Genomic DNA, 57,671 nt, shown 5'->3' with positions numbered 1-57,671 from the left:
ATACAGGAGATTGCCTTTTTTATTCCGGATATCTTCTTTGGTGACTATGCCATGGGTAACATTGGGTCGAGTAGCCAAAATGGCAAATACCATGGCAATTAAACAAGTGATGATCAGCATAAGTGTGGGCACCAGGTAATAGGGGAATTCTTCGATTATTTGAATAAAAAGTGCCACAATTATGGAGATAATAATCGAATTGACAGAAATCATGATATTGGCCTTGTTGTCGGCCAAGGCCGAAAGAGCCAAGTGATTTTTTGAGGTAATTCGAAACATGGTCTCTATACCTCTATCTGCTTTATTTTTGGTTTTGTCTTTTTTTTTGCCCTTTGAGTCGGGTTTTGGAGATGCATCTGCTTCTTTAATCTTCATTTCAATGGACGCAAGATTGGCCTCTTTACCGGGCTGAAAATAGATTTGGGCGTATTCAGTATGGTAATGGTGTGCTTGCATGAAAAGCTTACTTTCTCTCAGCCAGTCGATCAAAGAAGTTTTTCCAAACCCAAGGTTGGCTTTTTCTTTTTTAATAGGACTGTATGATCAAAATATTTCTCAGAACTTAAGTGATACAAATCTGCATCGCAAATAATCTCTTCCAGTAAATTCTTAGGCTTTTGAGGCATTCTTGTTGCCAAGATCAGTGATTTGATGCGATCGATTCTTTCCTGCTCAAAGCCCAATTCGGTCAAGTATTCCTGTGCCATTTTGGCCCCTTTTTCTTCATGCCCTTCACCTTTGACTTCCCAATAACCTATGTCATGCATCCAAGCTGCAATGTGCAAATCGTTTTTTTCCTCTTGGCTTAATTTATAGTAATCCCCAATCTCTGCAACTACCTTAACAAGCTGCATTGAATGATCCATATTATGGTAACAAACCTCCGATTTTTGGTGGTTTTTAAACATATCCCTGATCCAGGATTCAAATTTTTCTAGTTGCTTATCCAAGGCTATTTACTAATTTTGAAAAAACTAATTTCAAGGTAATTATTTACAATTGAATAATGATGTATTTTTCACAGATTTTAACCTTTATTACCTTATCTATTTGGCAATGCACGCCCAATGCCCAAAAATCAAATGATGAGCCATTTCCTGCAGCCTATTCTCTTAACGATTTTCAAATGATTGTATTGCAAGATGAAATGGAAGAAATCTCAGGGTTGGAGTGGGTAGGTAAAGGAGGTTTATTGGCTATTGAGGATGAATCCCCTATTGTTTATAGCCTAGATCCTCAGACTGGAAAAATTTTGCAGAAAGAAAAATTTGGCAAGAAAAACAGTGACATTGAAGATATCTCTTGGATAAATGACGTGGCATGGGTACTTCAAAGTGATGGAACTCTTTATGAGGTGACTTCTGTTTTCAATGAGAAATCAGAAAGTACCAAGTATGAATTCCCCATTGATAAAAAAAGAGACATGGAAGCTATGGTAATATCCGAGGATGGTGCCTCCCTTTATGTCTTTTGTAAATCATGCAAGTGGGACGATAGTGTCAATGAAGCCTCTGTTTTTCGTTTCGACCTTTCTTCAAAGAGCTATAAAACGCCTGTTTTTACTACTATAAAAAGAAGTGACATGGAAGCGCTTCTAAAGGCTGATGAATTAAAGGATTTGGAAATTGAGCCGGCTGCGGCAGCATTTCACCCTATTGAAAAGGAATTGTATGTATTGTCTTCAAGTGGAAAATGGCTTATGATCGCCGATGCCAAATTTCAACCAAAGGAAGTTTACAGACTGAATCGTAAAATTTTTAAACAGCCGGAAGGAATTACATTTGACCCTAAAGGAAACATGTACATATCAAATGAAGCCCGAGGAGGGAAGCCTAACATTTTGGTTTTTAGCTACAATCCTTAACACCTTTAAACAATGAACAAGATTATTTGCTTGTTGATTTTATTTCTGCTATCCCCTCACCTGAAAGCGCAGGAAGCTCCTTCTACTTTCAAACTGTATTTGGTTGGAGATGCCGGAGAAGTGGAAAAAGGTACGCATCCTGTTGTGGAAGACATTCGCAATAAATTGAAAGCGGACCCCAATACTCCTGCACACATAATCTATTTGGGAGACAATATTTATCCACGGGGAATGCCTCCAATCGATGATGAAGGAAGGGACGAAAGTGAATATATTCTTAAAACACAACTGGACCTTTATAAATACCTTAATGGCCATATATGGATGATTCCTGGGAACCATGATTGGAAGAGAGGAAAGGCAGATGGGTGGAATAGTATTCTTAGGGCAGAGAAATATGTCTTGAACAATTACCCGGAAGATAAGGTAAGTTGGCTACCAAGCAGTGGCTGCCCCGGTCCGGAAGTCGTGTCCTTAAATGAAGAAACTGTACTCCTTTTGCTTGATAGTCAATGGTGGCTCCATCTGAACGACAAGCCGGGAATGACCTCCGATTGCGATTACAAGTCTGAGGAAGAGATTTTGGAGGCCATTCGCTATGTCCTTGAAGAAAACAAGGACAAAGTAATAGTGGTGGCAATGCATCATCCGCTTAGGTCATATGGTCCACACAATGGGGCCTACACTTGGAAGGACCACCTCTTTCCCCTTACTGCTGTTTCTCCTAATTTATACCTTCCATTGCCTGGGATAGGCTCCATTTACCCGCTTTACAGAACCTGGTTTGGCAATATTCAAGACCTTGTTCACCCTAAGTATGAGGCCATGATTGAGGCCCTAGATGAGCTTTTCAAGAGCCATTCAAACCTGATACAGGTTGCGGGACATGAGCATGGGCTGGCATTGACAAAAGAAGATAAGGTAAATTATATTATCAGTGGCGCAGGTGCCAAGCATACAACCATTAAGAAAAACAACACAGCAGATTTTACCTATCCCAGCCAAGGTTATGCTATAATGGATTTTAAAGAAAACCATGAAGTACACCTGTCCTTCTATGATCCATTAAAAGAAGCATCTATTTATGACACTCAACTGGTTGCCCCTTATGCTACCAATGATTCAGCTTTATCTTTTTTTGAACGAGATTTCCCTAAGCAAGTCACGAGACCGATTTCCACCCAATACCTTCACGGTTCCGGGTACTATAGATTTCTTGGGGAGAACTACAGAAAAACTTGGGCGATCCCTGCTACTTTTGAAACCATAGACTTGGCTACTGAAAAAGGGGGCTTGAGCATTGTGAAAAAAGGAGGAGGGATGCAAACCCGTTCGCTGAGGTTAGAAAGCAAAAGTGGACGAGAGTATGTGCTTAGGTCTGTCAATAAATACCCCGAAAATGCATTGTCGGCACCTTTGCGTGAAACCATAGCCAAGGATGTCATTCAGGATCAAATTTCTTCCTCACATCCCTACGGGGCTTTGGCCGTTGCCAGACTAGCAGATCAGGTAGGAGTAGTGCATACCAATCCAAAAATTGTTTATTTACCTGATGACCCAATATTAGGCATCTATAGGGAGGCCTATGGGGATAACCTTTACCTGTTTGAAGAGCGTGAAATTGCTTGGAAAACTGCACCGGATGATATTAAGTTTTATAGTACCGATAAGATGCTTAGAAAAATTCATGGCGACAATGATGATCAGGTAAAGCAAAAAAAGTATTGAAAGCCAGAATATTTGATTTATGGATAGGCGACTGGGATAGGCACGATGATCAATGGAGATGGATTGGTGAAAAAAGGAAAAAGGTCGGGACTATAGTCCCATGCCTAGAGATAGAGACCAAGCATTTTTTGTTAATGAGGGCCTAATCCCAAAGATAGGCAGTAGAAAATGGTTGATCCCAAAATTCCAAGGCTTCGATTACAATGCGCCTCGAACAGTTGAAGGATTCATGTTTAATGGGAGGTATTTTGACCGCAGCTTCATGAATGAGTTGAATAAAGAAGACTGGGAAAAGACTTTGGATGAGATGATTGCTAAAATGACAGATGAAGCCATCAATGCATCCCTTCAAGACTGGCCTGATTCAGTTGTGGCTATCGATGGTGAGGACATCCTAGGGAAATTACGCAAAAGAAAAACCTGGTTAAAACAGGAGATGATTAAATATTACCACTTCCTAGCAAAAGAAGTTGACGTAGCCGGCACAGATAAAAACGAATTTTTTAAGGTGGACTATTTGTCTGACGGTCGCGTACAGCTTAGCCTAAGGAAAATAGATAAATCAGGAAATCTTGAACAGGAGCTCTACCGGCGAGTTTTTCTTCCAGGTGATACCAAGGAAATCCGTTTATACGGCATGGAGGGAGATGATATTTTTGAATTTACCGGAGAAGGAACGGGGGAAATAAAAATACGAGTAATTCCCGGTGATGGAGAAAAAATAGTACAAGACAAGGGTAAGACCAAAAAGAAAAACACCCTTATTTACCATGATTTTAGTGATAATGATGCCTTTAAATTGGGTGAAAGTACGAGGAAAAAGCCAAATCAGCTGAAATAAGCTACAATAGGACGGAATTTAAATATGACAAACTCATGCCTTTGGCAACTTTTGCCTACAATAGGGATGATGGAATTTACTTAGGTGCAGGGGTGATGTGGGAAAAGCAAGGGTTTAAAAAGATCCTTTTGCCATTCGTCAATCTCTGATGGCAAAATACGCTTTAAAGACCAATGCTTTCAATATTGAATACGAGGGGCATGCGGTGGATGCATTGGGAAATTTGGATTTGGTTTGGGAAGCAGATGTCCGTGCACCACAATATTCATTTAACTATTTTGGTGTAGGGAATGAGTCTGAATACAATCATGAATCTCGTGATATAGCTTATTATAGGGCGAGGTTTAATTGGTATGAACTTAATGCCGGATTGCAGTCCAAGCTTGGAGAAAGTGGAAGTTTGACATTCGGTCCTCAATTCCAAGCTTTTAAATTTAATCAGGATGATAATTCAAATAAATTCATCACTTCTCAGGAAAGTGGTCTGGACCAAAATGATTTGGATCAAACCAAACTTTATACTGGGGTTTCTGCCAAGATAGTTTTTGACACGCGGGATCAGAAGCACATGCCTACTAGAGGCGTGTACTTTGAAGGACAGTCTGAAAGAATGTGGGGAGGTAATGAATATTCCAATAATTTCAGCAAAGTGAATGCAGAACTTGCCATGTATTGGTCTTTCCGATACCCCTCAAGGTTGGTCTGGGCCACAAAATTTGGGGCAGGGAAAAACTGGGGGGATTATGAATTTTTTCAAGCGCAAACCCTCGGAGGAATAAATAACCTCAGGGGATTTAGGAGGTTTAGATTCAATGGTGATGCTGTCGCTTACAACAATACCGAGGTTAGGGTGAGATTGTTTAACCTTAAAACTTATGTTTTTCCTGCTACAGTGGGGCTCTTGGCTTTCAATGATATTGGTAGGGTTTGGGAAAGGAATGAAGATTCTAACAAATGGCACAATGCCACAGGTGCCGGGATTTGGCTGGCACCACTCAATCAATTGGTGGCTACCTTTTCGGTGGGTTTCAATGATGAAGAAACGTTGCCTTTCTTTTCTTTTGGTTATCAATTTTAACCTAGCTAATCAAAGATAGCTTATGGGAGCAGATTTCATGCTTTAATGAAGCAGCTAGTAAAGTTTAATCTTGGTTTATTTGCGCTACACGGTAAAGTCTTACGTACTTCTTTTTCCCTTCAGATGAATTGATCCCACATCGTCAATCTGATAGGCTTCCTTTTTCTCGATAAGGCGATACAGGGGTTCAGAGATTAACAATTGTGCGCTCAGATCATTGCATTTTTCTTGGATACGAGCAGCTGTATTCAAGGTGTCGCCATGGTAAGTAATTTCCTTTTTAATGTCCCCCACTTCAGTAATAATTACCGGTCCAACGTTGGCTCCTGCTTTAAAAAAGGATCTATGCCATATTTTTTTGGTAATAATTAGATTTTTTATTTAAAAGATCCGTGAAAGCGAAAAAGGCTTTGAGAAAATTGTCATTTTTTAAACCTTTTTTTAATGTCCAGCTGACAACAACTTCATCTCCTACGTATTGATAAATGTCTGCCCGATAACGATCCACAATGGAGAAATCCTGAAAACAGTCTTGCAATAACCTACTGTATTCAAGGTGGCCAATCTTTTCAGCAATAGGTGTTGAGTTTTTTAAATCTACAAACATAAAGATTCGTTCCTCTTCACGGGGTTTAAAGAACCTGCCACTCAGCATCTTCCATAAGTTTCCCGGTCCAAGTTTTCGATCTATAGCAATCAGTAATTTGGATAAACTAACTGCCATGATGAGGTGAATGACCCCAAAGACAATTTCTGCCACGTCAAGAGGGATTGCAGGTTCCCCAAAAACGTAAAGTATCGCATGCTCATATAAAAAGTTAATGAATTGTACAATTAAAACAATCATTATTGCCTGGGTAGGAATACCAATTATCAGGGCAATTTTTAAGGAATTGTTGGTCAATAACCTTTTGATAATTAAAATATCAAAAATGCTCGATAAGAGGGCAAGGCCAAAAGAACCAAGAAAAATAATCAACAATGCAAACCTCATCTTCACATGAAAGCTGACAGATGGATGCCCTAGAACTTCTATTCCATACATCTCTGAAAGAATGAGCCTACTGTAAGCAGAGAATGTTGTAAAAATAAAACCTACGATAAAGTAGATTTTGAAATTTCTTACGATTTCTCTAGACAGCATATTGAGCATTGTTTTCGCTTACTAAATCATACATTTTCTCCTGAGCGCTTAAAGTTCCACTACCGCTTACCATTTGACTTTTCCCTGTACCTGTGATTAATCTTCCTTTTACATTGTCATGAAGCTGGGCATTGAGTGATGCCAAAATAAATGATTTGGTTTTTTTGTGGTGAATAGGGAAGGCTACCTCAATGCGTCCTGATAAATTTCTCGTCATCCAATCTGCAGAAGCTAAATAAATCAATGGCTCATTGTTATTGTGGAAATGATACACACGTGTGTGTTCTAAAAACCTATCCACAATACTCACGATTTTGATATTTTTTCTTGTAAGGCAGATAAGGGGTGGTAACAACAAATACCCCTAACAATTAATTCAATTTTAACCCCGTAATCTGCGGCCCTTCGGATTTTATTTATCATCTCCGGATCTTCCAAGCTGTTGAGCTTGATGGTCATCTTGCCTATTTTTCCTTCCTTACTGTAGCCTATTTCATTTTCAATCAATTGTTCAACTGAACTTCTTAAATTAAATGGGGCAACCAATAAACTGTCAAATTTTGGGGTGTGGGTCTTGTCTTTAAGGAAGGCAAATACTTCGTCCACATCCTTTGTGTAAGCAGATTCGCTAGTGATTAAGGCATGGTCTCCATAAATTTCAGCGGTTTTTTCATTGAAATTCCCCGTGCCCATGTATGCATAGGTTTGAATGCTTTCTCCTTCCCTTCTTTTGATTGAGAAAATCTTGGCATGAACTTTTAAATGATCTATGCCATACTTTACATGCGCCCCGGCTTTTATCAGTCGCTCACCCCAGTAGATGTTTGACTTTTCATCAAACCTCGCCTGTGCTTCGTCCAATACAAATACTCTTTTTCCGGATTTAGCGGCTTTTTCCAGCGCCATACAAATTTCCGAACTTTCAGCTACCCTATAAAGGGTGATGTTGATTTCCTCAACTTCCTTGTCCATGGCAGCTTTGTTTAAAAACCCTGTGACATACCTATAATTTTGGTAAGGAAAACTTAAAAAGAGATTTTCTTTTTTGACTTCGGCAAACCAATTGCTCGCTTGATCGAGCCTGGCACATGGAACCTTTTCTCTTTTTTTGTAGAACAGGCTTTCCTCTGACACCGGAAAGCCAAAAAAGTCATAGAAATTATGGTAACGACCTCCGGGGATGAGTCCGGACATGTCCACATCTATTTTTTTCTTAAGAAATCAATGTATTTAAAGGGGATGTTTTCATCAAAAAGTAGTCTTGAAGGAAGGCCGGTTTCTCTATTTTTTATGCTTTTCTTAATCTTTACAACAATGTTTTCTTCCAAATCCTCATCCATATACAATTCCGCATCTCTTGAGATTTTTATAGCAAAGAGTGCTGATTTCTCACCCAAAAACTTTGTTGCATTGCTTCTGAAAATATCATCCAGTTGAACGAATCTTTTTGCCTTGTCGGAAGAGGAGAGATTAATAAACCTTCCAAAGGTTTTATAATCCAACTCAATGAGGTAAAAACGACTCTCGCTAATGGCATAGAGGTAAACCGTTTGGTTTTTAAGCTTAAAGTTGCTATCCTCAGTAATGTCCTTTAGGGTGAAATTGTTTTTAAGTTTTTCATCATAAAACCGGCCCATTAAGTTTCTGTCTGCCTCAGAGAAATCTTGGGTTAACAGGTGAATCCCTTTTTGAGATAAACCCGGTAGGATTTCCGAGTAGAAAACCTTTCCTAGACGTTCCTGCTGTAAACTGACAATCTTATTAATTTGCTGAAGCACAAAGGAGGGTCGGTAACCATATTTATTCTTCTTATCCCCCTTGTATTTTTGGGCAAAACGATGATTCGCTACCCTGACCCGATAAAATTCCTCAAGATTGGAGGAATAAATGGCAAGGAATTTCAACCTTTCCATCAGCGGCGTCTGTGCATTTTCCGCCTCTTGGAGAATTCGCTCGTTAAATGACAACCAATTTATATCCCTGTCAGTGTAGTTCATGGTTTAATAAATTTGCTTACAATATAATGACTTTACAAACACTATTTGATTTAGCTTCCCATTTCTTATTGGACAAGGAATGGGATAGTCATTTTTACTTTGAGAGGGATTCAAGCTAGTTAATACTATGGGAGCTAAATTCTCAAACCTTTCGAAAAGCAAGCGAGGTGAAGTTGATAATGATTGACTAGTTTGATGAATAAACGCTGAAACTAAAATAAAAAGACGTGGAAATGGGGCAATGCAAAAATCCCTGTTCCTGCCTAGACTACAGCAGCAACAGGGATTTTTTATTAGGATAATTTAAATGGCCTAGAAATTTCTACAGCCTTTTTAGTTCTTTTAGTCTTTGGCTAGTATTGCCTTTTTATTAACAATATCCTTTACAATGGCTTTGGCATGGGAGATGGTGTTTTCTATAAAAAACTCTCTTGTATTCAATCCCCCACAAACTACTCCTGCCAAATAAAGCCCGGGAACATTCGACTCCTGGCTAATATCGTCAAAACAGGGCTGTCTTTTTTCATCCAAGCTTAATTGGACGCCCAATTGATCAAGCAATTCAAAATTGGGTTTGTAACCCGTCATGGCTAGAACAAAGTCATTTTCAATAGTGACTTCCCCTTCCGGCGTATTGAGAACTACTTCTTTTTCTCTAATTTCTTTGATACTTGAATTGTAGTAACCTTTAATCGATCCTTCTTTGATTCTATTTTCAATATCAGGCAAAACCCAGTACTTTACCGTTTGGTCAATTTCAGGTTTCATCACCACCATGCTTACTTCAGCCCCTTTTCTCCAAGTTTCCAAGGCCACATCCACTGCAGAGTTTCCTCCGCCTACCACGATAATTTTTTGTCCGATATAAGGCCAGGGTTCTTTGTAATAATGCGAAACTTTTGACAAATCCTCACCAGGAACATTCATGGTATTAGGCAGGTCATAAAATCCGGTGGCGAGAACCAATTTCTCGGTTTCGTAATCTCCCTTAGAGGTATGCACCACAAAGCCACCTTTTTTTCTCTAAGGTGTTTACTTTTTCGTATAAATTGATGTTGAGTTGGTAATGTTTGACTATTCTGCGGTAATATTCCAGTGCCTCCGGTCTAGTCGGTTTATTGGAAATCGACATAAAAGGAATATCTGCCATTTCCAATTTCTCAGAAGTAGAGAAAAAGGTCATGTTTACTGGATAATTAAAAATAGAATTTGTCAGCACCCCTTTTTCTATAATCAGATAGTCAAGGCCTTTCTTTTTGCTTCTATACCACATGCCAAACCTATAGGCCCGGCACCTATTATCAATAATTCCAACTTTTTCATAAATAATTAAACACGATTGGTGGATTTGAGTTCCTTGAAACCCCAAATATGCAAGTGAAATTACCCAACCTATTTGCAAAATGGCTAAAATCACAAGGGATTGAGTCTAATGGGTAGTTAGGTAAAATGTTTTTTGGCTACATCGTGAGGTTTGGTCCGTATGTTTTTGGATGGTAGTGGTCTATTCATTTGGATTACCTTATTTATTTTCAATGCTGTAATCATTGTTTAAATTGTTGATGTGATGTATAAAACGGGTTATATTATCAAGCCCCCATTGGTTACTTGTTGCAATAATTGAATCTGATAATTTGATAAGTTCATCTGATTTTAAATAATGTCTTTTGTGCCCTGTTCGGTCATAAATTTCCTGAGCTTTTTCTTTGGTGTCAAATACCCCATTGCTTCCTTGTAAACTTTGTGGGAATACTTTTTCTAATTCTGCAAATGAGATTGTTGGGTTTTCTTCTACATAAGTTCTGACTACTTTATTTACCAGTCTTGCTTTGTTGTAAATCTCTTCCTTGAATTCAAATTTTGAAAAATCCCTACTTGTATAATTGTACTTAAAAAATGTGTCCGTAATTACAAATATTTCGTTATTGGCGCTTCTGAATCTTCTTAAAATCATTCCTGCAATTGGGATTCCCTCTTTAGTGGTATAGCCATCCTGTAATTTTCGTTGCAATTCAGGAGATATAGATGATCCTACTAAAACCCCAACCCAATTTGGAGAATTTTCAACTTCACTCCAAAACTCCGGATATTTTGTCAAGATCTGATGGCGTTCATCTAAATAATCTTCCAATTGATTCAATGAAAATTCATTGATCTCATTTATTTTCAATTCAATTAAAGCAAGATAGTCTAGTCCGTATTTTGCTAGAATGTCAATTCTTCCGTCTCTATTTGATGTTTTCCGTCCCCCTCTTAAAGCAATTTCTGCGTCTAATACTGTAACCTCAGCAAAGTTTTCTGTATCCAATTTTAGAATATCTTCATTTTCCATTAGGTAAGCTTCCATCGCAAGTTCTTTAAGGAATGGATAATCTTTTAACGCAATATTATTTGCTGTTATCTGTCGAAATATTTCCATTAATCTAGTAGTTGTTTTTATCGAATGTCTATCATCATCTATTACAGTCGGTACGGCCCTTCAAATCGCTCAAATTGACCTCTTTTCATTGGCTTTTGAAAAGATCTTATAGCTGATTAAGCTTAATGACTGTTTGGCTACAAAAATTTTAAATCAGTTTTCCGGTGGGGCTAATTCTGCAAGAAGCTGGGCAAATAAGCCCATTCCCCAATTGCATATTGAACCTTTTGTTTTTCTTTGAAATTCTATACCACCTTTATTTTCTTCCGCTACACCATCAAGGTATCCGTCGGGGGTAAGTCTTTCCTCAACCCCTTGTAAAGCCAACAATGCTGCTTCTTTGGCATTATTTTCTAACCAACCTCTACGGACTCCAATTGCCATTGCTGTAGCTATACCGCATGTCCCGGATGTTTCAGGTGCAGTAAGAGAATCTCCGGCAAAGACTGTCCACAAACCATCTACTCCTTGAATTGAAATTAAATAATCAGTTGCTCGTCGTAACTCTTCAATTAAATCTTTTGGAGGGTTAGGTAAGACATCCAATGTTTTGGCAAGCCCCAATACATACCAAGTTAAGCCTCTCGACCACAAGCGGAAGGTCCTTTTCTGTGTGTGAATGTTGTATCTCAACCAAATTGCACCTTCTTCGTCAATTAGGTTATCGCGGCGAAAGCGTAACTGCCTGATAGCTTCATCTGCCAATTCAGGTTTGTTTAATTGCTGAGCAATTACTGCTAAAGGCCAAGCGACCGTGTAATTCCCTTCGGCAACAATTGTATTACCATTTTTTATGATTCCAGCAGAATCTGTTTTACTTTTCCAATAATTGACAACATGCCCTACTTCAGGATGATTAGGCTTCCATAGAGCCAGCTGTGCCAGACAGGAGGTAAATTCAATCCCTATTTTTTCGTAGTTGTGATTAATACTATCCTTTAAAGGAAAAATGAGTGACATGTGCTCTTCCAGACCATTTTTATACCTTGACCCATCCGTTGCATTTTCCGACAGTTTAGCGATTCCATCTATTACACATCCCTCTTGCCAACCGTACTCCGTTAAACTGGCAAGAGAGGCCATTCTATTAAGAAATTCTTCTCGAGGCGATGCTTTGCCCGGAATTAGTATATGCGGTAAAAAGTTATCTAATCCCAGTGCTGTATGGGTAAAAACGCCAACAGGTCCTCCATTTCCTTTCAATTGAACTTTCAATCCGTTTTCCAAAACATCAGCAAGATATTTTTCTTGAATTTTACATTGTACGAGTTGAAAGGGTTTGCCAAGGGATAAATCCAATGAATCAATTAATTCATTTCCTTCAGTAAACAATAAAAATTTTTGGTAACTATTTAAATCAGAATCAAGAGTAAGCCTGAAATAAGCCCCGTCAGTAAATATTTCATTGGATAACCCATCCCATTTTAAAATTAATTCACTTTGCGAAGAGTCGGGATACAATATTGCAGATTCAAATTCCAGTTTTACGCCGCCTGTTTCTTCACGCTTTAAACGCGTAAAATTTCCCATGATTTTAGGAACGGAATAAGTGGCTTCCTCACTTTCCTTATTTATTTGTGTTTTAGTATTCTGCTTGCAGCCCCATCCAACAACCATCAAAATGATCATTACTATTACCTTTTGAAATCTCACTCTATTTGATTTTTCCATATTTATTTTTGGCTCTTTTACTTCATTGAAAATATTTAATCATCACTAATGGTAAATTGTATGAATAGTGGCAGTTTACTGTCAAACTGAAAGGATGTATGAGAGAGATACAAACCTTAATAATAATTGGCACCTTGCCTGTAATTGCTTAAACAAAATGTTGGAATTCGTTTTTAATGATCAATTTCAACTAATTTTTCAATTTTTTGCCCTTAGCTTTAATCCTATCAATTCGGCCAAGAAAAATATTGTCAACCTCAATCGTAAATGAATTTGGATGAATACACAATATTGATATGAAAATCTCTTGTTGTTGTTAGAAAGAATCAAGGTAAGCGACATTTTTAATAATGCTATATTCACTGGGTTCAATTTATAGCCGAGAAGTAGTTTGATTTTTTTATAGCAAGCAGAGAATGGTATAAAAGTAAATAAGAGCAAGCAACTCTTTAAAGTAGAGGAATTAATTGTCATTTTTGAATTATTTAACTGGTTAATCCGGCATGTCTTGCTTGTAATAACTAAAACTATTAGAACTTTTGCAACAATAAAAATAGTTTTCAATTAAGATTTTGTATTTACATGGGATAAAATAGATTTCCATTGGTCTCCATCGAAGGTTTGTGTTTTTATTGCAATAAAATTTTAGTCTAAGGAAATTTATTGTTCTTAGGATGAAATAGGATCCCCGCCAAATTATCTGAATTTTATGAATTTCACTCCTAAACTTTTAACCCTTCTTATGTGATCTCTTAAATAATTGGTCAAATTATCAAGGGTATTAAAAATACAAGAGATGAAATTATTATACTAGGCATTGGAGAGAAGGCAAGATTTTGTAAAAAAATTAGCATTCCCATACGGTTTTCATTCAATTTAATAGTCACAAGAAAGCCCATAGTCAGATGAAAATCTTTCTAGGGTATCGTCTGGTGGATTTCTGTTTTCTATACTCTAAACTGTTCTAGGACTTAGTCCTGAAATTTAAACAAGACTTCCATGGGAGTATCCTTTTCCCTTTTCAAGTGTTTTACTTTTGCTGCCACGAAGTGCTTTCATTGTGATTAAAATGCCTCCTGAGAATGCTCAGAAAATCAAAATGCTTAATCAGGATTCAAATTTCCATTTTTGCCTACTTATTTAGAAAACAGGTAAACTGGTTATGGAGGAATAGTTTGAATTTTGCACTATGAATAAAATATCAAACTTCGGGGTTTTCACTCTACTATTTATTAGCAGCTTAACAATAATGGTGGGAACAGTAATTGCGCCATCACTTTCAGGAATTGTAAAACAGTTAGATTTTGGCTTTTCGCCTAGTTGGTTAATTACGCTTCCTTCATTGGGTGTTGTGGTGTTCGCTCCAATAATAGGCCGTTTAATAAATAAGTTAGGATCACTTAAATTATTAATTTTAGGCTTAATCCCTTATGCCATATTAGGTGTTATAGGGGCATTTATTTCCAATGATTATTTGTTAATCTTAGATAGGTTTTTGCTGGGTGCAGCCACAGTTGCCATTCAAGTATCTGTGACCCTATATATTGCAGCATTTTTTACAGGTGAAGAAAGAATGAAAATGATTGCTTGGCAAGGAATGGCTATTGAATTGGGTGGCGTTATTTTTCTTGCAATTGGCGGTATTTTAGGTCAAATGCATTGGCAATTTCCTTTTTACATTTACCTTTTAGCCTTGGTTTGTTTAATGTTCGTTTTAAAAGCATTACCAAAACCTGATGCTAAAAGAAAAGAAAAAGGAGTTTTTTCGAAAAACAAAAACGAAAGTAAATTCAAGGTTCAACTGATTTTTTATGCTTCCTTATTTGCTATGATGTTGTTCTTTGTAGGTTTTGTTAGTTTGCCCTTATATCTGCCAGAAACCTTTGGTTTTAGCGAATCTCAAACAGGTTATTTAATGGCTTTTATTTCTGTTATAGCTATTATAACCGCAAGTCAAATGCCTAAGGTAGTTAAATATACAGGCGATGTTAAAACGGTGGTTTTTGGTTTTCTGTTTTTTATGTTAGGCTATATGGTTTTAGCAATTGCCGGGAATGTACCAGTTTTAGTGTTAGCAGTAATCTGTATAGGAGTAGGCTTTGGATTTACTATTCCATTGTTAAACCATATGATGATTGAAGCCAGCTCATTACAAAACCAAGGAAAAAATTTGGGACTGTATTCTATGGGGGTTTTTGGAGGACAGTTTTTATCTACTTTTATTGAATACATTTCCAATAATTACATGGTTGTGTATAGTGTTTCTGCTGTTATGGCATTTGTGATTGGTAGCGTCATTTTGTGGTTGTTTCAAAGGTTAGTTAAAAATTAAATTTGAACAATTTCTTTTTACATTTGAAAAACACTTTGAATGTAAATGAGCAAACACGTTTGGAATACTAAAATTCAAATTATCCAACAGTTTGATAATAGCACTGAAATGCTTTCAGATAACTCTATGGGGATCTACTTTGAGTTTAATTCAGAAGCCTTACTAATTGTTCATTTCAAACCCTTGAATGAAGTTTTTGAGTGTAAAATATTCAATGATAATAAAGGTGTATTAATAAATTTTGAACGCGACCTTATTGATGAAGATGATATTGAATATGCCCTGGATGTGATGTCTATTTTCAATAAATACCCTCAGTTTCATATTAGGGAAATCCATCAAATTAATCAATTACAGCAGCTAATTGGTTTGCTTAAAGAAGAGTTTTTCAATGAAAAGGCTTCTTATGTTATGCTTAAAACCTTACTTAAGCTTTTGTTGCTCCATTTAATTCGTTATCAAAACGATGAATTATTAGAACAAGATTTAAATCAAAAGAGGGTTTTTCAATTTTTAGAATTAATGGAAACTAATTTTATAAAAGAAACTAATACCGATTATTATGCCAACCAAATAGGGATAAGTAGTAAGCGCTTGAACCAAATCTTAAAAGAAAAACTAAACCTCACTGCAAAACAAATTATTCAGCAGCGTCAAATTACAGAATCAAAACGTGAGCTTGTAAAAGGGGAAATTACCACAAAAGAATTGGCATTCCATTTGGGATTTGATTCTTTAAGTAGTTTTTCCAGGTTTTTCAAAAAAAGTAGGTATAAGTCCATCTGATTTTAAGACACAAAACTAGTTTTTGAAGGATTATTGACTGTTGACGGTATTTGTCAATTTACTTTTCATGGTGTTGCAAACGTTTATTGTGGGATTTTAAGGCCATTCAAATTCCAATTAATGTTTTTTTATTTTGTGTATTGATTTTGAATTCAGCACTTCAGCCTTCAGGTTCCTTAGATTTTTGGCAACGGGTTTATTTAGCCAAAAATTCTTTGATGTCTTTCTCGATTTGGTCAGAAAATCCAAAATATTCTTTTTGTACTATTCCTTTTTTATCTACCAAAAAATATCTTGGCCAACTATTGACCCCAAATTCCTCTTCCAATTCATTATTTCCAACCAGATTTTGAAAGGTCGTCCCTTTCTTTCTTACCATTTTGAGGGCACTTTCAGGGTCTTCTGAAACTATTCCAATTACATTTAATTTATTTGGATATTTGATTTTTAGATGCTCCACTTTAGGAAATGATGCGATGCATGGTCCGCACCAAACTTCCCAAAAGTCAATTAGAATTAATTGGCCGGGAGTAACTTTTACCATTTTATCCTTGCTGGATAAGTCAGGTAATTCCAAAGTTGGAAGTTTTTAGTAAGCAGCTTATTTAACTTTCTTTTTTTAGGTGGTATAATAGTGTAATTCTGAATACCCTGTTTTATGTCATTTATTGAATTTTTAACATTTTCGTTGATTTTAACATCGGTAAATTTTGCGATAGAAACGGATTTATTCCCAAGTCGATTTGAAGTCTGCTTTATTTTAATTGGGAAAAAGTCTGTTTTATTAAGTTCGTAGACTTTTTTCTTATCGGACACATTGTAAACAGAATCGTTTTCAAATTCAAAAGAAAGTAGATATGAATTTTCCGTTGCTGATACCGACACTTTTTTATAAACTGAGTCTAGTCTGAAAATATTTTGATGAACCATTTGTCCTCCCGGTTTACCCATAAATCCAAGATGTCCTGGTTCTACTTGGTAGGAACTATCTTTTTTAGAGATTTCGAATCCCTTTCCTTCGTCATAAATATATTCTTTATCAACATCATCTCTTTTGCCATAGAAAGAAAATCCAAAAATTTCATCACTATCGTCTTTTTCAATAAGTGCAATTCCTGAATTGTCCCATACAGTACCACCTTGAGCAAAAGTGTCAATTCTCTGCATCCGGTATTCCAATGAATTAATATTTTCGGCATGCTCCTGAAACTTGGCAATGACATAATTGGTATCGATTTTAGTTTCTTCCTTGCAACCGCAAAAAATTACTATCGCTAAAAGAACGATTAGGCTTTTTTTCATTCGTTTTCGGTATTTTTTTGGTCAAATGGCTTATCTGTAATTTAATTTTTGCAAGGTAACCGAATTAGCGACTATTTTTCGGTCAAGTATGTATCGAATTTTAAAATTTAAGATAACATGTTGAGTTTATCCGTTTGTAGGATATTGTATCTCCCCATATTTCCCTTGAGTATATTCCTCATATGCCAAAGCAATTTCCTCTTCACTATTCATCACAAAAGGTCCTTGGGCTACTATGGGCTCTGTGTACTTTTCTCCACCAAAAAGCAGTATATCCAACACTGTATCAGAGCGATTTTCCATTTCAATTTCTCCAACATCTTCATCAAAGACGATGATTTTACCGCCACTGAAATTTTCAGCATTGATTACTGCCGAAGCGGTTGGCAAAACGGCAGCAACTTCGGTTTTTGCTAAAAAGTCTATTTTAAATTTTTGTCCAGGGTTGAGCGCCAAATGGTATAAAAACTGCTGGCTGTAGGTAGGTATTTTGGAGGTCATATTTTGATAACTGCCTACAAGTACACGAATGAGTCCTGCCCCTTCAGGCATATTTTTTACCGGAACCTGCGCGGCTTGCATTGGTATATATTCCGGTTTCATCGTTTTTATTTTGGAAGGTAGGTTTATCCAAAATTGAAAGGCATACTTTTCCTTCTCCGTCAAATCTCCATCCGGTTTGGATCTCTCATCATGCACAATACCATTGCCTGCATTCATCCACTGCACACCGCCCGAGCTTACCAAGGCACGATTTCCCAAGCTGTCTAAATGTTCTATTTCACCACTAACGGCATAGGTTAACGTAGCTATACCTCTATGTGGATGAGGACCTATACCTCTTGTTTCAGTATTCGCAATTTTAAATGGCCCCGCTTGATCGAGCAAGATAAACGGCCCAACCGCCTCCGTAAGACTACTAGGTAAATAACGACGAATGGGTGCACCTGCAATGGTGCTACTGAAAGCCGTATTTGAAAATTTAATTTTCTTTTGCATGACGAGTCTTTTTTAATTCTACAAAGGTATAATTCCCAGGACATTAATGGAGATTAAGAAAGGAGTGAGGAACAGGTTTACTTTTCTTCGGATGATCCATCGGGATACTTAGCAAATCGACCCTTAGCGCGATCAAAAACCTGCTCCGTTTGAGGCCAAGGCCACCCTCCAAATTGCGTTTTTCGGTATTCTGCAAACCCAAGATTTAACTCTTCATCAGTGTTCATTACAAAGGGTCCTCTTAGCGCTACCGGTTCATTGATAGGCTTTCCTTGCAGAATTAGAAATTCTGCTACTTTGTCTCCATTGGTTATTTGTACACTCTTTCCGGGAAGCACCTTCACAAGATGGTTGACATCAATTTTTGTGTCTCCCAAATGTATGGTATTCCCATTATAGAAATACAGTGTATTGTGCACCTGATCGTTAAGTGAGGCAGGGAGAATCCACTCGGCATTCTCCTCCATTTTTACACTAAATATGGCCACTCCATTTTCAGGATTGGCAGCCCAAGAATCTGGCGTTGGTTTGGGTGCTTCGTTCGCTTTATAGCTTCCGGCATAAATCTCAAGGGTTGTTTTCTTACCATTTGTATCTACTTCTTCAATCTCTGGTATGCTCTCGTTCCATAGCATTTTATAATGAGGCTCTGCCAATTTGCTTTGGCTAGGGAGGTTCAACCAAATTTGAAAAATCTCTAAGGTATTTGGCTTATCCGTATGTAGAAGAGGAAACATTTCTGAATGCTGAATTCCTTTGCCCGCTGTCATCCATTGAGCATCTCCTGCACCAAATCTACCTGCGCCTCCAAGAGAATCACTATGGTCTACAAAACCTTGTTTGCCGATGGTAATGGTCTCAAACCCTAAATGTGGATGATACGGAAAACCCGGAACGACCTTACCATGGTACATACTATACCCATTCTTATTGCTAAAATCCTGACCTAAAAATCTGCCTGCTGCCTGAGAGGGGTCTAGGCCCATTTTTTCATTTCCCTTGGGGTAGTGATCTAAATGATGCACCGTAAACAAAAAGGGATCTTCTGTGCGCCAAGGCATTTGCAGCGCCTCTATGGCTAATATTTTATCTTTCATGATTTTCTGATTGTAAGTTCAAATTCTAAGACGTATCTATACAATTGGTGCTAAGTATAGCCTTCCAATCACTACAAATACGGCAAGCAACATCAAAACGATGTTTGTTATTACCTTGCTTTTTCTTTTCGTTCATAGTGAACTTTCATAGCACCAACCATAGTCATGGCCAGCCCAATTGCAGCTAATGGGGTTAGTATTGGAAGGACACCAATAGCCATTGGCAGGATGAGGCCTACTGCTCCTAGCAGCTCCGCAAGACCAATCAGCTTTATACTGATATCGGTGTATTGGTCTACCCAGTCCCCCAATTTTTCTCGGAGCTCTTTTTTTGATTTACTGAGCTTCATAGCTCCGGCCATTAAAAACATGAGGGTCAGTAGACCTTGGACTATCCACAGTAGTACATTCATTTCTTCTGATTTTTATCGTTAATAGTTTAATTTCAATACAAAGGTCAGAGGGAAAAAATGCCTATCCATTAATGTAGATTAAGAAATTCGGATTATTCTATTTAAGATACTTAAGGTGTTGTCTTTTGGCAGCACTCAATGCTTCTGGAGTAATCCCTAAATAGGATGCAATCATGTATTGAGGCACCCTTTGAGCGATGGTGGGGTAGGTTGAAATAAAGTGTTCGTAGCGATCAATTGCAGATGCGCTCATAAGCATAATAATCCTTTTTTGCAGCACCCTAATCCGCTTTATGATTTTTTTATGGTCAATTTCTAATTCGGTGTTTTTTTCAATTTGTATAACCACGGAATCTTCTAAGGCATCAATATACAAATCGCAGGGTTCATCTGGGGCAGCATAGTCAGTAACTATCCAATCCTCGGGACCGAACATAAAAATATGTTCTTTGCCATTTTCATCGATGGTATAACTTCTGAGCAAACCAGATTCAACAATATACGCCTTACTATGCAGACTTCCTTTGCTTTGTAAGATTTGTTTCTTTTTTACATTGATTTTATTCATCTGATATTTGACTCAAAGTCTGGCTTTCTGTAATAATGGCACACAAGGTGTTTGTATAAGTTTAGTTGCGTGGTTTAGGTACTAAATTTATCAAATACATCACAGATAGAAAGTCCGCGAGGACTTTCGTAAATAAGCTATAACAAACAATTAATTTTATACGGTTTGTGTGCCCAACATGGCATCTGGTATCCAAGATACCAAATTATTCCAGAGGGTGAAAACCTGTGCCGAAGTATGTCGGTAGCCTGGTTCCAACGAACAGAGCCTGTCCCGATTATCGGGAAACTGGAACGGAGAGAAAACGTAAAAACCTTATTCAACTTGGGGTTGGCCAAGACTATGCTTATGCATGGAAGGACTGAGCGTAAAGATGACCTATTTAGGTCATTTTAATGAGGGGCCAGATGGCGGGAGGGTAGAAAAGGGGGATGGGCGGTAGTTCAAAGTCCGATTCTGATTACTACGATCACTTTGTCACGTCTAAGAAGAAAAGGATATGAATCCATGCTTTCCTATTACCTCAAAACGCAACCCATAATCCGGTGAACTGGGGCTGAGCGTAAAAAAAGATCTCTTTGGATCATTTTAGTGAAGAGCCGCAATGCAGGGCAGGTACGAGACTCCCGGTCGACGGGGATGGTGTGAGAAGCGCACTCCCGAAAGGGCGAGACAGGCTACGAGCTTAAGGCTCACGGGGGTTTACTTGACTTGGCTTAGTACTTTTTGCTAAAAAACATTTTTAAAATTGATGTCAAAAATTATATTCGAACAATAAAATCCTGATTTTTCAATTACTTTTCTGGACGCAATATTATCCAATGTTGTTGAACAAATTGGTTTTCTTCCGCTTTGGAGAATTCTGTTTACTTGCATTTTCATGATTTGCGTTGCAAGTCCTCTACCCTGAAATTTACGATTCACGATAATTCCTAGGTCTGCAATTTCTGGTTGAGAATCGCTCATTCGGCATTCACTTGTTGCTACGATTGCTTCAGACTCTTTAAGCATAAATATTTCTTTTCTTGCTACAAGATTCTCTGTATAGCCAAAAGTGTCATCCATACCAACTTGTTCTTTTAGAAATAGCTTTACTGCTGGAATATTGTCTGTATTGACCAATTCAATTTTTAGGTTTGAATCAACTTTCACTTCATTGTTCTCATGCTGAAAACAAAAGGTATTTGTCTTCTTCGATTTTGAATGAAACAAACATGCGTTAAATGCCACAGGTTCGTTTGAACTCAAACTTGCAGAATTTATTAATCCGGTTGCAATTAATTTTTGAATTACCTTCTCCATCAGTGCTAAATGGTTTTTAGCAAGAAATATTTGAGTTAAACTTCCTGCTTCATTAATGCAGCAATAACCTAGTGTTTCATTTTCTTCAATTAGATAATGTTGTGATGAACCTATGTAAAGCTGTTCCCACATTGCATCAATGGGAGCTTTTAATGATTTATATAACTGTGACCTTAAATTATCAATTGTTTCTGTAATATCTGTTTTTATAAAATTCATTGTAATGCGTATTTTTTAATTATTTCTTTTTTTATTTGTTGTAAAGGGAAGTCTTCATATATCCCTAAATAATTAAGAGCTATCCCGTCCAATTCAGCAATGAACATATGGCTCATGACCAACGAATTCTCAATATCAATTTTATTAAAAATCTCCTTAGTTTTTTCAATATGAAAGATGACCTCTCTTTAATTAAATCATCTAAAACCTTTCTAGTGTTAGGTTGAACCATGACATTCAGATTAAATTGGAAGAATAGTTTATCTGACGCCAGTTTTGAAAATAACGAATCTAATAGTTCAATGAGTTGTTCGCTAGGAGTTTGATTTTCCTTATCCACTCTGTTTATCTCAACAATCAACTGTGTTGTTTTTAGAAAAATTTCTCTTAATAATCCATCTTTCGACTTAAAATGATGGGAAATTAGTCCTTTGGAAACATTTGCCTTTTCGCATACCAACGACAGTGGTGTATTCTCGTATCCTCTCTCGGAGAATAATTTAGTAGCTATTTCTATTATTTGTTCTCGCTTATCCATAAAAAATCGATTAAAACCAATTGACTGCACGTACGGTCAGTGCAAATGTAAAAACATTTTTTTTATCGGCAAGAGAATTGTTTAAAAAGAAAGTTTATATGTTTAGAGAGTTTTCTGTATTAAGCACAACTGTTTGCATTACTATGTTGAAAAATGGTTGGAGAAATACCATCCATCCACGGGTTATCATGATTCGGTATTATTATCCATTTCAGTAGTTATCAGGAAGCTGCAGGAAGCCTTGGGAACCTCATGGCTATAAACCTTGATATTTACCACATCTCCTGCCATTACTTATACAAAATGTTGTAGCCAGTTTTTCTATATTTATTCTCTTAAATAATCAAATAGGTTTTCTCCAAGTTCTATTCCATATTCAGAATTCGTAAAAACAACGAAGCCCCAATCTTTTTCTGTATTTATTAAATACCAACAAGTAAATCCATCATTACTTCCGCTATGATAATAGGTGTTTTCGGGTTTTGTGCTATCAGAAGCGAATCCCAATGAATAAAAATATGTTATTCCGTTTTCAGCAGTAATTGTTGAATGTGGTTTAAAAAGTTCATCGTAACTACTTTTACTTAACTGTTCTTTATTCATCACAGCTATCATCCATTTTGAAAAATCAACTGGCTCTGTATGAATTGATGAAGCTGAAACAAAATTTCCTTTATCTTTTTTGTACCAATAATTCTTTTTCAAATCAATCCAATTATTATTCTTATCATATGGTTCTGCTTTTTTTGTTCCAAATTTTCATTAGGAATAAATGAAGAATGTTCCATCTTTAAGGGTTTAGCAACCTTATGCTGAAATTCATTTTCTAAGTCAGTCCAATTTCCTCCATCAATTTCTTTCAAGACCAGAGCTAAATACTGATAACCTTCTCCAGAATATTCAAAATTAGTTCCTGGTTCAAACCTAATTTTTAATTTATTGTCTGGTTCGTTTTCTCTCCAATTTGGAAATCCAGAACGATGACTTAAAACCATTCGTGCAGTTATTTTTTTATACCTTTCATCATAAGCAATATCAGGATATTCTAAATATTTAAATAAAGGTTTGTCTAAATCTAATTTGCCTTCTTCAACATATTTCATTACAAAAAAAGAGAATACAGATTTTGATATAGAGGCACCTTCAAATATTGTATTTTCGGTAACTTTTAATTTTTTTTCAAAGTTGGCATATCCATAAGTTTGATGATGAACTAACTTTCCTTTATTGATAATAGCTAATGATGCTCCAGGAATTTTCAACTCCTCCATTTTTGTCTTGACATACGCATCTATTGAATCGTTAGAAATAATTATGCCTTGAAAATTTTCTATTTCTACTTTCTGTACAGACGAACAATTGGTTAGATGAATTAGAGTAAATACAATAAATAGTAAACGAATTTTTCTGTATTCTAACATAAAAAGGGTTTTCATTTTTAAACTCAATCTTTTTGGAAACGGCGGGCTTTCTGAGACGTTCACTTCATGCCTACTCCTAACTTCCTAAAGATAATGAATTTCATATTTAATCGTAACCGCCCGCTGTATTCCAAGGTGATGTTATAGCCAGTGCTTTCTATTCGGTATCTTCAAGTAAATCGTTGACTTCAATTTCCAATTTCGGTAAGTCACGGATTGCTATTGACCAGATAATTTCTTCAGATACGCTGTCGTATCCGTGAATAATCCTGTTCCTAGTGTCAACAATCTTCCTAGAGTTTTTGATCTGTATATTGGGATCCACCTTCAGAATTCTGCATACGGCCTCTCCGATTATTTCCACATTCCGTTCAATGGCTCTTCTGGTTTTTAAATCATTCCGGAATTCAAAAAAATCTCTTTTTTCAGGCATGAAAAGATTGATTTCATCAATTGCCTGTTTTATATCAGACAGCCAAGTCCTGATTTGATTTTCCATACACTTGGACTTTTGTTTTTTCAATCTGCTGCTTTAGGTAAGGATTCTTTATAGCTTTTTGTTCCAAGAGGTCAATCTCTCTTTTTAGTAATTGCTCTAGCGCAAACTTTAAATTAAAATAATTATCGGAATAGGTTAAAGGATCATTTTCTTCAATATCGACTATCAAATCAATATCACTTTCAGAACTGAAACCTTCAGTTGTTACCGAACCGAAAGCAAAAAGACTTATCACATTGTTGGTGTCACAGAGTGCCTTTATCTGGTCAATATGTCTTTTCAGCTCTTCCATCTTTATAAAGATACAAATTTTCCCATTAGTATGTTTTTCAGCATTGGCTATAACGGGATTCAGCTTGGAGACGGCGGGTATTTGGAAACGTTCCCTTCCAACCTACTCCTAACTTCTTAAAGAAACTGAATCTTTATATTTACTCGAAACAGCCCGCTGGATCTAAGGTGATGTTATGGGCTTTTCTTCTTTCTATGTTCTGCTTATGAGGTTTACAACGACATTTATCATCATCTCTTTTTCTTCTGGTTTACTTTCAGCTATCAAGAGGGTCAGAGCAACCAAAGCATTTTCATTGATTCTTTTTGTACCATCCTTAAGTAACAAGCTCCTATTTTTCTCTAAATACCATATGAATAGCCAAGCTGCGATTCTTTTGTTTCCATCTGAAAATGAATGGTTTTTAGTTACAAAATACAGTAGGTGAGCGGCCTTTTCTTCCAAACTTCTATACAACTCTTCTCCATCAAATGTTTGGTCAATAGTAGCTATTGAACTTTTAAAAGAGTGGTCTTTTTCATTTCCAAAGAGGATGGATCCACCAAATCTTTTCTTAAGTTCATCCACAGCTAGTATTGCTTCATCATACGTTATATTGAAAATCGCTTGCGCTGAAGATTCTGGTAATCTTAATCTTTGGTGGTCATAATCATCCAAAATGTCTAAGGCCGTGGAATATTCAGATAGAACTTCAAATAATCCTTTTGTTTGATCGTCTGATTCTAATTTCTGGATTGTCCGGTTTACCAGTTTGATGGTTTTTTGAAGTTCCAATAACCTCTTCTCGTTTAAACTGTAGCCTTTTACAATATGGTCTTTGATAACCTTGTTTGCCCAAATCCTAAAAGCAGTTCCTTGTTTTGAGTTAACCCTATAACCAACAGAAATAATTAGATCAAGATTATAAATTTTGATTTTTCTATTTACGGCTCTTTCGCCTTCCTGTTGAACTTGTGTAATTTTTGCACAAGTTGATTTTTCATCCAATTCGGAAGACTTGTAAATGTTCCTAATATGCCTGACAATTGAGGTCCTATCTGTTTGAAATAATTCAGAGATCTGATATTGGTCCAGCCAAAGGGTATCATTTTCAAGAAGCACTTGAAGACTAGGAGAACCCTGCTTAGACTGATAAATAATTATTTCACCGGATTGCTTCATTGGCTCACCTTAAATTGTTTCTCTTCAAGGTACTTAATTTTGGCTTTTTTGAGTTCTTGAATCGCCTCATATTCCAAATTTAAACCTAAGTAGGTGGTCGAGAGATCTATTCGGTCATTAATGAAAAGTAACCGCATGATTCTTTTTAATTCGACTTTGTGAGAAGGAGTCTCTAACTGGAAGAATATTTTTATGCGTTGATCTCCGGTTTTAAATTGGATAAAATTATCCACACCTTGGGAATAGGCTGGACCTCCATAGTATTTCGCTATTGAATACGTTTCAGACCATAATTTTTCATCAAGCACAGAAAATAATCCAAGTTTGAATTCTACTAGTTGACTCCAAGAGTAACGAGTGTCATTTACACTTATATAGTCTAAACTTAAAAGAAGATCAACCTTCAATTCCCCGTGTTTCTTTTCTTTTTCACGAGTGCCCCAAAAGCTTGCAAAGATAATTATCCCGAGAATTGAAAAAGAAAGAATTCGAGTTAGGAAATCAGCATAGTCTGTTAAATCTAAGTTGCTAGCTATTAATAAAATAATCACTAAAACAAGATACCCGCCATACATTAATCTAGAAGAGGTAATTCTCCAATCAAACCCCACTGAAGGAACAAAAATTTTTGACTTAAATTCTGTGTGGTTCATTAGCTTCTCAGAATTGCCCATAACGGTCTCGGGTATGAAACGTAGGGCATTTAAAAGCACTTAGCTGTCCACCCGAAACGAACTTTATTAAGAGCCGAAAACTTGCGGAAACCACTGACCGCCCTATGTTTAATACCCATTGTTACCACCAGTATTTCTATTTTCTTTCAATTTTTACCAGTCCTTGTCTTGTTGCCAAATACAAATTTCCTTCCTTGTCGAATGTCATTGTTGATATGTAAGATGTAGGAATATCAGAGTTCTCGTTGTGATAGTTTTCCCAGCTGTCATTCAAGTCAAACCTTACTAAACCTGCTCTGTCTGTGGAAATCCAAAGGACTTTTTCTTTCTTGTCATATAGAACACAATTGGCATGATTAAAAGGCATTCCTGAATTCTCTGTTGTAAACTGCTTGAAAGTTCCATCAGAATATCTGATTGCTATTCCTTCGTCATTATTTACCTTTTGTTTGTCTTTACGGTCAAACTCGTAAAGTGTAAAATAAATGTTACCATTTTCATCTTCGTCCATTGAAGTAATACACTTTCCTTTTAAAACTGATTCAGAATTCTCAAAACTTGTCACATGATTTTTTTCGTCAATCATTAGGCTACCGCTGTATGTTCCAATCCATATCCTGTTTTTCGAATCTCGTTTGGCAAAAGAAACTCTATTTGAAGGCAATTCAGGAGTATTATCTTGATTAATTAAGCTCCATTTTCCATTTTTTAAAATTGTAAAACCTTTATCTGAGGTGAAAAACACTTCGTTAGTGTTTGGATTGTTTATGATTTTGTAACCGCTTTTTATCCCAATTTCGCTTTCTTCATATTTTGTCCACGTATCATAAAAGCTATAAATGTTTCCTGTTGCGAAAAACCATTTTGTGTTACTATTGTCAGTGGCAATTCCATAATATCTAAAATACTTTCCTTTGTCGGTTATTTCCTGTTCAGCATTCTGAAATTCTGTCCCATTAAATGTAACAAGTCCTTGGTCAGTTGTAAGCCAAATCAATCCATTTTTGTCAACTGAAATGTGGTCGTTCATATTGTTGGGCAAGTTTGAGTTCTTAGAATTCCAAACTGTGATTTTGTAATTATCCAGGTTTTCATTTTTATAAACATAGTCTTTATTGAAAATTTCTGGACTGTTTGGTCTGTCAAAAGATTTTTTAAAAGCATTCATGTCAACTCGTTCTATTTGACCTGATATGTTGTTGTCTTTGATTGTGAATACTAATGTGATTGAAGATTTTTCCTGTTTAACATCATCTTTTATCGCTGGTGTCCACCTATTAAACTTATTTAGTTCTTCAATGATTTTAAATGAAATAGGGCTCTTTGATTGGTCGGTATGGCTTAGTACACAGCCTTTTCCCTTTGAGTCAACAAGTACTTGGAGTTTTATAGATCCACTAATCCCACTAAGATTTAAAGATTTGTTTAGCCTATCTTCTAATTTCTTGAAGTCTTTTTCAACGTAGCCTGCTTTTATGTCTCCACAGTCTAGGCAGAATTTTGAAGTTATACAATTGTCCAGCTTAACTGGGAAAAGGTTTTGAGCATTCAGGTTTAAAGAGAATACTGTCAAGAGTATAAAAATTGGATTTTTTACTTTCATCCTTGTTTGTTGTCGTTTTTTAATATTGGTGGTAACGTGATTCAGCTTGGAGACGGCGGGCATTTGAAAACGTTCTCTTCCATGCCACTCCTAACTTCTTAAAGATACTGATTTTTATAGTTACTCGGTACCGCCCGCTGGATCCAAGGTGATGTTATGGACTGTTTTCAATTAACTGCCTTTCAAAAAAGTAAAAATACCTTACGATGTTTTCATATTTCCCTTCAAACAATCCATCAATTATTGAAATTTTTATTTCATTTGGATATTCCACAACCATATTAAATCTTGGAGAATCAGGTGGGTTTGAAAATTTATCATCAGGATAATCTATTATTTTAACCACTTCTAATAGGTTATTTAATTCATTTATTATTTCTATATTCAAATTATACTCCTCTGGACCTTCTATTTCAGTGTACTCTATTCCATTAAAATTAACTGTGCCATCTGGGAAAATTTCTACTTGAAAAACTGGACAAAACCCATGACAAGGTTCAATTTCAAAGTATAGCCTATGAAAATTCATGCTTGGTGTAGATTCAAATTTTTTGAATGTGTAACCTACATCATCAATTACTAAGGTTAATTCATTTTCTTTTTCAAGTTTTACAAAGCAGGTATCATAGATGTTTTCAAAGTATTCCTGAGTATTCTTGACGATTAGCATTCCATCATTAATGGTGAACTCAAACAAGCCTGGAGCTTCATAAATAGGATGCATCATTACTGAATCCCTGAATAAAAGAATTTTATCATCGTTAAACCAAAATCCATTTAGTTTTTGAGAAATATTTTCTTCTTCTCTTTTATTGCATGAAAGGAGAGTCAGAAAAAAAATATGTAGAAGGTTATCTTCATCGTTCTTGAAATAGTCCATAATGGTTTAGCTATGAGCAGTAGCGTCCCAAAGGGCGCTATTGCTTATAGGTTTTGTTGTGTGTAGTTTTTTTATTTCATTTTCAAATTCAAGAACTTTTAAATTCCACAAAGTCAAAGTCTGTATCGCAGTAATTCTATTATTAATGCTTTTTACGACCAATTTATCTTTGAAGGACTTGATAAATTTACTCCATAATTGTCCTTTTGAATCCATAAGTAAAAAGTAAAAACCACTATCTCCAATTTTTTGCCCCGAAGAATCTAAAATGAGTTCTCCATTTTTGCCAACACTAGGCGTTAATATCACCGTTGCGTTTCCATTTGGTAAAGGAAAAATAGCCTTGATGCATATCTGTTTGTCTGGTAAATAGCATGTCTCATAAACTCCTGAGTAAACAACTTGACCTGTCGATTTAAAAGTCCTTAACCAAATTGTCCTTTTAACCTCTTTTGTCTTTGGATCGACTAGTTTTATTATTTCGTTTGTTAGTATTGATGCATCTTTTAAGTTTTCTATGGGAACATTCAGTTGTTCAATTCTATTGCTGAAAATCATTCTGACTAACGAGCCAAAAACTTTGAATATTGGATTCCATTTTGTCTTTAGGAGCAGGTCATAATTTGAAGTGTTTTCATAGAAGTCAATTAGGTCTGGAGATAGTCTCGTTAGTTCTATTTCTGATAGTCCTAGATTCAGAATTGAATCTAGTAATCCTTTATTTTCTCTTTGGCTATCAATCGCTAAACTCTCTTCTTTAGCTAACTGCTCAATGAATTTTAGCCCGATTCCTTTAGTTCCACCAAATGGTCCTAAGAGCCATTGGAATTTTTCATTGTCAATTCTTTGTCCAAACAGTATGACCCATTGCTGAGTAATCCAATCTTGAATGCTTTGATTTTTCCTAGCGATTCCCATCTTCACAAATAATGTTTAATTACCGGGAATAAAATTCGATTGACCTTTCCATTTTCCAAACTCAGCTAAAGGCTTAAATCGAAGAGTTGTAAATTCAAAATGAAAGTCTTTTCTTTCTCGTTCTTCCATTGCGTTTGAATGCCTTTTCGGTTTTTCCACTTTACTATGACCATGAACCATATCGGTCATTTCTTTTTCCGTTTTCCAAATTGAAAAAGTTGAGACTGTATTCGGAAACTTTACTGATGCCAATGAAAGAGTGGTTCCTGGATGGTCTCTTACTAGTTTTTCAACCGGTCTGCCCCAATGTATAAATCTGGGTACTGCATAAGGATTCATTCTTGCCATTGTTACAGCGACTACAGGAGAATTTTGGCTTTCTAATTTGTCTTTATAGTCTGGTATTTTGAATCCACTAAACTTTCCCCATTCTCTAATAAAAGACAAACGCACATGCCAACCTTTTGCTAGAATTCTTCCAAAACCGTCTTGTTCCAAATAGTTTTCAAGTGCAGATTCATTTTCCCATTGCATAAAAACTGCTACTTGTCCTATTAAAACCCTAGAAAGAGAAAAGATTGGAGAACCTAGAGTCATTGCCGTCATGTATTCGGAGTGTATCAGTCCCTTCGTGTTTTTAGAAATTGGATTCGAAATTATTCTTTTTGCCGCAACAAAAAAGGGAAGTTCGACTAAATGATAAGAGAATGTACTCACTTTGACTGAATTATTAGATCTGTGGGGTTCTTAAAATTACACACAACGCTCAGTATAAGATGCCGTAGCTGACGATAGGAAGCTATGCATTCTTATATCTTGTTGGCGGTAGTTTTTATTTATTCGTTTTGATTTGCGTCATGAATTTCTTTGTTGTCATAGTAAATATGTTCAGGAGTTCTGTTTTCTATTGGTTTTATAAAACCGTATTTGAATCGAGATTCGAACTCTTCCACCGAAATGGATTTGAAATCCTCAATATCATCTTTATCTACTCCACCGAAAAGGCTGCCTGTAATATATCCATGCTCAATTTTATCTAGATTGACTCTGGTTGTTTTCGAATCAATGACAGTAATGGTCGCCACGGCTGTCACATCAATTCTACCCTTAGATATGTCAAAGTGCAAGTAAAAAAGGCTGTCCGATAGATTTTTCTCTAAAGTATCACTGTACGCATGTCCTGGCCGAATTAAATTGAAAAGGTCTGCCTTGCTTATTTGCAGCTCGTATTCCTCATTCACAGTTAAGTTCAAATCGACTTTTTCTCTCGGTAATGTTGTTGCCCAAATTGCAAACAGAGTAAGAATTCCTATCGGTATTTTCAAATACCTGCTAATTTTTGCTCTGTTGAAATCTGCCTTTGAAAGTAACCAAATGACAGTGGAAGAATGAATAAAGCGAATAAGTCAGTGTAGTCAACTACTCGGTTAAATCCAATTCCAATCTTCTGAGCCAAATTGATTACTTCTTGTGAAAATGGTGATTTCCAAAACACGAATAGAGCAGCTGTTCCGATATAGATTGTTTTAGTCCATTTAATTCGAAGACTTGATAAGAAATATGGAAAAAGGAAAAGCCCTGCTATGTCAGAGAGTTTACCTGTCAAAAAGTTCGAGAACTCATATTTCAGATAAAAGTCATTTAAAAGCAACAACCCCAAAGCCAAAATGAACAGTGGTCTTGATAATATGTCTGGTCTTGAGAGTCTCATTTTAATTACCGCCAACGTTTTGGCTATGCGCAGTGCGGGATTAAAAAGCCGAAACTTTCAATCTGGCACAAACGGTAGCCAAAGCTGCGTTTTGTGTTTTTAATTTTATTCAACAAAAACGTCAAAGCGGAGCTTTGGCGGGCAAAAAGCACCGACCTTTCGTTTATCTCGTCCATCCGCATTGCGTATAGGTTTTGTTGGCCACCGTTTTTTATTTTTTTCATGACACCCACATTTCACGTTGTCCGACAATTTTCCATTCTTTTCCTTCTTTTTCAATGAATACGAGGCTGCCCCATCCGCATAAACTCCCACAAATAAAATCGTAATAGAACACTCCTCTTTTATTGTCCTCACTAAAAGCTACACGCGACATTGTCATTGCGCCAATCCTTCTCTTGTTGTCCGTTGTGTCATTAAACTCTGGCCTTGTCACCAAATTATATTTTCCTGTCTGCGTGATTTGACTTAGGTCAATTCTTTTTGGGGATTCAATTCGATCTAGTTTTCTTATCAACTTAATCCAAGTTGTGTCAACAGGAAAATTGGCTTCAAAATTTTTCGGACTTAACATACCGTCTAAAAAGTCGCTGCTTTCATAAGTTGTCAGAGAGTCATACAAGTAAATTTTAAGCACGGAAGTGTCAAGTTTTCTATTGTTTAAAAGATTTTCAAATTCAGCGCTTTCTTTTTCATATTGTAAACTGTCTTCTCGAGTAGATTCTTCCCAAAGTGGCATTGGCGGAACTGGGAGAGGTTCATAATAACTCTCTGTACCAACCAATTCAATGAACTTTTGATTTAGAATATTCAATTCTTCAATGTCCTTTTCGGTTGTTTTCGGAATACAACTCGTTAGAAGTCCAAGAATTATAATTATTAACGATACTCTCATTTTTTTAATGGTGGCCAACGGTATGTGTATGGTGCGTATCCCGCAGGGTATGCACTATACACCTTGTTACCTACAGTGTTTTTATTTTAATATATATTCTCAAAAGTTTAATAAAATCTGATCCAAAATTGTGTATTACCATAGTTGAAAAATGTGAAGTATTATTTGTGTTTTTTATAAAAAGCGTAAATAGCAATTCAATTGCGTTATTATTCTTCTTGTCATAATTTAAGAGAAGCTCATAAATTACATTTAATATCTTTTGACAATTTTCAAAGACTCTTAATCTGCTTTCAATTAAATGTTGTCTGCTACTTCTAATCGCACCATTATTGTTATTTAAATCAAATAATTTAATTGTCTCACTTCCCCTGTCAATAGATGAAGGGTTGGTGTTTGAAGAAAACAACAAATGACCAACATAATATAATTCATTTTCTATTTTATCTATTTGTGTTTCCTTCCATTTATTTGAATTAAGATAATAGTTTGGAGATAGGATATTCGTATGAAGTTTTCTGCCTTTTAATGAATTGCATCTTTGGCAGGAGTAATGCAAGTTCTCTATACTTTTTGAATACTTCTTATAATTAGATTTGTTTTTTGGATAGAAATGTTCGATTTGAAAAAAAGAACCGTCTTCTGGAGAACATTCGCAAAAAGCGCAACAACCTGAATACAGCAAACGAATTATTTCCCTGACTCTGTCACTTTGGTTATAATGTTTTGCTAACTTTAGAAGACCCTTAGCTTCAACCACTAATGAGTTTGATGATGCATTCTTGTCTACAAATCTCATTATTTTGAATTTATAGAATTATAGAGTTTCTCAATTTTTTCTCTTAACTCAAACGTTTTTTCGACTGACAAAATTGGATCTGAATTTTGTTGTGCTTTTTCATTTAGAATTTTGTTTACTTTCAATTCTAACTCTTGATCTCGATAAGAAATTTTAAATTCATCAAGAAGGACTTCTTCAATGCTGAAAGAATTAATATTTTCAACTTGGGCACTTTGAAATTGTTCATCTTCATCCTTGAAAAATCTTATCACATTAGAATTAATTAATGCCTTAGATTTCATTATTGCCAGTGGAGAGTGGGTAGAAAAAAGAAATGAGAACTCTCTATTTCGTATATATCTTCCACAATTGTTTTGAAATATAATGGGAATTCTTGTTGCCATTTTGGGTGTAAAGTATTTTCAGGCTCGTCAAATAATACAAGCAGATTTTTATTTTTACTATCTTTTGGGATATCTGAAAAAAGCTAAATAATCGTATTATACTTTGTTCACCAGAACTCATATAGTCTACTTGCACATCATTACAATAGACATTCAAACTAATAAGCTGAAGGTTTTCTAGTAGGAGTAATGTATTTAAATCAAATTCAGATAGTTCCTTTATTTCGGAAAAGAGGAATTCCCAAATATCTTTTTCTTTTCTTGGTATTCTTACATTTAAATGAGATTCTAAATTTGGATCGTTTGATTTTTCATTTAAAAAAGATTCTATTTTCATTATAACATTACTGTTTCTAATCTCTTTAAAAAGTTGTTTAAATGATAATCCAGAATCAAAATAGAATTTAAAGAAGACACTTGAATTATAAATAGCTTCGAAGACATTAACTTCAGAAGGCTCAAGTTTATCTTCATTAAGTTTTTCATTTTCAGATATTTCAATTTTATTAATAGTTCTAATGAAATTGATAATATTTACATTGTTTTCGTTCTTCAATAAAAAAATACTGTCATCTTCGACACCTCCAATTCCATTGACAGATAAATAACCTTTTAATCCCCATTTAATACTTTTTCTTTCAAGTAGGCGAGAAAGTATTTGAAGCTTATTATCCTGGTTTTTAAACTTTATAAGAGATTTTAGAAAAAGAGTTTGTGTTGTATTAATATCAGATAAGTAGTTGAAATTTCTGTACCTTGGATTTCGGTGAACAATGCTTCTTTCAAATGAGGATGATATAAAAACTAAATATGAATCATGATGTTTTAGGAAATCCTTAATCATTAGATTCTTAGTGTTAGAAAAGGAATTATAGATATCTAAATTTTGTAATTCATATGTGCCAGAGTAATCAGTGTTGTACTTAACATATTTATAAGGTTTGCTATATAAATCTATTAAAGCATTTAGTTTGGGTTCTTGGTAAGGACCATTTGCATTAATGAAATTTACAATTGTTCTGAACAAAATAGTTTTTCCTACGCCATTTTTCCCAATTATGAAAGAATAATAATTTTCCTTTGTCTTATTGTCAATTTCTAGGATAATATCAGTGTGGTGTTCCCTTATTATATCTGTTTTTAAAGTCGTACTTTCTCCAAAGAAATCAATCTTTTTTGTTCCAATTACTTTATGATGGTTTACAGTTATTGATTTTAATAGCATCTTTAATTTTTTGAGATATAATTTATTGTCATTGTAGGTAACGGTTAGTATATGAAAAGTAGGCGATTTCGAAGCACTCCACTTTCGGTTAAGCACAAAGTTTGATAAGAGACAAAAGCCTTTATTTTAGCACTAATCCGCCTATTTTTTATATACATTGTTACCTGCAGTTTTTTATTTCATTCTTGTCATTCTACAAGGGTCATAAATTATAGGAATTACGATTTCGCCCTTCTTATTTATGAATCCTGATTTTCCATCGAGTTCAACATATGCGAACCCATTATTAAACTGACTTGCATAGTCAAATTTGGGTTTAATTACTATTTCACCTTTCTTATTCACAAACCCCCATTTTTTATTGAGGCTAAAATTCGCAACACCTTCATAGAAGTGCCATAAATCGTCAAACTGTGGCTCAATTATGAGTTTGCCATTTGAATTGTAAGCTCCCCATTTTTCATTCTTTGCACGAACTATGTGCATACTATTCGATAGATTTCCTGTAGCCATATAATTGGGTGGAATAATCGTGTCACCTTTGGCATTTAATCTTCCACGTCCATTTTCCGTGTTAAATGCTCCTGGATAGGTGTTTAATGACCACAACTTTTTGTCTTTGTGTTTTTCTTCAACGTACTCAAATGTTTCACCTCCTTTGTTAATCAGTTTTTGTTCCCCTTCAAAAGTCCAAACAACAGCTAAGTCAGAAAGAAAAGGGTAACAGGTCTCATAATTGAAAGGAATTATGACTTTGCCATTTTTGTCTATGTATCCACAACTATCATTAAGTGTAACATCAGCTAATCCTTTTGAGAAACTTCCGAATGATTCATCATAAATAAAGTCAATTATTGTGTCGCCCTTGGTGTTTATAAATCCAAATTTCCCTTCTTTATTTCCAACGCAAGCATAGCCTTCGTCAAAAAGTCTGCATCCCAATATTTAGTTTCAATAATCACTTTGCCTTTTTTGTCTATATAGCCCCAAAGACTATCAAGCTCCACAGGATATATGCCTTCACTTTCACCTAAAATATAGTCCCATTTAGGTTCAACAACGACTCTACCTTTCGAATCTATGAGTCCGTATTTATCGTTTTGCTTTATCACTGCCATTCTCGTTTGGCAGGATAAGAAAGTCAGTGTTAATATTATCAATGAAATGTACTTCATTTTTCTAATTGCAGGTAACGGCGGTTTGCATATGGCTTGTGGCGGTTTCGAAGCGCTTTTCTGTCCAACGAAACCAAAACTGGCTACGAAGCGAAAGCCTTGCTGGTAGCCGTTTACCCGCCATAAGCTATATGCGTTGTTGTGGCTAGTTTTTTATTTTTTTAATGTCAAAATAGCATTCTCTTACAGGGTTTAAATCTGTCAATCCTTTGTCACAAGGGGTTTGTTCTTTTTTCCTTTGTTCAATTCCCCTGTCGAAGTCTCTCTTAATTTCTGAAATGTTTGTAGCAGGACTTTGAGAACCAACTCCAACTTTCTCTTTATTGACTGAAATCGTTTCCAATACTTCAAAGTCAATTAGTGCGTCTCTTTGAATATATGTCAAGTCAAGCAGATCAAGGCATTTCGTATTAATCAGTCCGCTTGGAATTTGTCTTCCGAAAAGTCGATTTTGGTCAATGAAGCTTACTCCAAACCATTGTCCGCCTTCGTCTGTACTAAAGTCCAAGACAATAGCAGTGATTTCCGTACTGTCACTATTAAATTTTAATATCTGTCCGAATTTCACAGGAAAGCTTTCAATGTCTAGTCCTGTCCAATTTAGTTGCATCATTTCTGGAATTGATTCTGAGGAAGGCGTTGTCATGTTATTACAACTTGAAATTAGAAGTCCAATGGTCAGTATGAATGCTATTCTTGTCATTTTTTCAAATTAGCCACAACGGTCTCGGCTATGAAAAGTAGGGCATTTCGGAGCTACGTACTTGTCCACCGAGACAAAGCTTGCTAAGAACCCGAAACTTGCGGAAACCACTGTCCGCCCTATTTTTTATAGCCATTGTTGCCGCATCGTTTTTTATTTTTTCAATTGTTTTCTTTTTGCTTTTTCAATGTAATCAGGGTCGAGATAGTTAAACCTTCGAATACTGTCGAACCGTCCTACTGTCAATGCTTTGTAGTTATAATACTCCTGTTTGTCAGAGGCTAAAAATCGTCCTGTAGTTTTTGGATTGAATACAGCTAAACTGTCTCTCGGTGGTTCAGTCGGTCTTGGATTAATAGTGTTTGGTCCATTAAAATGGCTGGAATACAGTACTCCAAGTTTTTCCCGACTCTCGTTGGTGTCGACAAAGTAGAAGTCTTGAGACAAGTAAGCTCCATCATTCTCGCTGAATTGGGTAAATAGAACTCCACTTTCGGGTATTCTATAAACTCTCCGAAATCCTTCAAACTCTTTATCCATTCCATTTTCTTGGTCGAACACAACGTAGACAACTCCACGAAATTCGTCTGGAATTAAAAATCGTTCTGGTGTTGCTGTCGCTTTCAATAAAGTAATAACTACAAAGCCGGTTGGAAGTCCTATTAGAACCAATTGATAGTACCATCTCTTCTTTGATAGCAGACTTAGAATTGTCCCAATTATCATCAGTCCAAAACCTATATACATCAACCAAAATGTCAAAAAGCAGAAAAGTCCAAGTGCGAACAATGCAATTGAAATTCCGAAGAGTGTATTTGATTGAGATTTCGTCATTTTTTAAATGTGCGGCAACGGTTTGCAGCTATACGCAGGCAGGGAATTTACCCACTGAACTGGCTACGAATAACTTAACTTCAAATTTGCTACTTTCCTGTCCTACGAAGCACTAAAACCCCTGCTTGCGTATAGGTGATGTTGGCAGTAGTTTTTTCCTAGTCATCTTCGGTATCATTCTTTTTGATTGGCGCTGGATATTGATAATCCGGTCTTATTTCCGTGTGTTGTATTTCACCACCTGTTGTTCCGGTCTCTTTGCCGAAATAGATAACTACAAGGGCAAAAATCAAAATTCCAATATTTAAGAAGTTTGAAAATGATTTTTGTTTAATGCTTGCCCAAAGTCCGAGTAATGAAAGTCCACCTAAAATGTAAGTTAGAATTGAGAAAAGTTCTGCCGACTTTTCGTGTCTTTCAATGAAGTTTTCTGTCACACCGCTAATGTTCTCAACAATTTCTTCTGCTCCTTCTCCGCTTGTCATAGCTGCAATTGAAGTCAAAGAACCAATTATAAAAATCAGAAATGCCGTTCGCTTTACTGCATCTGATTTGTATATCAAACCTGTAATCATAATGATTACTGCTACAATTGGGAAAATGATGGGTAAATGATTTACCACTAAATGAAAATGTGCTTCGTTCATATTTTTTATTTTTTTAAGATTATACATTAACGCCAAAAATGTATCCAACTAAAGCGGATAAACCCATTGCAATTGTTCCCCAAATTACAATTCTTATCACTGCTTTGCCTATGCTTGAACCACCTGTCTTTGCCGAAACTGCACCAAGTATAATTAGAGATAAAATTGTAAACCCGTAAAGAAAATACTCCATTGTTTCGACAGGGGCAAAGAGTGTAACCAATAGGGGCAGAAGTCCACCAATCGTAAAAGCTGCACCCGAAGCAAAAGCGGCTTGAATTGGGTTTGCTTGACTAATTTCGTTAATTCCTAATTCATCCCGAATGTGTGTCCCCAAAGCATCTGATTCTGTTAACTCTTTTGCTACTTGTAAAGCAGTTTCCTTTTTCAGTCCACGTTTTTCATAAATCTCTCCAAGTATTTTCAATTCCGCTTCGGGCATTTTTTTCAGTTCGTCTTTTTCTCTTTCAATATCTGCTTTTTCAATGTCTGTTTGAGAGCTAACAGAAACATATTCGCCTGCTGCCATAGAAAGTGCTCCTGCCACAAGTCCTGCAACAGTCGCTAAAAGAATAGGGTCTCTTGTCGTGCTTGCAGTTGCAACTCCGATTGCAAGACTTGATATTGATATAATTCCGTCATTTGCTCCAAGCACTGCTGCTCTTAACCAATTACTACGGTGTATATAATGACTGTCTAAATAATTGTCAATTGTTATCATTTTGTTGTTGTTAGTCTGTCTTTTGAAATTACTGCCAACGTTTTGCGTGTATGAGAAGTAGCGGATTAAAAAGCACTTCACTTTCAGTTTGGCACTGACTTTTATTAAAAGCACAGACCTTTGATTTAGCACTAAAACCGCTATTTCTTATACACGCTGTTACCTGCTGGCTATTTTTATTTCAGTTTATATTCTCTTCTCTATTTTAGAAAACATTTTTACTTTTCTGTCGGATTATCTTTTGGAAAAAATTATAAACACCTTTTCCTTCTGCAATTAGTTCATCATTTTGGAAGGCTTTCATTTTCGTTACAAGTATTCTATTTCCAAATCTAACAATTTTGCCTTCTACAATTATTGACGATGCTTCTGCGCCTTTTAAATAATCTATTCTTATATCAATTGTTACTAATTTATCCTCAAAAGATTTAAAGTGAGTTCCGCCCGCAATTCCTCCAACAGAATCCATTATTGTTGCAATAATTCCTCCGTGCCATCTGTTTCTTCTAAAATCACCGACCACTTCGTCTCTAAAGGGAACGCTAACTCTTACAAATCCATTTTCGAGGACTAATAATTTCAGTCCTAAAAATTTATGAATTGGAATATTTTGTTCAATTACTTGTTTAAAAAATTCATTGTTTTGTACTGTCATTTCATTCTAGTTTATATTTTTTCACATCGCTCCAAATTTCTACCTTCATATTAGTATTTACATAAGTAGGTGTTTCTATTTTAATTCAGGATTCAATAATAAAACTACGTTCACTAAAAGCTGGAATAGTTGGTTCACCTTCGAAAAATGCTTGATTTCATCTGTCTTATCTATAAGTCCCAAACTGTAAAGTACAGGAACGTAGTGGTCGGGAGTAGGAGCGGCTAATTTCCCTAATTTATGACTGTTTTGGTAATTAATGAGATTGGCAAAGTTTCGGGAATCAATTTGTTGTTTAATCCAAGCATCGTATTCTGCCTCCCAGCCATAAGGAGTTGTATTGTTTGTGCGCATTTTTTGCATTGCCAATGGCAAATTATGGATAAGTGCACCGCTACCAATTATTAAAACCCCTTTGTTTCGCAATGATTTTAGTTGTTTGCCCAACTCATAATGATATTCGGGCTTGGCGTAATAGTCAATACTTAGCTGAAAAACAGGAATATTGGCATCTGGAAATAAGTGCATCAGCATTGGCCACGCACCGTGGTCTAAACCCCATTCCGTTGTTTGGGAAACGGAAGGAACAATTTTCTTTACTTCGTGAGCAATTTCGGGCGAACCTTTGGCATTGTAATACACTTTGTAGTATTCTTCTGGAAAACCATAGTAGTCGTAAATCTGTTTTTGATCAGGAGAAACATTTACGAATGTACCTTTAGTACACCAATGTGCTGATACGACCAATGCAGCTTTTACTTCATAATTTTTTTGAAGATTAATCCCTAAGTCATAAAGTTTTTGCCAAAATTCCCTTTCACTTCTTGAAACCGGGATGTCCATCGGGTTTCCGTGTGAGGTAAACAGCACCGGCATTTTTTTACTCTGTGAAGGAAGTGTGTCAGTAAAATTTTTAAGGCTGCTTAATGTTCCCATTGCGGTTAAGGCTAAAATTGATTGAAGAAATTTTTTGCGTTCCATAGTAATTTATAGTTTGGGTTGAATAGGTACTTTTTTATACCTGCCCCATGCAATGAAAAGTGCTATTGCTCCTAAAATCAAATTAAAGCCTAATACTTGATATTCGCCTTTGGTTATATGATATATAAAAGCGAACACCATAACCATAAAGACCCAACGCTGCCAAAGGCGTAAAAAATGGTTTAATGCGCAATAAGGCAGGCAGTAAAAGTCCGATACCGCCAAGCAATTCAGAAATACCAATGAACCTGACAAAAACCACAGAAAAGTCATTTACCCAAGGCATTGATTTTCCAAGTTCTTCAATGGGTTGAGTTGACTTCATAGCACCTGCCATTAAAAACATGGCTGCTAGTAATGCTTGTGCTACCCACAAGGCTATGTTTAGTGTTTTATTGTTTTTAATTGTCATATTTTATTGGTTGTCTGACAATTTTTGTGGTTTGAGGATGGATTGATTATAGGAGTTTGTAAATCATTGATAATAAACCCCAAAGGAGTGAACTGTTTTCCTACTTGACAATCCTCTACAAAAATTGTCAGACAACCTTTTTATTTTTTAAATTTAGCTAAGAGAAATTCTTGAACTGAAGTTGGTTTACGACCGAGTAGTTGAGTTAATTCAGTTGTAGGAACATTCATAGTATCCGCTGCAAAAGCAACTGCAAATGCTGCAAACATGCGTGCATACATCTCAGGAACACCATATTGCATTAAGGTTTGCTGATATTCTTCTTGTTCGGGAGAAACATAGTTTATCGCAACTCCGGTAATATCAGAAATGTACTTCGCAACTTCTCCAAACGACACTGGTTGCTCAATTCCAATGTTGTATGTTTTATTTTCGTGACCGCCCGTAGTTAACACATTAGCAAGTGCTTCTGCAATTTCGTTACGAAGTACAAAATTTATTTTTCCATCACCTGCCGGAACAAAAATGGTTTTGGTTTCTAATACCTGTTCACCTACAAAATCCATTAGCATATCCAAATAAAAAGCGTTTGCAAAAAGAGTATAAGTAATGCCTGATTCTTTAAGGTATTTTTCGGTTTTCACATGATCCTCGGTAATAAACCAAAGCGGAGATTTAGGGTCGTCATGGGTTCTCATAAAGCCCGTATAGATGATATGCTTCACACCACTTTCTTTTGCAGCTTTGATCGCATTGATGTGCTGCACCGCTCTGCTTTTTGTCATTTCGCTTGAAGAAATTAGTAGCAAAGTTTCTACGCCTTGCATAGCAGAGCGAAGGGAATCAAAATCATCATAGTTGCCTATTTTTACATCTACACCCTTAGATTTTAATTCTGCTGCCTTTGCTTCATCTCTTGCCAAAGCTGAAATTTGATTTGCTGCAACACCTTTTTCAAGCAGAAAGTTAATTGTTGACTTCCCTAGCTGTCCTGTTGCTCCCGTAATTAATACTTTATTCATAATGATTTTATTTTTTTTAGTGACACATTTTTTTAACTGTGCAAATATAGTTACTTTTGCTATACTTTAGTAACTATTATACCATAGTATATTACTATACTTTAGTATAGCATAAGCATAAACAGGATAAAATGAGCAGAATATCACAATTAGAAAGTGTAAAGAAGTGTTCGGGAGAGTTTGTTTTAGCCGTAAACGACACGATGAACGTGTTGAACGGCAAATGGAAATTGCCGATAATAGGTTCTTTGCTCTATGGCAAAAAACGCTTCAAGGAATTGGAAAGGGAAATTCCTAAAATCACGCCCCGTATGCTTTCCAAAGAGCTGAAAGACCTGGAAGTCAACGGCATTGTAACCCGCACTGTTTATAATACCATACCTGTTACAGTAGAGTATGAACTGACAGAATCGGGAAACACCCTCAATACGGTTTTGGATGCTATGATAGCATGGGGCTTGCAACACCGCAAAATGGTTATCGGAAAAAAGGAGAAGGTTGCGGAAACTGTCAGTGTTTAACAAAGTGGTGGTTTTTAGAGGTGCCCTTAAATAGTTCCCGCTTTAATCTTTTCTTTAACAAGCGGAATTACTTTTGTCGCATAAACGCTTATTGCTTCTTTAACTATATCGTGAGGCATAGTTGCCAAAGGCATTTGAATTATAAACCTGTCAATGTTCAAATGGTTTATAAGCAACATAATTTTGTCAGCTACTTCTTCGGGTCCACCTACAAATAATCCTTGTCCTGAGGAACGTGCGTAATCAAAATCGCTTCTGGTGTAAGGCGGAAAACCACGTTCTCCCAATAAGTGATTTCTGTAATACTGTATGTATGGAAAAAATGTGTCGGCAGTTTCTTTGCTGTTGTTAAGCACAAAACCGTGTGCGTGAACGCTGAATTTTAATTTATCCGAATCGTGCCCACTTTCTTGTGCTACCGCGCGATACAATTTTGCGTAATTACAGAAATCAACAATATTGCCACCCAACATAGCTAAAACCACGGGAAGTCCAAGTTTTGCCGCTTTAATGACTGTACTCCGCGAACCACCCAAGGCCATAGATATGTTCAATGGTTTTTCGGTACGTGGATAAACGCCTAAGTTGTCAATCGGACTTCTTGTTTTTCCCCTCCACGTAACAAATTCGTTATCTCTTGCTTTAAGTAACAATTCAAGTCGTTCATCAAACAATAAGTCGTATTGATTGAGGTCGAAACCAAACAAAGGAAATGATTCGGTAAATGCACCACGACCAACCAATAATTCTGCTCGTCCATTACTGATGGCATCAATTGTAGCAAAGTCCTGATACACACGAATGGGATCGCTGGTCGATAAAACGGTGACGGTACTACCCAATGTAATGTGTTTGGTATTTCCCGCAGCCGCAGCCAACACTATCGCTGGCGATGAAGCCGCAAATTCTCGTCTATGATGCTCGCCTACGCCATAAAAGTCAACTCCCAACTTGTCAGCCAATACAATGTCATCAACCACTTGTCGAATGCGTTCTGCTTGTGATATAGTTCTGCCCGTATGTGGGTCAGGCATAACATCGGCAAAGGTGGAAATGCCATATTCAATTTTCTTTTTCATACTTTATTATAATGCTAGCGGTGCTTCACTATTGTGGTTGATATTATTTACATTACTTATCTAGCGTGCATATTTTTCCTTCTTTCACTTCCAAAGCAGTTTCTGGATGCGTTTTTTACACAATAAAAAATTCAATGTTTAGTTCCATAATTCCTTTGAGTTTTATTTTTTTAGCTTGCAGGTAACTTGTTTATATGCGCAGTTTTATTGCACAATATATCCTTATTTGGTTGAAATTGTGTAGTTTTATTTCACTTTATATTTTTATGTCCATATCCTCTATTGGACTTCTGATCTCTCTCATTTCTCGATTACTTACATGTGTATAAATCTCTGTGGTTTTACTGCTCTGGTGGCCCAGTAGCTCTTGGATATACCGTATATCCGTACCCCCTTCATGCAGATGTGTGGCATAAGAATGTCTCAACCAATGCGGTGTGACCGGCTTTTTAATGCCTGCCTTTTCCACCGCAGCTTTTAATACTTCTGCCAGGCTCCTGGCACTGTATTGCCCTCCTCCTCTTCCCTCGATCAGGTATTTCTTTGGCTGATAGGCTTTTAAATACTCCCCATACAAATCATGTAATATCTCAGGAAACCGGACTACCCTATCTTTTTTGCCTTTACTATTTTTAACCAAAATCATACCCCTATCGTATTGAATGTGCTCAATCTGTAGGTTTAATATTTCGCTCCTTCTTAGTCCACATGAATAAAGCAGCACCAACATAAAACGGTGCTTAAGATTGGATAAGGCCTGTAAAATATCCTTCACTTCTTGCTTACTTAATACATTAGGCAGACTCTTTGCTTTCTTTGGACGTTTAATAATTTCTGGGTCTAACACCCGCTCTTCCAATATATTGAAAAATAATTTTACGCCATTGATTACTTGAGATTGGTAGGAAACGGAATACTTTCTTCTGATGATGTAATCCCTGTTAAAGATCTCCAAATCCTCATTGGTAATAGAACCGGGTGGCTTGTTATTCAAAAACCTGAAAAAAAACGCCACTGCCTCAGAATAGGATTTGATCGTTGCTTCGGAATACCGCCTATTGCGAAGCCAATCCTTAAATCGCCGAATCTCTGAATGTAAAGGTGCATCCAATTGAGGTAGTTCAGGATGTTTGTCCGGTAAATCTACTTTCTGTATCCGGCTGTAATCCAACCAAATCTTTTTCTCTTTAAAATACTGTAATAATTCAGACACTTGAGTCGGTGTATAAGGAACTGCCCAAACCCGCTCTTTGAGGTACCATTTGCATTCCGGAAATCCTTTAACAATCTCTTTTAATTCGAAATCATAAGGGAATTCCAAGCGTATGATAGGCAGCTTTTGAAACCTATCGTTTTTCAAAATTATGGTTTTCCACATTGGGTTGAAAAAATATTTACTCCAAGATACAAAATTCAGAATTTTCCTACTACCAAAACCGTTTGAAATTGATTCTAAAAATTCTTTTCCTGCCCACTATAGGGGCTTGTTTCTTCGTTTAACCCGAAATTGGTGCTTTTATTACGCGCTGGAATCTTCCTAAAAGTTGTAACCCCATTGTGGTTTTGAGACTTCCTTTCCATTGAAAGCAATATAGGGGGCAGCCCAATCCGGATTAAAGACCAGCTCAATTAATTTGAAAGGCATTATTTCTGTTTAGAATAAAATGGAGGTATTCGGTCAAATTTGAACCGATACAATTTTTTATATATTAATTTTATTGCAGGGTTTTGCCGTTTACCAACTCACAAAAGTACTTTCATTGACTTCTTTTTCCGGTATGGTCCTTACTTCTTTGATGGAAACGGTGCCATCATGGCCCCAGCACAGGGCTGTAGTATTGACGGTGCCATAGTAATCTTCTACCCGAATAAATTGTGAAGAAATGGTTTGTTCCAAGTCCATAGGAATACCGGTATCCGGAAGTAATTCGATAGGGGCTTTCTCCTTTGATTGTAATAAGGTCAACAAATCATCCAGCTTTGGGGATTTATGCTCCAGTAACTTTTTAAGATCTGCTTTGGCAGCTTCTACTTTTGGCCAGGGGTGTTTAGAAAAGCATTGGAAAGCCCATGGATACCCGGAGGTACCTGTTGGACGCCCCCTCCATAGTTGGAAAATACCAACAGTTCTTTCTTTTCGGCCACCAAGAGATTGAAACCATTGTAGTCTTTCTTTTTTCTTCTATTTGCTTCAAATAGTCCTTGGGAGATTGGCTTCCATTTAAAAAGTTGGTTACCAATTCACCCCTAGTTTTGCTTAATGGCTTGTCATTTTGGGGATCTCTATAATTGGTTAAGGCCGCAAATTTACCATTGGTATGGAAACCCAACCATGTGCCTCCTCCCTTTAAATCCTTTCCGGCATAAATCCCATTGTCCCATTGGTGGAGGCCTTTGGTCGGACGATTAAAGTATTCATCCCTGTTGGCAACCAAAATAAGTTTGTATTCGGGATGCTGATTCCAGCTAAATGTCAGTAAGCACATGGTGTAAAATTAATCAGCTCCCCCGGAAAGGGAAAACCATTCAAAATTATTTTTAACAATATTTAATTACGATTAAAATCGTATATAATTTGCAATTACGAATTTTGTCGTATATATTTGATACGAAATAAATCGTATAACAATACTATGGACAAGCCTACAGCAGCAGAATTAGAGATATTGGCCATTCTTTGGGAAAAGGAGCAAGCAAGTGTACGGCAGGTGCATGAAGAATTGTCTTTGACCAAGGAAACCGGCTATACGACTACATTAAAAACCATGCAAAACATGCATGCCAAGGGATTGTTGGCAAGAGACGAGGAGAAAAGAAGTCATATTTACAGTGCTTTGATCTCCCAGGAAGATACCCAGCAATCTTTGGTTAGAAATTTTATAGGGAAAGCATTTGGTGGATCAGCAAAGAAGTTGGTCATGCAAGCCTTGGGTCAGAGCGAGCCTTCCAAGGAGGAAATCAAAGAGATTCGTGCGTTTTTGGATAAAATAGAAAATGATACACAATGAATACCGAATGGATTGTATCGCGTTTACCTGAAGCTTTGGGTTGGGCTTTGGCCCATTCACTTTGGCAGTTGCTCTTCGTAGCAGCAGTGATGTGGTTGCTCTTTAGGTTTAAATTCTTAAATAGTCCACAGAAAAAATACATGCTTGGATTGGGTGGTTTGGGAGTGATGTGCTGCATGTTTGTAGGAACCTTCATAATGGAATTTCACTCCTTTCAAGATGAAGGCCAGGAAGCCTTGGTATTCAGCAGTCAAATCCAGGCAAGTGCTCAGCCTGTTGCAGGTGAAATGCATTGGCCGGCCTATTTATCAGGGAGAATAGCCTATGTATTACCTTACCTGGTTTATTTTTGGGTAATTGGTGTTGTATTTTATTTTGTAAGGCACCTGGGGAATTTTGTTGCCTTGAAGCAATTAAAGGCCAGGTCTCACCAAAGTGTGCCGCAAAATATCCTTCAGGCCATCGAAACCATAAAAGCCCGATTGGCTCTAAGTTTACCGGTGGATTTCAGGATAAGTTCAGAAATTTCTGTACCCATCACCTATGGTTTTTTCAAGCCGATTGTCTTGCTTCCATTGGGTTTGATCATGCAATTGTCTCCGGTGCAATTGGAGGCCATAATTGCGCATGAGTTGGCCCATATCCGCAGGCATGATTTTGCAGTCAACCTGATGCAGTCTGTGTTAGAGATCTTGTTTTTTTACCATCCTGCATTTTGGTGGGTCAATGGACTGGTGAAAGAAGCGAGAGAGCATATTGCAGATGATATCGCAATTCAGGCGGGGGTCAAAGCAATTGATTTAGCCAATGCCTTGGCAATTGTTGCCAATGATGCCGTGGAGGAATCCCCTGAATTGGCCATGGCGGCACATTCCTCCAATTTTCCTTTACTCAATAGAATCAAAAGGATGCTGGGCAATGAACCTGCCCGGTTTTCCAATTCACCGTTAATCACTAAGACAATGATACTTACCCTAATATTTAGTGCCATATTATTTATCGGCAATGCCAATGAGGTTAAAAATACTCAGGATCGCTGGGTTTCCACAGCCTTGGAATCAAAATTTGATGGCGACACTTACTTTTTGATGGATACTTTGCCAAAGTCCATTGAAGTAGAGGACACTGTGATCGTCATCAATAAAGATGTGGCTATAGATCTTGATCAAGAAGTTTCAGAAGATGTAGAAGTAGTTATTCATTCGAATAATCATGTAACAACGAGTATTCGTTCAGTGGTTTCGGATAGTTTACCCTTACCCCAACAACCGCCTGTGTTGAACCTAAGTCCTGCTCCTGTTGCTAATTTTAGTCCTCCGGTGTTTAATGATAGCTTGATTCATTATACCCAAAACATTATGGGTGGTTTTGGAGACAGTATTCAAGTATATGCAAGAAATATAGTGATGCTGCAGGGGGATACCTCCGTTTTGTCACAAGAACAAAAGAAAAAGCTTGAGCGGAAAATAGAGTTGCTTCAAAAGAAAATGGAGAAATCCCAAAAGGTATTCGAGGGAAAAATGAAAGCCTGGGAAAAAGAATTTCAGCCTAAAATGAAGGAGTTTGAGCAAAAAATGGAAGCCTGGCAGAAAGAGAACGAGCCTAAAATAAAAGAATTTGAAAAGAAAATGGAAGTTTGGGCCGCCGAAAATGCAGAAAAGATGGAATCCTGGGCCAAGGCCTATGTAGAAAAAATCGAAGCATGGGAGAAGGAGAAGGAATTGCAAGCAAAAGAATATTGGGAAAAGGAACAATAGATTTGCCCTTTGAAAGATAATGTAATCCCCAGTCCTGAGATACTTTCTAATGACTGGGGATTATTTTTTCAATACATTTGCCAAAATAAAAGCAGGATAGCTGCAGCAGTTTTCTGCGGTCATTCTCGGGTGGATTGGTATTTTTCTGACAATTTCAAGAAGCTTTTCCGGGGAATGGAGGCCTGAAATTTCCAAGGCAAAAGTATAATAATTTGTAGCTTCAATTTTGATTTCGGTATATTCGACTTGAATTTCCTGCGGAGGGTTTGAGAAATTGGATCTGACATTAAATGCTTGGTCAAGGCATGTTAGCCAGCGTTTCTTTGATATTGATAATCCGGTTAATTTATTCTCAGCCTCGGGTATTTTTTCCAAAGACCATTTGTCCCAAGCTTCAAACTTCCCGGGCAATGGCTGAGATTCCGGTAAGGAGAGTGTCCATTCCCGTCTTTGTTTTACCTCGTAAATATTATCTCTAACCTTAAGCCCCAAGTCCGGTCTGTCTGCCATTGGGAAATAAGTATCTGTACGGCTTTCAGGTTCATTTTTATTCAATGAAAACTCTTTTACGAAATTCAATAGTTCCTCAATTGGAGAACTGAAGAACCACCGGATTTCAATAGTAGAATATAACGGATGTTGGGGAACAAGTTTGGGTATATCCATGAGGTTATTTGATTGCGATTAGTGGTTTTGGATTTTCTTGCACGTATTTTTAGTGTCTAATAAAGAAATTCAGCCCTTTTCACTTGCGAGACCCTTCATTTTGTTTTTCTGATTTTGATCGAGAAAGCCTTTGAAGGATTTGTGCTTAACAGAAGCTGAATGTCCTCCTCCGTAAAGTCCTGCGCTTTCAAAGCAGGAATAAGTTGGCTGAAAATATTGGTATAGCCCTTTATGCTTTGCTGGTCTTTTTGAGGATCGTACCATCCTGCATCATGGGAAATCAAAATACGGTCCAAAAATCATTTTTTTTGGCAAAAACTATTTTTTCTAAATGCCTTTCAAGGTCCCACCCCAAACCGTCAAGGCTAATCCAGCATCCCTTATCTGCTGCTTTAAGGTAGGCTTCCGTATTGGTTTCTGATTGTGCGTGTACCCAGATAAAGGCTTCGGGAGAAATCTGAAGTTCATTCAGTATCGCCAATTGTGGCCACAAACCTTTGGCTGCTCCGGTATGGGAAGCAATGGTCAAGCCTGTTTCCAGGTGAGTTAGGGCAGCAGCTTTTACCAGCTTGCTGTGCATAGGGCTTAATGGATCCGAATTGTCAACTCCAATTTTAATAAAACCGGGGTGTATGGAGCTTCCAGCTATGCCATCAGTAAACTCCTTTATCCACATGTCTGACAATTCTTTGGCTGTCATTCCTTTTGCAAAATCCGGAATAAATTGATTATTCCTTGCTCCGTACAAGCCGGTATTGGTAAGGATTTTTAATCCGGTTTTTTTGGCTATTTTTTCCAATAAAAAGACGTCTCTCCCAAGGTAGTTAGGGGTTGCATCCACAAAATAGCTGACATTGTAAGGCTTCAATTCCTCTAAATAGGGTGTCATTTCATCAATAACATGTTTATGATTCCATTCACTATAATCAATGCTATCTGCCCCGATAAAATCCACCAAAATATGTTCGTGTGAGAGCCAAATTTCATTTTTTAAGGGATGGTGTTTTCCTGACAGACTTTGAATCACAATATTATTGCTCTGAAAAGAGCATCCGCTAATGACCCAAAAAGAAAAAATTGTGATTTTTAGAGTGCTGTTCATGGTTTGTCCTTTTTTGGCGAGATAAGGCGATTCATTTTGATTAACCAATATTCTAAGGTATCGATTTATGATGGTAAGTGGTTGATTGTGGAGGTGTTTTATCTTTATTTTGGTTGTATACAGATTGGAGAATTTTCCATGCACCTGATTTTCATTCTTGAGATAAATGTGTTTCGTAAGTAAAAATTACCGTTTCGTTGATCGAATCGAGGTTGCTCAATTTATTTTTTGCAAATCTTCCAATAAGAGTGGAGTTAAGATGTTTTGAATTAGTGAAAGTGAAATTAAATAAGTATAATGTTAATTATAATGTAAATTAATGTGATTTTTGTTGCCATAATTTTAATTAATTAATCTTTTTATTACCTTTGACATATCAAACAAGGACAAAAGGTTTTTGGGTAATGAGCGGAAGTTTAATTACTGATATATACTGTAGGATGATGAAACTGGCAGACATGCCCTCCTGTCTCGGGGGTGGAGATCACAGGATAAAGAAAATAGCGAGCTCGTATTTTTCCTAACTGCTCCGTGGAGGTTCGACTCCTTCTCCTACAGCAGGTTATTTTGGGTTTATTGTTAATTGACTAAAGCTATGGGATTTTATTTCATAGCTTTTTTTGTTTGTCGGTTCTCAAGGTGATTTTGTCAGCATTGTTGCAAAAAAAGCAACAATACCGCCAAAATCAGGACGTGCGTATTCCTATTTTCCGAGGGTTGGTACCCTCGGCTATTATAGTATCACCCTTTCAGGGTTAGGGGTTTCGGTAGGGATATGACTTTTTCAATTTTGTTTTCGGTAAGATTTTGTCAGCATTGTTGCAAAAAAAGCCAACAGCCACCGCCAAAATCAGGGCGTGCGTATTCCTATTTTCGAGGGGTTGGTATCCTCGGTTACAAAAATGACACTCCTACGGAGTTTGGGAGGTTGAGTTCGGTATTTTTTTGTATTGGTTTTTGTTGTTTTAATTTAAAAGATGTTTCCGGAATTAACGCTTTGCTTTCGGTAAGGATTTGTTGGTTATGGTAAGGATTCCTGCTTTGCTTATAGTCCTTTGCAAATATTTCAATCCAAGGGTTTGTAGAAGTGGCTGTAAAATGAAATAGTTAATTTAAATACTTATATATTAAAAATAATGTAAATAAATATAATTTTTGTTGCCATAATTTTAATTTAATAATCTTTTTATTACCTTTGACATATCAAACAAAGACAAAAGGTCTTTGGGTAATGGACGGAAGTTTAATTACTAATATATACTGTAGGATGATGAAACTGGCAGACATGCCCTCCTGTCTCGGGGGTGGGGGATCACAGGATAAAGAAAAATAGCGAGCTCGTATTTTCTAACTGCTCCGTGGAGGTTCGACTCCTTCTCCTACAGCAGGTTATTTTGGGTTTATTGTTAATTGACTAAAGCTATGGGATTTTATTTCATAGCTTTTTTGTTAATCGGCTCTCAGGGTGATTTTGTCGGCATTGTTGCAAAAAAAGCAGCAATACACGCCAAAATCTTATCGTTACGATTGTTTTGACCAAGGCTTCACAGCCTTGTCTACAAAAATATCACCCCTATGGGGTTTTGGGAATTGTTAGGCTTTGCCGTCAATATTAATATAGGGAGTAATGTTAAGCGAAAATGGGTCTATACTGGGTTAAATAGTTAGCCTATATGGCTTTAGCTGCGTAACCTTATTCAATTCCATTTACTTATTTCGGCCTTATGGAAATTAGTAAAATGGATTGCTCAATGGCGTTAAAAACAAAAAACTGTTTGAGGCCTTTTCGGCAGATTTTTTTGTTTAGCCAGGGAGTGATTCATTTTGCGTTAAGATTTATACAGCCTTGATTTTTTGGTTCGTTTTGGATCAAGCCAAAAATGAACAGGTAGAAATTAGGATAACTACGGGCGAAAGTGATTTTGTCAGTATTGTTGCAAAAAAAGCAACAATACCGCCAAAATCAGGGCGTGCGTATTCCTATTTTCCGAGGGTTGGCACCCTCGGCTATTATAGTGTCACCCTTTCAGGGTTAGGGGTTTCGGGTAGGGGTATGACTTTTTCAATTTTGTTTTCGGTAAGATTTTGTCAGCATTGTTGCAAAAAAAGCAACAATATTGCCAAAATCAGATTTTGCTTCATGCTTTGACCAAGGCTTCACAGCCTTGTCTACAAAAATGCCACACCTACGGTGTTTTTGGGTTGGTTAAGACTTGCCGGTTGTATTACCATAGGGAGTAATGTCAGGCGAAAATGAGTCTATGCTAGGTTAAATAGTTAGCCTATATGGCTTTGGCTGCGTAACCTTATTCAATTCTATTTACTTTTTCGGCCTTATGGAAATTAGTAAAATGGATTGCTCAATGGCGTTAAAAACAAAAAACTGTTTGAGGCCTTTTCGGCCGAGTTTTTTTGTTTAGCCAGGGAGTGATTCATTTTGCGTTAAGATTTACATACAGCCTTGATTTTTTTGGTTCGTTTTTGGATCAAGCCAAAAATGAACAGGTAGAATTAGGATAACTACGGGCGATAATGATTTTTTGTCAGTATTGTTGCAAAAAAAAGCAACAATACTGACAAAATCAAGACGTGGGTATTCCTATTTTCCGAGGGCGGACACCCACAGCTACAATAATGTCACTCCTCCTGAGTTTGGATTCTTTAGGTAAATACAAGGATGTATTTTTTTGACTTATTTGACCACCCATAAGGGGACTCCATAATTGGTATTGAAAAGCTCCTCGGTAACACTACCGATGGCAAAAGGGGAGAAGGTATTGCCGCCTTTGTCTGCAACCACTAATAGGTCAGCATTTGATTTTTTAATATTAGCAATGATTTTTTGAGCCGTACCGGATTCCCTACCATGGAAAATTAGCGGTTCCATAGGTTCAGGATAAGCCATTTTTCTTATGTACTTTTCTATTTTTTCTTTGATGTGTTTTTCTACCTTTGGAGCCATAAATTCCGCAGAGACATAAGGGGAGAACTGCAAGGGTACGCTGTAAACATGTACTAGTTTGAGGGATGTTTTGCTTTTTTGAAACAATGCCTCTATCACCTGAAAGGTTTTGCGTGATTCGGGAGAGAAATCTGTTCCGGCCCAAATGGTTTCAATTTGAGGTTTTGCAAGGCGAGGAACTGCAAGAACATCACATCTTAGTAGTTTCAGCAGTTTACCGCTCACTAATCCGGTACCTTTTTCATGTTTTTTGTTGCCAACAATGACAAGTTGAATTCCAAATTTATCTACAATATATTTGATTAAAGATTCGCTGTAAGGATCCTCTGAAATTAATACTTCGGAAGGAATGTCTGCTTTAAAGTGTTCTTGAACTTTTTCATTCAGTTCATCTCCGATTACCTCATCAAGATTTACTTCCTTCAATTGTTCTTCAAAAAGTTCTGAAATGGCATATTTTTTAATATTATGGACAAAATACACTTTTTCAGCCTTTAATTTTTCAGCAAGAAAAGAGCTGTATTGGATCAATACCTCATCTAAGTCTGAGAGGTCTAGAGCTACGAGAATATTCTTATAATCCTTTTTCATAACCTATTCTTTATTGGTTGGGTTTGGTTTTTTCCGAACTGCGCTTTTTAATGATGTCTGCCAATCTTTCTTCGTAGCTTTCCCATTCCTTTTGGGCTTTCCGTTCTTCAGTCTGTTGGTTTTCATCTTTTAGGGCTGTATAGAGTGAGTAACACATAAATAGGAGAATAAAAGCAAATGGGAGGCCTGTTGCTATAGATGCTGTTTGTAAGGCTTGTAAGCCACCCCCGATCAGAAGAACAGCAGCTACAGCCCCTTCAGTAACTGCCCAGAAGATTCTTTGCCCCACAGGCGCATCAATTTTTCCTCCGGAAGTAAGGCTATCTACCACCAAAGATCCTGAATCTGAGGAAGTGATAAAAAACCGGCAATAAGTACAACTCCAATCACATTGAGGATTACCGCGAAGGGGTAATTTTCCAAAAATACAAACAAAGCAGTGGCTACATTATCTTCCGCTGCATTCAGAATGGTGGGATCTCCTGATAGTGCTTGTTGGATGGATGTGCTTCCAAATGCAGTGATCCAGAAAAAGGTAATGAGGGAGGGCACAAAGAGTACTCCCAAGATAAATTCTTTGACGGTGCGCCCCTTACTAATTCTGGCTATAAACATCCCTACAAATGGGGACCAGGCAATCCACCAGCCCCAGTAGAAGACGGTCCAGGCATTTTGCCAATCATTTCCGGTATAGCTTTCTGTCCAGGTGGCAATTTGTAGAAAGCTGTAAAGGTAATTTCCGGTGTTTTGAACAAATGACTGAAAAATGAATATGGTAGGGCCTAAAATGACCACCAGTACCAAGAGGATTACTGCTATCCTCATGTTCCACTCGCTCAAAAACTTCACTCCCTTGTCTACTCCTAATACCACAGAAACTGTGGCGATAAGCGTGATACCGGCAATGAGAGAAATCTGGGTCACAAGTCCACTACTGATTCCAAAAACATGCGCCAATCCAGCGGCAATTTGTTGTACACCTAAACCCAACGAGGTGGCAAGCCCAAAGAGGGTGGCAAGAACTGCAAAGATGTCTATAAGGTCTCCCCATTTTCCGTAGATTTTGTTTCCCATTATAGGATAAAATACTGATCGGATTGTAAGGGGGAGCCCGTGAGAATAGGTGAAATAGGCAAGTGATAGTCCCACTAAAGCATATACTCCCCAGGCATGAAACCCCCAATGTAAAAATGTGAAATTCATGGATTCTTGGGCGGCATAAGGAGTTCCTCCTTCGGTGAGAGGAGGAGACATGAAATGAGTGACCGGCTCTGCAATACTCCAAAACAACAAGCCTATGCCCATTCCGGCACTGAAAAGCATGGCAAACCAAGAGAGGGTCTTGAATTCGGGTCTTGCCTCTTTGCCACCTATCCTTATTTCCCCATATTTACTAAAGGCAAGATATATTACGAAAATCAAAAATATATTAACACATAGGATAAAGAACCAGCCTACTGTGTTTGAAATAAAGCTTTGGATTTCATTAAAATAATATTCCGCTTGCTCCTTAAAAACAAGCGTAAGTGTAATGCTGATAATAATGAAAATAGTAGAGGTAAAAATACCGGTCCATTTACATCCAATCCCATGATGGATTTTCTTTCATCGCTTCTTAATATCTTCTTAGCCATACAGTATTTGTTTATTACTAGTAATGTATTCTGATTCTAAAAATAGTATCCAATATTGACGTTGAACCTGGCCTCCCAATCTGCTCCCGGCGTTCCGCTACTAAAATCGTCCATATAATTTCCTCCCAGCCAAGAATGATTCAAGCCGGCAGCATAATCAATATAGGCATAAATATTGCCCGCTGTAATTAATACTCCGGTCACATTCATTATTGAGTCATCAAAATCCTCCTTTTTCTTCTGCATGTATCCGAAATCGTTGTATATTTTTAATGCGGATATTGGTTCCCATTCAACGGGTACTTTACGGGCAATAGTAAAGGTATAAATATTAAAGTCTGCTGCCACCTTGTAAGCTGCTCCATAGGCAGCCATTGAGATTTCCTCCCGTGAAATACCCGGTCCATTTGCAGGGTTATTGGAAATGTTCATGGCTTCTGCTTTGATGTTCCAGTCGTTATAAGTGAGTTCATAGTGAATTGCCAGTCCATAATGATTGCCGGTTTCTTTGGTGTCTAAATTAAAAAGGCCTCCGTATTGACCTGAGGCACCAAGTCTATGTTTTAGCTGGCTGCCAATTTTGTAAATGAATTTACCATTCAGTTGATTAAACTCTTTGTTTCTCCCTGCCACATCATAAGCATACCTGCTGTGAGTGATTTCAGTGTCGTTTCCAAAGCGGGTTTCTTCGGCATTTTTGAAAAAGGCCAATTGGTATTCAATCTTATCTCCCAGGTGAAGGTATTTTATTCCCATATCATGGTCATCTTCCAGGCCTACATAATATGACAAGTTAAAAAACCAATTGTTAGAGTTGTATTGCTGGATTCCAAAAGGCACCTGGGTTAATCCCAGCTGTATTTCATTGGTTTTGTTGAATTTGTACCCAAACCAGCCTTGCTTAAGCATTCCACCTCCAAAATCCTTGCTATACAAACGGTACTCTGCATTCAGGTGAATGCCTTTATAGGCTGCTTTTGTGTTAATTCTAAATAAATCATATCCAAAATCCCCGCCTCTACTTTTTGGGCAGGTTTCCAGGATGACAGGTTGTAATTAAATCGCAATGCACCGCCTATGGCTAATTCAGGAACTTCCTGTGCTTGGAGGGTATTTAAAGTTGCTTTTCCCATAAGAACAAAGGATAAAAGTATAAGGTATTTACATGCTTTTGGCATAGTGTTATTTATTACCCTTGGGTTTTAAATACTGGAAAGTTGGTTTCCTTTGAATGAATAAAAATTTTCACTTACATTATAAGTGTATGCTCATGTTGAGGTAAACTAATGAAACCTACGTTCCGCCTAATGGCGGATAGGCATACGGTTAATGGTATAGAATTTTGAAGCTGTTTAAATTTTAAAGACCCTTATCCGGTGCAATTATAGCGGGTCCTGAATCATTCTAATATTCCATCATTGCATAGCCCACAATTACTTTGCCATTCAGGGGATTGCTTTTTTAAAATAATTTATTCTTCAGACGCTATTACTTTAATTGGTGGCTTAGATTAAGTTCCTATAGGGATGCACTTTTGGTAGTTGGCCGCTGATGGTTTTTATTGAATTTGTAGACCTAATCTTTAAGTGAAAGGATTATAATTGGTTATCTTTAATTTTCAGTTGAATTAAATGCTATGAAAAGGAAAATTTTAACTTTAATCTTTTTTGCAATACTTGGGTGTAGCGAAGAACAAATGCCAGACAAGCCCAATGATTTACCAACCAATGACATCCAAATTGGAGATCAGATATGGATGGAAAAAAATCTTGATGTAGATACATATAGGAACGGGGATGAAATTTTTCATGCAAAAACCAAAACGATTGGATTACTGCCTACAATGCCAAAATCCCTGCATGGTCATATTATGAGGATTTAGAGGAAAATGGAAAAATTTACGGTAAAATGTATAACTATTATGCTATAACTGACCCTAGAGTTTTAGCTCCAAAGGATTGGCGAATACCTAAGATTGAAGATTGGAATAAACTATTTGAATATAATGGAGGGATTGATAATGCTGGGATAAAACTTAAAAGTGATTCCTTTTGGCTAAAAATACCAGGGACAAACGAAAGTGGTTTTAGCGCACTTCCAGGAGGTGAAAGATATTTAGGTGGTTACTCCGATGGTTTAGGTCAAATTGTTGCCTTTTGGACATCTAGCTTTGATTTTAGCGGACATATTATTTCAGTAGGGATAGTTGATGAAAATTCAAGAGTTTTTATTACATCCACCGACCCCAATATTATACAACCCGGCTCATATATGCCAGGAATATATATTCGGTGCATCAAAGAATAATTAATTTACTAAGTTGCTTGGTTAGATCCCTATGCACCTCACTGACTAACTAAGTAAACTGAGGTTTTTTAAGCTAATAATAGATGAAGTGGCAAGGGATACCCCCCCTTTCTTCTTGTTGACTGTCCCCTA

General features: G+C 36.8%; 64 protein-coding genes and 3 pseudogenes (1 of these 67 running past the window's edge). 11 read left to right on the top strand and 56 right to left on the bottom strand.

What is annotated here, in order from left to right; translation table 11 throughout:
* A protein-coding gene (locus WG932_RS18690; RefSeq protein ID WP_483084988.1) for a Pycsar system effector family protein crosses the window boundary here: on the bottom strand, positions 1–489 show its 5' portion. The gene continues 237 nt to the left of window position 1, outside the view; 489 of the gene's 726 nt are visible here — the first part of the coding sequence; its start codon is at positions 487–489; its stop codon lies off the left edge, out of view.
* Complete coding sequence (locus tag WG932_RS18685; protein ID WP_483084987.1) at positions 486–950, bottom strand: HD domain-containing protein; 465 nt, start codon at positions 948–950, stop codon at positions 486–488. The genes WG932_RS18690 and WG932_RS18685 overlap by 4 nt, the downstream gene beginning before the upstream one ends.
* 56 nt (positions 951–1,006) lie before the next feature.
* Here WG932_RS18685 and WG932_RS18680 point away from each other — a divergent pair, with 56 nt between their 5' ends.
* The 4 genes from WG932_RS18680 (at position 1,007) to WG932_RS18665 (ending at position 5,511) form a co-directional block, all read left to right on the top strand.
* Complete coding sequence (locus WG932_RS18680; RefSeq protein WP_483084986.1) at positions 1,007–1,864, top strand: SdiA-regulated domain-containing protein; 858 nt, start codon at positions 1,007–1,009, stop codon at positions 1,862–1,864.
* A 12-nt stretch (positions 1,865–1,876) separates the two neighbouring features.
* On the top strand, positions 1,877–3,592 hold the full coding sequence (locus WG932_RS18675) for a metallophosphoesterase (protein ID WP_483084985.1): 1,716 nt from the start codon (positions 1,877–1,879) through the stop codon (positions 3,590–3,592).
* Positions 3,593–3,692: 100 nt separating this feature from the next.
* On the top strand, positions 3,693–4,433 hold the full coding sequence (locus tag WG932_RS18670; protein ID WP_483084984.1) for a hypothetical protein: 741 nt from the start codon (positions 3,693–3,695) through the stop codon (positions 4,431–4,433).
* 148 nt (positions 4,434–4,581) lie between these two features.
* On the top strand, positions 4,582–5,511 hold the full coding sequence (locus WG932_RS18665) for a BamA/TamA family outer membrane protein (RefSeq protein WP_483084983.1): 930 nt from the start codon (positions 4,582–4,584) through the stop codon (positions 5,509–5,511).
* Positions 5,512–5,610: 99 nt separating this feature from the next.
* On the opposite strand, the gene WG932_RS18660 is transcribed toward WG932_RS18665, so the two are convergent.
* The 8 genes and pseudogenes from WG932_RS18660 to WG932_RS18625 form a co-directional block, all read right to left on the bottom strand.
* Complete coding sequence (locus WG932_RS18660; protein ID WP_483088681.1) at positions 5,611–5,865, bottom strand: adenylate/guanylate cyclase domain-containing protein; 255 nt, start codon at positions 5,863–5,865, stop codon at positions 5,611–5,613.
* Positions 5,855–6,655, bottom strand: a complete 801-nt coding sequence (locus tag WG932_RS18655; protein WP_483084982.1) for an adenylate/guanylate cyclase domain-containing protein — start codon at positions 6,653–6,655, stop codon at positions 5,855–5,857. Before WG932_RS18655 ends, WG932_RS18660 begins: the two co-directional genes overlap by 11 nt.
* Positions 6,645–6,965 carry a hypothetical protein gene (locus WG932_RS18650; RefSeq protein ID WP_483084981.1) on the bottom strand — a complete coding sequence of 107 codons (321 nt, stop codon included), beginning with the start codon at positions 6,963–6,965 and terminating at the stop codon, positions 6,645–6,647. The genes WG932_RS18655 and WG932_RS18650 overlap by 11 nt, the downstream gene beginning before the upstream one ends.
* Positions 6,962–7,849 (bottom strand): phospholipase D-like domain-containing protein, encoded by an 888-nt coding sequence (locus WG932_RS18645; protein ID WP_483084980.1) that lies wholly within the window; start codon positions 7,847–7,849, stop codon positions 6,962–6,964. Before WG932_RS18645 ends, WG932_RS18650 begins: the two co-directional genes overlap by 4 nt.
* A gap of 8 nt (positions 7,850–7,857) precedes the next feature.
* A complete protein-coding gene (locus WG932_RS18640) occupies positions 7,858–8,652 on the bottom strand; it encodes a polyphosphate kinase (protein ID WP_483084979.1) in 795 nt (264 codons plus the stop codon).
* A 342-nt stretch (positions 8,653–8,994) separates the two neighbouring features.
* Positions 8,995–9,975: pseudogene (locus WG932_RS18635) on the bottom strand (YpdA family putative bacillithiol disulfide reductase).
* A 199-nt stretch (positions 9,976–10,174) separates the two neighbouring features.
* Positions 10,175–11,071, bottom strand: a complete 897-nt coding sequence (locus WG932_RS18630; protein WP_149394940.1) for a hypothetical protein — start codon at positions 11,069–11,071, stop codon at positions 10,175–10,177.
* Positions 11,072–11,224: 153 nt separating this feature from the next.
* The gene (locus WG932_RS18625; protein ID WP_483084978.1) at positions 11,225–12,742 is read right to left on the bottom strand and encodes a glycoside hydrolase family 88 protein; all 1,518 of its coding nucleotides are present in this window, start codon (positions 12,740–12,742) and stop codon (positions 11,225–11,227) included.
* 1,189 nt (positions 12,743–13,931) lie between these two features.
* Here WG932_RS18625 and WG932_RS18620 point away from each other — a divergent pair.
* Both WG932_RS18620 and WG932_RS18615 read left to right on the top strand, forming a co-directional pair.
* Positions 13,932–15,074: an MFS transporter gene (locus WG932_RS18620; RefSeq protein ID WP_483084977.1), complete on the top strand. Its 1,143-nt coding sequence runs from the start codon at positions 13,932–13,934 to the stop codon at positions 15,072–15,074.
* A gap of 45 nt (positions 15,075–15,119) precedes the next feature.
* Positions 15,120–15,860 (top strand): helix-turn-helix domain-containing protein, encoded by a 741-nt coding sequence (locus tag WG932_RS18615; RefSeq protein ID WP_483084976.1) that lies wholly within the window; start codon positions 15,120–15,122, stop codon positions 15,858–15,860.
* Between the two features lie 196 nt (positions 15,861–16,056).
* On the opposite strand, the gene WG932_RS18610 is transcribed toward WG932_RS18615, so the two are convergent.
* The 35 genes from WG932_RS18610 to WG932_RS18440 form a co-directional block, all read right to left on the bottom strand.
* Complete coding sequence (locus WG932_RS18610) at positions 16,057–16,437, bottom strand: TlpA family protein disulfide reductase (protein ID WP_483084975.1); 381 nt, start codon at positions 16,435–16,437, stop codon at positions 16,057–16,059.
* Complete coding sequence (locus tag WG932_RS18605) at positions 16,398–17,162, bottom strand: hypothetical protein (protein WP_483084974.1); 765 nt, start codon at positions 17,160–17,162, stop codon at positions 16,398–16,400. The genes WG932_RS18610 and WG932_RS18605 overlap by 40 nt, the downstream gene beginning before the upstream one ends.
* 126 nt (positions 17,163–17,288) lie before the next feature.
* Entirely contained in the window at positions 17,289–18,161 is an 873-nt protein-coding gene (locus tag WG932_RS18600; protein WP_483084973.1) for a pirin family protein, read from the bottom strand.
* A gap of 77 nt (positions 18,162–18,238) precedes the next feature.
* On the bottom strand, positions 18,239–19,258 hold the full coding sequence (locus tag WG932_RS18595) for a pirin family protein (RefSeq protein ID WP_483084972.1): 1,020 nt from the start codon (positions 19,256–19,258) through the stop codon (positions 18,239–18,241).
* A 110-nt stretch (positions 19,259–19,368) separates the two neighbouring features.
* On the bottom strand, positions 19,369–19,671 hold the full coding sequence (locus tag WG932_RS18590) for a DoxX family protein (protein WP_483084971.1): 303 nt from the start codon (positions 19,669–19,671) through the stop codon (positions 19,369–19,371).
* A 97-nt stretch (positions 19,672–19,768) separates the two neighbouring features.
* Positions 19,769–20,239, bottom strand: a complete 471-nt coding sequence (locus WG932_RS18585) for a Crp/Fnr family transcriptional regulator (RefSeq protein ID WP_149394927.1) — start codon at positions 20,237–20,239, stop codon at positions 19,769–19,771.
* Positions 20,240–20,968: 729 nt separating this feature from the next.
* Entirely contained in the window at positions 20,969–21,760 is a 792-nt protein-coding gene (locus WG932_RS18580) for a GNAT family N-acetyltransferase (RefSeq protein WP_483084970.1), read from the bottom strand.
* A gap of 112 nt (positions 21,761–21,872) precedes the next feature.
* The gene (locus WG932_RS18575) at positions 21,873–22,298 is read right to left on the bottom strand and encodes a TetR/AcrR family transcriptional regulator (protein WP_483084969.1); all 426 of its coding nucleotides are present in this window, start codon (positions 22,296–22,298) and stop codon (positions 21,873–21,875) included.
* Positions 22,299–22,625: 327 nt separating this feature from the next.
* On the bottom strand, positions 22,626–23,003 hold the full coding sequence (locus WG932_RS18570) for a serine hydrolase (protein WP_483084968.1): 378 nt from the start codon (positions 23,001–23,003) through the stop codon (positions 22,626–22,628).
* On the bottom strand, positions 23,000–23,719 hold the full coding sequence (locus tag WG932_RS18565; RefSeq protein ID WP_483084967.1) for a serine hydrolase domain-containing protein: 720 nt from the start codon (positions 23,717–23,719) through the stop codon (positions 23,000–23,002). The genes WG932_RS18570 and WG932_RS18565 overlap by 4 nt, the downstream gene beginning before the upstream one ends.
* Positions 23,720–23,876: 157 nt before the next feature.
* Complete coding sequence (locus WG932_RS18560; RefSeq protein ID WP_483084966.1) at positions 23,877–24,218, bottom strand: HepT-like ribonuclease domain-containing protein; 342 nt, start codon at positions 24,216–24,218, stop codon at positions 23,877–23,879.
* The gene (locus WG932_RS18555; RefSeq protein ID WP_041934589.1) at positions 24,187–24,510 is read right to left on the bottom strand and encodes a nucleotidyltransferase family protein; all 324 of its coding nucleotides are present in this window, start codon (positions 24,508–24,510) and stop codon (positions 24,187–24,189) included. The genes WG932_RS18560 and WG932_RS18555 overlap by 32 nt, the downstream gene beginning before the upstream one ends.
* Before the next feature lie 192 nt (positions 24,511–24,702).
* Entirely contained in the window at positions 24,703–25,497 is a 795-nt protein-coding gene (locus WG932_RS18550; RefSeq protein ID WP_483084965.1) for a type II toxin-antitoxin system death-on-curing family toxin, read from the bottom strand.
* Between the two features lie 170 nt (positions 25,498–25,667).
* Positions 25,668–26,282, bottom strand: coding sequence for a hypothetical protein (locus WG932_RS18545; RefSeq protein ID WP_483084964.1), 615 nt, complete (start codon positions 26,280–26,282; stop codon positions 25,668–25,670).
* A gap of 199 nt (positions 26,283–26,481) precedes the next feature.
* Positions 26,482–27,948 (bottom strand): ligand-binding sensor domain-containing protein, encoded by a 1,467-nt coding sequence (locus WG932_RS18540; protein WP_483084963.1) that lies wholly within the window; start codon positions 27,946–27,948, stop codon positions 26,482–26,484.
* A 154-nt stretch (positions 27,949–28,102) separates the two neighbouring features.
* Positions 28,103–28,828: a DUF6438 domain-containing protein gene (locus WG932_RS18535; RefSeq protein ID WP_483084962.1), complete on the bottom strand. Its 726-nt coding sequence runs from the start codon at positions 28,826–28,828 to the stop codon at positions 28,103–28,105.
* A 6-nt stretch (positions 28,829–28,834) separates the two neighbouring features.
* Positions 28,835–29,746 (bottom strand): hypothetical protein, encoded by a 912-nt coding sequence (locus WG932_RS18530; RefSeq protein ID WP_483084961.1) that lies wholly within the window; start codon positions 29,744–29,746, stop codon positions 28,835–28,837.
* Between the two features lie 15 nt (positions 29,747–29,761).
* Positions 29,762–30,352, bottom strand: coding sequence for a hypothetical protein (locus WG932_RS18525; protein WP_483084960.1), 591 nt, complete (start codon positions 30,350–30,352; stop codon positions 29,762–29,764).
* 230 nt (positions 30,353–30,582) lie between these two features.
* A complete protein-coding gene (locus WG932_RS18520) occupies positions 30,583–31,071 on the bottom strand; it encodes a hypothetical protein (RefSeq protein ID WP_483084959.1) in 489 nt (162 codons plus the stop codon).
* Positions 31,068–31,472 carry a hypothetical protein gene (locus WG932_RS18515; protein WP_483084958.1) on the bottom strand — a complete coding sequence of 135 codons (405 nt, stop codon included), beginning with the start codon at positions 31,470–31,472 and terminating at the stop codon, positions 31,068–31,070. Before WG932_RS18515 ends, WG932_RS18520 begins: the two co-directional genes overlap by 4 nt.
* Before the next feature lie 8 nt (positions 31,473–31,480).
* Positions 31,481–31,681: a hypothetical protein gene (locus WG932_RS18510; RefSeq protein ID WP_483084957.1), complete on the bottom strand. Its 201-nt coding sequence runs from the start codon at positions 31,679–31,681 to the stop codon at positions 31,481–31,483.
* Positions 31,678–32,352 carry a hypothetical protein gene (locus WG932_RS18505; protein ID WP_483084956.1) on the bottom strand — a complete coding sequence of 225 codons (675 nt, stop codon included), beginning with the start codon at positions 32,350–32,352 and terminating at the stop codon, positions 31,678–31,680. Before WG932_RS18505 ends, WG932_RS18510 begins: the two co-directional genes overlap by 4 nt.
* 70 nt (positions 32,353–32,422) lie before the next feature.
* Entirely contained in the window at positions 32,423–33,151 is a 729-nt protein-coding gene (locus WG932_RS18500; protein WP_483084955.1) for an HNH endonuclease, read from the bottom strand.
* Positions 33,151–33,435: a hypothetical protein gene (locus WG932_RS18495; protein WP_483084953.1), complete on the bottom strand. Its 285-nt coding sequence runs from the start codon at positions 33,433–33,435 to the stop codon at positions 33,151–33,153. Before WG932_RS18495 ends, WG932_RS18500 begins: the two co-directional genes overlap by 1 nt.
* Positions 33,436–33,478: 43 nt before the next feature.
* On the bottom strand, positions 33,479–34,762 hold the full coding sequence (locus WG932_RS18490) for a hypothetical protein (RefSeq protein ID WP_483084952.1): 1,284 nt from the start codon (positions 34,760–34,762) through the stop codon (positions 33,479–33,481).
* Between the two features lie 174 nt (positions 34,763–34,936).
* On the bottom strand, positions 34,937–35,704 hold the full coding sequence (locus WG932_RS18485) for a WG repeat-containing protein (protein ID WP_483084951.1): 768 nt from the start codon (positions 35,702–35,704) through the stop codon (positions 34,937–34,939).
* On the bottom strand, positions 35,635–35,880 hold the full coding sequence (locus WG932_RS18480) for a WG repeat-containing protein (RefSeq protein WP_483084950.1): 246 nt from the start codon (positions 35,878–35,880) through the stop codon (positions 35,635–35,637). The genes WG932_RS18485 and WG932_RS18480 overlap by 70 nt, the downstream gene beginning before the upstream one ends.
* A gap of 202 nt (positions 35,881–36,082) precedes the next feature.
* Positions 36,083–36,583 (bottom strand): hypothetical protein, encoded by a 501-nt coding sequence (locus WG932_RS18475; protein WP_483084949.1) that lies wholly within the window; start codon positions 36,581–36,583, stop codon positions 36,083–36,085.
* Positions 36,584–36,793: 210 nt separating this feature from the next.
* The gene (locus WG932_RS18470) at positions 36,794–37,474 is read right to left on the bottom strand and encodes a DUF6843 domain-containing protein (protein WP_483084948.1); all 681 of its coding nucleotides are present in this window, start codon (positions 37,472–37,474) and stop codon (positions 36,794–36,796) included.
* Positions 37,475–37,632: 158 nt separating this feature from the next.
* The gene (locus WG932_RS18465; protein WP_483084947.1) at positions 37,633–38,121 is read right to left on the bottom strand and encodes a hypothetical protein; all 489 of its coding nucleotides are present in this window, start codon (positions 38,119–38,121) and stop codon (positions 37,633–37,635) included.
* Positions 38,122–38,140: 19 nt separating this feature from the next.
* On the bottom strand, positions 38,141–38,842 hold the full coding sequence (locus WG932_RS18460; RefSeq protein ID WP_139067685.1) for a VIT1/CCC1 transporter family protein: 702 nt from the start codon (positions 38,840–38,842) through the stop codon (positions 38,141–38,143).
* A gap of 205 nt (positions 38,843–39,047) precedes the next feature.
* Complete coding sequence (locus tag WG932_RS18455; RefSeq protein ID WP_483084946.1) at positions 39,048–39,497, bottom strand: PaaI family thioesterase; 450 nt, start codon at positions 39,495–39,497, stop codon at positions 39,048–39,050.
* 75 nt (positions 39,498–39,572) lie between these two features.
* Entirely contained in the window at positions 39,573–40,478 is a 906-nt protein-coding gene (locus WG932_RS18450; RefSeq protein WP_483084945.1) for a dioxygenase family protein, read from the bottom strand.
* Between the two features lie 82 nt (positions 40,479–40,560).
* Entirely contained in the window at positions 40,561–40,890 is a 330-nt protein-coding gene (locus WG932_RS18445) for a DoxX family protein (protein ID WP_211213907.1), read from the bottom strand.
* Positions 40,891–41,030: 140 nt separating this feature from the next.
* Positions 41,031–41,912: an SDR family oxidoreductase gene (locus WG932_RS18440; protein ID WP_020535373.1), complete on the bottom strand. Its 882-nt coding sequence runs from the start codon at positions 41,910–41,912 to the stop codon at positions 41,031–41,033.
* A gap of 131 nt (positions 41,913–42,043) precedes the next feature.
* Here WG932_RS18440 and WG932_RS18435 point away from each other — a divergent pair, with 131 nt between their 5' ends.
* On the top strand, positions 42,044–42,433 hold the full coding sequence (locus WG932_RS18435) for a winged helix-turn-helix transcriptional regulator (protein ID WP_483084944.1): 390 nt from the start codon (positions 42,044–42,046) through the stop codon (positions 42,431–42,433).
* Between the two features lie 26 nt (positions 42,434–42,459).
* Here the strand turns inward: WG932_RS18435 and WG932_RS18430 are convergent, their stop codons facing one another.
* The 3 genes and pseudogenes from WG932_RS18430 to WG932_RS18420 all read right to left on the bottom strand — a co-directional run bounded on the left by WG932_RS18430 (position 42,460) and on the right by WG932_RS18420 (position 45,998).
* Positions 42,460–43,512, bottom strand: a complete 1,053-nt coding sequence (locus WG932_RS18430; protein WP_211356948.1) for an LLM class flavin-dependent oxidoreductase — start codon at positions 43,510–43,512, stop codon at positions 42,460–42,462.
* A 256-nt stretch (positions 43,513–43,768) separates the two neighbouring features.
* Positions 43,769–44,872: a site-specific tyrosine recombinase/integron integrase gene (gene xerA / locus WG932_RS18425; RefSeq protein WP_483084943.1), complete on the bottom strand. Its 1,104-nt coding sequence runs from the start codon at positions 44,870–44,872 to the stop codon at positions 43,769–43,771.
* A 375-nt stretch (positions 44,873–45,247) separates the two neighbouring features.
* Positions 45,248–45,998 (bottom strand): annotated as a pseudogene (locus WG932_RS18420) (NRDE family protein).
* A gap of 147 nt (positions 45,999–46,145) precedes the next feature.
* Here WG932_RS18420 and WG932_RS18415 point away from each other — a divergent pair.
* Positions 46,146–46,520: a BlaI/MecI/CopY family transcriptional regulator gene (locus tag WG932_RS18415; RefSeq protein ID WP_149395118.1), complete on the top strand. Its 375-nt coding sequence runs from the start codon at positions 46,146–46,148 to the stop codon at positions 46,518–46,520.
* Positions 46,517–48,277 (top strand): M56 family metallopeptidase, encoded by a 1,761-nt coding sequence (locus WG932_RS18410; RefSeq protein WP_483084942.1) that lies wholly within the window; start codon positions 46,517–46,519, stop codon positions 48,275–48,277. The genes WG932_RS18415 and WG932_RS18410 overlap by 4 nt, the downstream gene beginning before the upstream one ends.
* A gap of 60 nt (positions 48,278–48,337) precedes the next feature.
* On the opposite strand, the gene WG932_RS18405 is transcribed toward WG932_RS18410, so the two are convergent.
* The 8 genes and pseudogenes from WG932_RS18405 to WG932_RS18370 form a co-directional block, all read right to left on the bottom strand.
* Positions 48,338–48,943, bottom strand: a complete 606-nt coding sequence (locus WG932_RS18405) for a hypothetical protein (protein WP_483084941.1) — start codon at positions 48,941–48,943, stop codon at positions 48,338–48,340.
* Positions 48,944–49,038: 95 nt separating this feature from the next.
* Positions 49,039–49,239 carry a phosphotriesterase family protein gene (locus WG932_RS18400; RefSeq protein ID WP_483084940.1) on the bottom strand — a complete coding sequence of 67 codons (201 nt, stop codon included), beginning with the start codon at positions 49,237–49,239 and terminating at the stop codon, positions 49,039–49,041.
* A complete protein-coding gene (locus WG932_RS18395) occupies positions 49,224–50,045 on the bottom strand; it encodes a phosphotriesterase family protein (protein ID WP_483084939.1) in 822 nt (273 codons plus the stop codon). Before WG932_RS18395 ends, WG932_RS18400 begins: the two co-directional genes overlap by 16 nt.
* A 2,692-nt stretch (positions 50,046–52,737) precedes the next feature.
* The gene (locus WG932_RS18390) at positions 52,738–53,598 is read right to left on the bottom strand and encodes a universal stress protein (protein WP_149392201.1); all 861 of its coding nucleotides are present in this window, start codon (positions 53,596–53,598) and stop codon (positions 52,738–52,740) included.
* A 10-nt stretch (positions 53,599–53,608) separates the two neighbouring features.
* Positions 53,609–55,131: pseudogene (locus WG932_RS18385) on the bottom strand (BCCT family transporter).
* Positions 55,053–55,232 (bottom strand): hypothetical protein, encoded by a 180-nt coding sequence (locus tag WG932_RS18380; RefSeq protein ID WP_483084938.1) that lies wholly within the window; start codon positions 55,230–55,232, stop codon positions 55,053–55,055. Before WG932_RS18380 ends, WG932_RS18385 begins: the two are co-directional and overlap by 79 nt.
* 36 nt (positions 55,233–55,268) lie before the next feature.
* Positions 55,269–56,168, bottom strand: coding sequence for a hypothetical protein (locus WG932_RS18375; protein WP_483084937.1), 900 nt, complete (start codon positions 56,166–56,168; stop codon positions 55,269–55,271).
* 14 nt (positions 56,169–56,182) lie between these two features.
* Complete coding sequence (locus WG932_RS18370) at positions 56,183–56,365, bottom strand: hypothetical protein (RefSeq protein ID WP_483084936.1); 183 nt, start codon at positions 56,363–56,365, stop codon at positions 56,183–56,185.
* A 503-nt stretch (positions 56,366–56,868) separates the two neighbouring features.
* On the opposite strand from WG932_RS18370, the gene WG932_RS18365 reads away from it, so the two are divergent.
* Complete coding sequence (locus WG932_RS18365; RefSeq protein WP_483084935.1) at positions 56,869–57,114, top strand: hypothetical protein; 246 nt, start codon at positions 56,869–56,871, stop codon at positions 57,112–57,114.
* Positions 57,063–57,539, top strand: a complete 477-nt coding sequence (locus WG932_RS18360) for a fibrobacter succinogenes major paralogous domain-containing protein (protein WP_483088680.1) — start codon at positions 57,063–57,065, stop codon at positions 57,537–57,539. Before WG932_RS18365 ends, WG932_RS18360 begins: the two co-directional genes overlap by 52 nt.
* The last annotated feature ends 132 nt before the right edge of the window (positions 57,540–57,671 follow it).

The sequence above is a fragment of the Cyclobacterium sp. SOCE241 genome, from assembly GCF_056867545.1.
The sequence above is the reverse complement of the archived record's forward strand: the minus strand, read 5'-3'. Positions and strand labels throughout refer to the sequence as shown.

Coding starts and splice junctions, on each gene's coding strand:
- WG932_RS18680 (WP_483084986.1), top strand. CDS start 1,007: ATGATGTATTTTTCACAGATTTTAACCTTTATTACCTTATCTATTTGG.
- WG932_RS18675 (WP_483084985.1), top strand. CDS start 1,877: ATGAACAAGATTATTTGCTTGTTGATTTTATTTCTGCTATCCCCTCAC.
- WG932_RS18670 (WP_483084984.1), top strand. CDS start 3,693: ATGCCTAGAGATAGAGACCAAGCATTTTTTGTTAATGAGGGCCTAATC.
- WG932_RS18665 (WP_483084983.1), top strand. CDS start 4,582: ATGGCAAAATACGCTTTAAAGACCAATGCTTTCAATATTGAATACGAG.
- WG932_RS18655 (WP_483084982.1), bottom strand. CDS start 6,655: ATGCTGTCTAGAGAAATCGTAAGAAATTTCAAAATCTACTTTATCGTA.
- WG932_RS18645 (WP_483084980.1), bottom strand. CDS start 7,849: ATGTCCGGACTCATCCCCGGAGGTCGTTACCATAATTTCTATGACTTT.
- WG932_RS18640 (WP_483084979.1), bottom strand. CDS start 8,652: ATGAACTACACTGACAGGGATATAAATTGGTTGTCATTTAACGAGCGA.
- WG932_RS18630 (WP_149394940.1), bottom strand. CDS start 11,071: ATGGAAATATTTCGACAGATAACAGCAAATAATATTGCGTTAAAAGAT.
- WG932_RS18625 (WP_483084978.1), bottom strand. CDS start 12,742: ATGGAAAAATCAAATAGAGTGAGATTTCAAAAGGTAATAGTAATGATC.
- WG932_RS18620 (WP_483084977.1), top strand. CDS start 13,932: ATGAATAAAATATCAAACTTCGGGGTTTTCACTCTACTATTTATTAGC.
- WG932_RS18615 (WP_483084976.1), top strand. CDS start 15,120: ATGAGCAAACACGTTTGGAATACTAAAATTCAAATTATCCAACAGTTT.
- WG932_RS18605 (WP_483084974.1), bottom strand. CDS start 17,162: ATGAAAAAAAGCCTAATCGTTCTTTTAGCGATAGTAATTTTTTGCGGT.
- WG932_RS18600 (WP_483084973.1), bottom strand. CDS start 18,161: ATGCAAAAGAAAATTAAATTTTCAAATACGGCTTTCAGTAGCACCATT.
- WG932_RS18595 (WP_483084972.1), bottom strand. CDS start 19,258: ATGAAAGATAAAATATTAGCCATAGAGGCGCTGCAAATGCCTTGGCGC.
- WG932_RS18590 (WP_483084971.1), bottom strand. CDS start 19,671: ATGAATGTACTACTGTGGATAGTCCAAGGTCTACTGACCCTCATGTTT.
- WG932_RS18585 (WP_149394927.1), bottom strand. CDS start 20,239: ATGAATAAAATCAATGTAAAAAAGAAACAAATCTTACAAAGCAAAGGA.
- WG932_RS18580 (WP_483084970.1), bottom strand. CDS start 21,760: ATGAATTTTATAAAAACAGATATTACAGAAACAATTGATAATTTAAGG.
- WG932_RS18575 (WP_483084969.1), bottom strand. CDS start 22,298: ATGGATAAGCGAGAACAAATAATAGAAATAGCTACTAAATTATTCTCC.
- WG932_RS18565 (WP_483084967.1), bottom strand. CDS start 23,719: ATGTTAGAATACAGAAAAATTCGTTTACTATTTATTGTATTTACTCTA.
- WG932_RS18560 (WP_483084966.1), bottom strand. CDS start 24,218: ATGGAAAATCAAATCAGGACTTGGCTGTCTGATATAAAACAGGCAATT.
- WG932_RS18555 (WP_041934589.1), bottom strand. CDS start 24,510: ATGGAAGAGCTGAAAAGACATATTGACCAGATAAAGGCACTCTGTGAC.
- WG932_RS18540 (WP_483084963.1), bottom strand. CDS start 27,948: ATGAAAGTAAAAAATCCAATTTTTATACTCTTGACAGTATTCTCTTTA.
- WG932_RS18535 (WP_483084962.1), bottom strand. CDS start 28,828: ATGGACTATTTCAAGAACGATGAAGATAACCTTCTACATATTTTTTTT.
- WG932_RS18530 (WP_483084961.1), bottom strand. CDS start 29,746: ATGGGAATCGCTAGGAAAAATCAAAGCATTCAAGATTGGATTACTCAG.
- WG932_RS18525 (WP_483084960.1), bottom strand. CDS start 30,352: ATGACGGCAATGACTCTAGGTTCTCCAATCTTTTCTCTTTCTAGGGTT.
- WG932_RS18510 (WP_483084957.1), bottom strand. CDS start 31,681: ATGAAAAAAATAAAAAACGGTGGCCAACAAAACCTATACGCAATGCGG.
- WG932_RS18505 (WP_483084956.1), bottom strand. CDS start 32,352: ATGAGAGTATCGTTAATAATTATAATTCTTGGACTTCTAACGAGTTGT.
- WG932_RS18500 (WP_483084955.1), bottom strand. CDS start 33,151: ATGAGATTTGTAGACAAGAATGCATCATCAAACTCATTAGTGGTTGAA.
- WG932_RS18495 (WP_483084953.1), bottom strand. CDS start 33,435: ATGAAATCTAAGGCATTAATTAATTCTAATGTGATAAGATTTTTCAAG.
- WG932_RS18490 (WP_483084952.1), bottom strand. CDS start 34,762: ATGCTATTAAAATCAATAACTGTAAACCATCATAAAGTAATTGGAACA.
- WG932_RS18480 (WP_483084950.1), bottom strand. CDS start 35,880: ATGGCAGTGATAAAGCAAAACGATAAATACGGACTCATAGATTCGAAA.
- WG932_RS18475 (WP_483084949.1), bottom strand. CDS start 36,583: ATGACAACGCCTTCCTCAGAATCAATTCCAGAAATGATGCAACTAAAT.
- WG932_RS18470 (WP_483084948.1), bottom strand. CDS start 37,474: ATGACGAAATCTCAATCAAATACACTCTTCGGAATTTCAATTGCATTG.
- WG932_RS18465 (WP_483084947.1), bottom strand. CDS start 38,121: ATGAACGAAGCACATTTTCATTTAGTGGTAAATCATTTACCCATCATT.
- WG932_RS18460 (WP_139067685.1), bottom strand. CDS start 38,842: ATGATAACAATTGACAATTATTTAGACAGTCATTATATACACCGTAGT.
- WG932_RS18455 (WP_483084946.1), bottom strand. CDS start 39,497: ATGACAGTACAAAACAATGAATTTTTTAAACAAGTAATTGAACAAAAT.
- WG932_RS18450 (WP_483084945.1), bottom strand. CDS start 40,478: ATGGAACGCAAAAAATTTCTTCAATCAATTTTAGCCTTAACCGCAATG.
- WG932_RS18445 (WP_211213907.1), bottom strand. CDS start 40,890: ATGACAATTAAAAACAATAAAACACTAAACATAGCCTTGTGGGTAGCA.
- WG932_RS18440 (WP_020535373.1), bottom strand. CDS start 41,912: ATGAATAAAGTATTAATTACGGGAGCAACAGGACAGCTAGGGAAGTCA.
- WG932_RS18435 (WP_483084944.1), top strand. CDS start 42,044: ATGAGCAGAATATCACAATTAGAAAGTGTAAAGAAGTGTTCGGGAGAG.
- WG932_RS18430 (WP_211356948.1), bottom strand. CDS start 43,512: ATGAAAAAGAAAATTGAATATGGCATTTCCACCTTTGCCGATGTTATG.
- WG932_RS18415 (WP_149395118.1), top strand. CDS start 46,146: ATGGACAAGCCTACAGCAGCAGAATTAGAGATATTGGCCATTCTTTGG.
- WG932_RS18410 (WP_483084942.1), top strand. CDS start 46,517: ATGAATACCGAATGGATTGTATCGCGTTTACCTGAAGCTTTGGGTTGG.
- WG932_RS18405 (WP_483084941.1), bottom strand. CDS start 48,943: ATGGATATACCCAAACTTGTTCCCCAACATCCGTTATATTCTACTATT.
- WG932_RS18395 (WP_483084939.1), bottom strand. CDS start 50,045: ATGAACAGCACTCTAAAAATCACAATTTTTTCTTTTTGGGTCATTAGC.
- WG932_RS18390 (WP_149392201.1), bottom strand. CDS start 53,598: ATGAAAAAGGATTATAAGAATATTCTCGTAGCTCTAGACCTCTCAGAC.
- WG932_RS18380 (WP_483084938.1), bottom strand. CDS start 55,232: ATGGCTAAGAAGATATTAAGAAGCGATGAAAGAAAATCCATCATGGGA.
- WG932_RS18370 (WP_483084936.1), bottom strand. CDS start 56,365: ATGGGAAAAGCAACTTTAAATACCCTCCAAGCACAGGAAGTTCCTGAA.
- WG932_RS18365 (WP_483084935.1), top strand. CDS start 56,869: ATGAAAAGGAAAATTTTAACTTTAATCTTTTTTGCAATACTTGGGTGT.